The organism is Ligilactobacillus murinus DSM 20452 = NBRC 14221, from assembly GCF_001591685.1.
Classification (GTDB): domain Bacteria; phylum Bacillota; class Bacilli; order Lactobacillales; family Lactobacillaceae; genus Ligilactobacillus; species Ligilactobacillus murinus.
On record NZ_BCVJ01000003.1, the window covers coordinates 1 to 57,671 of the forward strand.

Annotated in this window: 46 protein-coding genes and 1 pseudogene; 33 read left to right on the top strand and 14 right to left on the bottom strand. The window is 40.4% G+C overall.

Features of this window, described 5'->3' with window-relative positions; genetic code table 11:
* Positions 1–187: 187 nt before the first annotated feature.
* Positions 188–3,637, bottom strand: a complete 3,450-nt coding sequence (locus LMU01S_RS01240; protein WP_056958992.1) for a DEAD/DEAH box helicase family protein — start codon at positions 3,635–3,637, stop codon at positions 188–190.
* A complete protein-coding gene (locus LMU01S_RS01245) occupies positions 3,637–7,125 on the bottom strand; it encodes an Eco57I restriction-modification methylase domain-containing protein (RefSeq protein ID WP_056958991.1) in 3,489 nt (1,162 codons plus the stop codon). The genes LMU01S_RS01240 and LMU01S_RS01245 overlap by 1 nt, the downstream gene beginning before the upstream one ends.
* A 282-nt stretch (positions 7,126–7,407) precedes the next feature.
* On the opposite strand from LMU01S_RS01245, the pseudogene LMU01S_RS10650 reads away from it, so the two are divergent.
* The 3 genes and pseudogenes from LMU01S_RS10650 (at position 7,408) to LMU01S_RS01255 (ending at position 9,637) form a co-directional block, all read left to right on the top strand.
* Positions 7,408–7,664: pseudogene (locus LMU01S_RS10650) on the top strand (type II toxin-antitoxin system RelE/ParE family toxin).
* Positions 7,661–7,948, top strand: a complete 288-nt coding sequence (locus LMU01S_RS01250) for a helix-turn-helix domain-containing protein (protein WP_056958990.1) — start codon at positions 7,661–7,663, stop codon at positions 7,946–7,948. Before LMU01S_RS10650 ends, LMU01S_RS01250 begins: the two are co-directional and overlap by 4 nt.
* 327 nt (positions 7,949–8,275) lie before the next feature.
* Positions 8,276–9,637, top strand: coding sequence for an ISL3 family transposase (locus tag LMU01S_RS01255; RefSeq protein ID WP_056958989.1), 1,362 nt, complete (start codon positions 8,276–8,278; stop codon positions 9,635–9,637).
* 151 nt (positions 9,638–9,788) lie between these two features.
* On the opposite strand, the gene LMU01S_RS01260 is transcribed toward LMU01S_RS01255, so the two are convergent.
* Positions 9,789–12,200 carry a Xaa-Pro dipeptidyl-peptidase gene (locus tag LMU01S_RS01260; RefSeq protein WP_056958988.1) on the bottom strand — a complete coding sequence of 804 codons (2,412 nt, stop codon included), beginning with the start codon at positions 12,198–12,200 and terminating at the stop codon, positions 9,789–9,791.
* Positions 12,201–12,376: 176 nt separating this feature from the next.
* Here LMU01S_RS01260 and LMU01S_RS01265 point away from each other — a divergent pair, with 176 nt between their 5' ends.
* A complete protein-coding gene (locus tag LMU01S_RS01265) occupies positions 12,377–13,996 on the top strand; it encodes a peptide ABC transporter substrate-binding protein (protein WP_056958987.1) in 1,620 nt (539 codons plus the stop codon).
* A gap of 180 nt (positions 13,997–14,176) precedes the next feature.
* On the top strand, positions 14,177–15,352 hold the full coding sequence (locus LMU01S_RS01270; protein WP_056958986.1) for a cation:proton antiporter: 1,176 nt from the start codon (positions 14,177–14,179) through the stop codon (positions 15,350–15,352).
* Between the two features lie 62 nt (positions 15,353–15,414).
* On the opposite strand, the gene LMU01S_RS01275 is transcribed toward LMU01S_RS01270, so the two are convergent.
* Complete coding sequence (locus tag LMU01S_RS01275) at positions 15,415–16,806, bottom strand: APC family permease (RefSeq protein WP_056958985.1); 1,392 nt, start codon at positions 16,804–16,806, stop codon at positions 15,415–15,417.
* Between the two features lie 134 nt (positions 16,807–16,940).
* On the bottom strand, positions 16,941–17,108 hold the full coding sequence (locus tag LMU01S_RS10530; RefSeq protein WP_004050845.1) for a hypothetical protein: 168 nt from the start codon (positions 17,106–17,108) through the stop codon (positions 16,941–16,943).
* 199 nt (positions 17,109–17,307) lie between these two features.
* Between LMU01S_RS10530 and LMU01S_RS01280 the strand changes: the two genes are divergently transcribed.
* The 4 genes from LMU01S_RS01280 to LMU01S_RS01295 all read left to right on the top strand — a co-directional run bounded on the left by LMU01S_RS01280 (position 17,308) and on the right by LMU01S_RS01295 (position 19,829).
* Positions 17,308–17,886 carry a guanylate kinase gene (locus LMU01S_RS01280; protein ID WP_082613057.1) on the top strand — a complete coding sequence of 193 codons (579 nt, stop codon included), beginning with the start codon at positions 17,308–17,310 and terminating at the stop codon, positions 17,884–17,886.
* A 50-nt stretch (positions 17,887–17,936) separates the two neighbouring features.
* Positions 17,937–18,359: a Fur family transcriptional regulator gene (locus LMU01S_RS01285; protein ID WP_056958983.1), complete on the top strand. Its 423-nt coding sequence runs from the start codon at positions 17,937–17,939 to the stop codon at positions 18,357–18,359.
* A gap of 79 nt (positions 18,360–18,438) precedes the next feature.
* Positions 18,439–18,915: a hypothetical protein gene (locus tag LMU01S_RS01290; RefSeq protein ID WP_056958982.1), complete on the top strand. Its 477-nt coding sequence runs from the start codon at positions 18,439–18,441 to the stop codon at positions 18,913–18,915.
* A gap of 11 nt (positions 18,916–18,926) precedes the next feature.
* A complete protein-coding gene (locus tag LMU01S_RS01295; RefSeq protein WP_056958981.1) occupies positions 18,927–19,829 on the top strand; it encodes a DUF6681 family protein in 903 nt (300 codons plus the stop codon).
* Between the two features lie 64 nt (positions 19,830–19,893).
* Here the strand turns inward: LMU01S_RS01295 and LMU01S_RS01300 are convergent, their stop codons facing one another.
* The 5 genes from LMU01S_RS01300 to LMU01S_RS01320 form a co-directional block, all read right to left on the bottom strand.
* A complete protein-coding gene (locus tag LMU01S_RS01300) occupies positions 19,894–20,856 on the bottom strand; it encodes an acetylxylan esterase (protein WP_056958980.1) in 963 nt (320 codons plus the stop codon).
* Between the two features lie 23 nt (positions 20,857–20,879).
* A complete protein-coding gene (locus tag LMU01S_RS01305; RefSeq protein WP_056958979.1) occupies positions 20,880–22,382 on the bottom strand; it encodes a sodium:solute symporter family protein in 1,503 nt (500 codons plus the stop codon).
* A gap of 25 nt (positions 22,383–22,407) precedes the next feature.
* Complete coding sequence (locus LMU01S_RS01310; RefSeq protein ID WP_056958978.1) at positions 22,408–23,568, bottom strand: cation:proton antiporter; 1,161 nt, start codon at positions 23,566–23,568, stop codon at positions 22,408–22,410.
* An 11-nt stretch (positions 23,569–23,579) separates the two neighbouring features.
* The gene (locus LMU01S_RS01315) at positions 23,580–24,317 is read right to left on the bottom strand and encodes a sugar phosphate isomerase/epimerase family protein (protein WP_056958977.1); all 738 of its coding nucleotides are present in this window, start codon (positions 24,315–24,317) and stop codon (positions 23,580–23,582) included.
* A 155-nt stretch (positions 24,318–24,472) separates the two neighbouring features.
* Entirely contained in the window at positions 24,473–25,336 is an 864-nt protein-coding gene (locus LMU01S_RS01320) for an ROK family protein (RefSeq protein ID WP_056958976.1), read from the bottom strand.
* A 251-nt stretch (positions 25,337–25,587) separates the two neighbouring features.
* On the opposite strand from LMU01S_RS01320, the gene LMU01S_RS01325 reads away from it, so the two are divergent.
* The 3 genes from LMU01S_RS01325 (at position 25,588) to LMU01S_RS01335 (ending at position 28,062) form a co-directional block, all read left to right on the top strand.
* Positions 25,588–26,460, top strand: coding sequence for an N-acetylneuraminate lyase (locus LMU01S_RS01325; protein ID WP_056958975.1), 873 nt, complete (start codon positions 25,588–25,590; stop codon positions 26,458–26,460).
* Between the two features lie 15 nt (positions 26,461–26,475).
* Positions 26,476–27,168: an N-acetylmannosamine-6-phosphate 2-epimerase gene (locus LMU01S_RS01330; protein ID WP_056958974.1), complete on the top strand. Its 693-nt coding sequence runs from the start codon at positions 26,476–26,478 to the stop codon at positions 27,166–27,168.
* A 75-nt stretch (positions 27,169–27,243) separates the two neighbouring features.
* Positions 27,244–28,062, top strand: a complete 819-nt coding sequence (locus tag LMU01S_RS01335) for a MurR/RpiR family transcriptional regulator (RefSeq protein ID WP_056958973.1) — start codon at positions 27,244–27,246, stop codon at positions 28,060–28,062.
* Positions 28,063–28,337: 275 nt separating this feature from the next.
* Here the strand turns inward: LMU01S_RS01335 and LMU01S_RS01340 are convergent, their stop codons facing one another.
* Both LMU01S_RS01340 and hflX read right to left on the bottom strand, forming a co-directional pair.
* On the bottom strand, positions 28,338–29,657 hold the full coding sequence (locus LMU01S_RS01340) for an APC family permease (protein WP_056958972.1): 1,320 nt from the start codon (positions 29,655–29,657) through the stop codon (positions 28,338–28,340).
* A 159-nt stretch (positions 29,658–29,816) separates the two neighbouring features.
* The gene (gene hflX / locus LMU01S_RS01345) at positions 29,817–31,076 is read right to left on the bottom strand and encodes a GTPase HflX (RefSeq protein WP_056958971.1); all 1,260 of its coding nucleotides are present in this window, start codon (positions 31,074–31,076) and stop codon (positions 29,817–29,819) included.
* A gap of 394 nt (positions 31,077–31,470) precedes the next feature.
* Here hflX and LMU01S_RS01350 point away from each other — a divergent pair, with 394 nt between their 5' ends.
* The 5 genes from LMU01S_RS01350 (at position 31,471) to LMU01S_RS01370 (ending at position 37,258) form a co-directional block, all read left to right on the top strand.
* Positions 31,471–33,108, top strand: a complete 1,638-nt coding sequence (locus LMU01S_RS01350) for a peptide ABC transporter substrate-binding protein (protein WP_056958970.1) — start codon at positions 31,471–31,473, stop codon at positions 33,106–33,108.
* A gap of 121 nt (positions 33,109–33,229) precedes the next feature.
* Positions 33,230–34,159: an oligopeptide ABC transporter permease gene (gene opp3b / locus LMU01S_RS01355; protein WP_056958969.1), complete on the top strand. Its 930-nt coding sequence runs from the start codon at positions 33,230–33,232 to the stop codon at positions 34,157–34,159.
* 5 nt (positions 34,160–34,164) lie between these two features.
* The gene (locus LMU01S_RS01360) at positions 34,165–35,190 is read left to right on the top strand and encodes an ABC transporter permease (protein ID WP_056958968.1); all 1,026 of its coding nucleotides are present in this window, start codon (positions 34,165–34,167) and stop codon (positions 35,188–35,190) included.
* Between the two features lie 8 nt (positions 35,191–35,198).
* Entirely contained in the window at positions 35,199–36,287 is a 1,089-nt protein-coding gene (locus LMU01S_RS01365) for an ABC transporter ATP-binding protein (RefSeq protein WP_056958967.1), read from the top strand.
* 17 nt (positions 36,288–36,304) lie between these two features.
* Positions 36,305–37,258 carry an ABC transporter ATP-binding protein gene (locus tag LMU01S_RS01370; protein ID WP_056958966.1) on the top strand — a complete coding sequence of 318 codons (954 nt, stop codon included), beginning with the start codon at positions 36,305–36,307 and terminating at the stop codon, positions 37,256–37,258.
* A 148-nt stretch (positions 37,259–37,406) separates the two neighbouring features.
* On the opposite strand, the gene LMU01S_RS01375 is transcribed toward LMU01S_RS01370, so the two are convergent.
* On the bottom strand, positions 37,407–38,720 hold the full coding sequence (locus LMU01S_RS01375; RefSeq protein WP_056958965.1) for an NCS2 family permease: 1,314 nt from the start codon (positions 38,718–38,720) through the stop codon (positions 37,407–37,409).
* A gap of 157 nt (positions 38,721–38,877) precedes the next feature.
* Between LMU01S_RS01375 and LMU01S_RS01380 the strand changes: the two genes are divergently transcribed.
* The 10 genes from LMU01S_RS01380 to LMU01S_RS01425 all read left to right on the top strand — a co-directional run bounded on the left by LMU01S_RS01380 (position 38,878) and on the right by LMU01S_RS01425 (position 51,528).
* On the top strand, positions 38,878–40,185 hold the full coding sequence (locus tag LMU01S_RS01380; RefSeq protein ID WP_056958964.1) for a PTS transporter subunit EIIC: 1,308 nt from the start codon (positions 38,878–38,880) through the stop codon (positions 40,183–40,185).
* Positions 40,172–41,032: an alpha/beta hydrolase gene (locus LMU01S_RS01385; RefSeq protein ID WP_056958963.1), complete on the top strand. Its 861-nt coding sequence runs from the start codon at positions 40,172–40,174 to the stop codon at positions 41,030–41,032. Before LMU01S_RS01380 ends, LMU01S_RS01385 begins: the two co-directional genes overlap by 14 nt.
* Before the next feature lie 51 nt (positions 41,033–41,083).
* Positions 41,084–41,893: a glutamate 5-kinase gene (gene proB / locus LMU01S_RS01390; protein WP_056958962.1), complete on the top strand. Its 810-nt coding sequence runs from the start codon at positions 41,084–41,086 to the stop codon at positions 41,891–41,893.
* The gene (locus LMU01S_RS01395) at positions 41,893–43,137 is read left to right on the top strand and encodes a glutamate-5-semialdehyde dehydrogenase (RefSeq protein WP_056958961.1); all 1,245 of its coding nucleotides are present in this window, start codon (positions 41,893–41,895) and stop codon (positions 43,135–43,137) included. The genes proB and LMU01S_RS01395 overlap by 1 nt, the downstream gene beginning before the upstream one ends.
* Before the next feature lie 152 nt (positions 43,138–43,289).
* Positions 43,290–44,045, top strand: a complete 756-nt coding sequence (locus LMU01S_RS01400; protein ID WP_056958960.1) for an NADPH-dependent oxidoreductase — start codon at positions 43,290–43,292, stop codon at positions 44,043–44,045.
* Between the two features lie 136 nt (positions 44,046–44,181).
* The gene (locus tag LMU01S_RS01405) at positions 44,182–44,895 is read left to right on the top strand and encodes a hypothetical protein (protein WP_056958959.1); all 714 of its coding nucleotides are present in this window, start codon (positions 44,182–44,184) and stop codon (positions 44,893–44,895) included.
* Between the two features lie 92 nt (positions 44,896–44,987).
* Complete coding sequence (croR, locus tag LMU01S_RS01410; protein ID WP_004050803.1) at positions 44,988–45,677, top strand: response regulator transcription factor CroR; 690 nt, start codon at positions 44,988–44,990, stop codon at positions 45,675–45,677.
* Positions 45,678–45,698: 21 nt separating this feature from the next.
* Positions 45,699–46,847, top strand: a complete 1,149-nt coding sequence (locus LMU01S_RS01415) for a sensor histidine kinase (protein WP_056958958.1) — start codon at positions 45,699–45,701, stop codon at positions 46,845–46,847.
* Between the two features lie 162 nt (positions 46,848–47,009).
* Positions 47,010–48,347 (top strand): serine hydrolase, encoded by a 1,338-nt coding sequence (locus LMU01S_RS01420; protein WP_056958957.1) that lies wholly within the window; start codon positions 47,010–47,012, stop codon positions 48,345–48,347.
* 247 nt (positions 48,348–48,594) lie between these two features.
* Positions 48,595–51,528 (top strand): YhgE/Pip domain-containing protein, encoded by a 2,934-nt coding sequence (locus tag LMU01S_RS01425; protein WP_056958956.1) that lies wholly within the window; start codon positions 48,595–48,597, stop codon positions 51,526–51,528.
* Between the two features lie 200 nt (positions 51,529–51,728).
* Here the strand turns inward: LMU01S_RS01425 and LMU01S_RS01430 are convergent, their stop codons facing one another.
* Complete coding sequence (locus tag LMU01S_RS01430; RefSeq protein ID WP_056958955.1) at positions 51,729–52,559, bottom strand: DegV family protein; 831 nt, start codon at positions 52,557–52,559, stop codon at positions 51,729–51,731.
* A 158-nt stretch (positions 52,560–52,717) separates the two neighbouring features.
* On the opposite strand from LMU01S_RS01430, the gene LMU01S_RS01435 reads away from it, so the two are divergent.
* The 6 genes from LMU01S_RS01435 (at position 52,718) to LMU01S_RS01460 (ending at position 57,652) form a co-directional block, all read left to right on the top strand.
* On the top strand, positions 52,718–53,221 hold the full coding sequence (locus tag LMU01S_RS01435) for a DUF1836 domain-containing protein (protein WP_056958954.1): 504 nt from the start codon (positions 52,718–52,720) through the stop codon (positions 53,219–53,221).
* Positions 53,222–53,231: 10 nt separating this feature from the next.
* The gene (locus LMU01S_RS01440) at positions 53,232–54,131 is read left to right on the top strand and encodes an ABC transporter ATP-binding protein (protein ID WP_056958953.1); all 900 of its coding nucleotides are present in this window, start codon (positions 53,232–53,234) and stop codon (positions 54,129–54,131) included.
* Positions 54,121–55,377 (top strand): ABC transporter permease, encoded by a 1,257-nt coding sequence (locus tag LMU01S_RS01445; RefSeq protein WP_056958952.1) that lies wholly within the window; start codon positions 54,121–54,123, stop codon positions 55,375–55,377. Before LMU01S_RS01440 ends, LMU01S_RS01445 begins: the two co-directional genes overlap by 11 nt.
* Before the next feature lie 76 nt (positions 55,378–55,453).
* Entirely contained in the window at positions 55,454–55,702 is a 249-nt protein-coding gene (locus tag LMU01S_RS01450; protein WP_056958951.1) for a hypothetical protein, read from the top strand.
* A 25-nt stretch (positions 55,703–55,727) separates the two neighbouring features.
* Entirely contained in the window at positions 55,728–57,116 is a 1,389-nt protein-coding gene (locus LMU01S_RS01455; RefSeq protein ID WP_056958950.1) for a TrkH family potassium uptake protein, read from the top strand.
* Positions 57,117–57,193: 77 nt separating this feature from the next.
* On the top strand, positions 57,194–57,652 hold the full coding sequence (locus tag LMU01S_RS01460) for a hypothetical protein (RefSeq protein ID WP_225354578.1): 459 nt from the start codon (positions 57,194–57,196) through the stop codon (positions 57,650–57,652).
* Positions 57,653–57,671 lie beyond the last annotated feature (19 nt).

Sequence of the window (57,671 nt, forward strand, 5' to 3'; positions counted from 1 at the left end):
TTGTATACTTGACGGGCCCTAGTGCCCTTTGACGGGAGGATGGTTTATTTAAATCAAAATTAAACTGTCCAAAAGTCACCGTCTTAAACGGTTCCTTGGAGGTAATGTTCCCGCATTACCTCTTTTCTTTTATCAGTATAACACTGAAATAAATTGTTAGCAATTTCAAAAACATAATGAATTATCATCATTTGAATACGATATTTCCATTCAAAACCTTATATTTAGTAGTTTCTAGAGAAGCCTTCCTAGTATCTACACTACGCATATCTTTCCCCACATTTTCCATTTCATTCAAGTTATCTGGATCGAAGAATTCAATATAATTTTCAATATTCAACCAGAATGCATTAGGATTGTGAGCTATTTCCTCAACTATTGGGAATAAATCATCATCTTTATCGATAGTTTCAATATACTTGGTAATATTTTTCAATTGTTTAGGATCAATATTTACTGATTTAAGCTTGGACATGACCATATTAGGATCAGATTTTGCACTGTTTTGCAATGCTATTGAAGCCCTAACAGCAACTGTATTTTTGGTCGACTTAATATTTTCAGCAAAGAATTCATGTTGTTTGTTGTATTCTTCAATCTGTTTTTTGACTACGGTATATATCTTAGATTGAGCCTTTTCAATTGCTGCCAAAGCTTCTCCTTGAGTTAATATATCAGTATTATGCACGTCAAAAGAAATCTCACCATTCAAGCTCTTTTCAGCCTCAATAATATCTACTTTAGTTGAATTATCAATATCAACTAGCAGGTTTTCCTTTTCAAGGAAGGCATTGTTTATGTCATAGTACTGGATCTCTACAACAGCAATAGAACGATTATCCTTTCCATTAGAAAAGCTATAAACTGGTATAAGAGGTTTTTGAAGAGGAGTTAATTGATTTGTTTTGAAATCATACATACGCTTGTTAGCATGTTGGTAAACTTCTGAATGCTTTTCAGATGAGAAATCAGAATGATTTATCAATTGCTCGTTTGTCTTGTTTAACATGGACTTGATAGCGTTTTGCTTTTTCTCTTTGATATCCTTCAAGTAGTCTTCATATTGTGGCAAAACAACATTGTCGAACTCAGTGTCATTTAAGATACCAGCCATTTTATTACCTAACCTATTCATCATCTTCAATTGAGAATTGATAGATTGATAGATAGGGAAAGTGTAGATATAGATCTGGTCTTTGTTATCACCTTTAGGCAAAGGTCTGTCGATACGACCAATACGCTGTTCTAAGGTCATAGGATTATATGGTAGGTCAATATTCATTAATGTTACGGCATCTTGTAAGTTTTGACCAGTTGAAATAGTATCTGTAGCAACTATCAAATCGATTTGTTCATCGTCATCGATCAAATCTACCATTTTTTTAGATTGTGGTGAGAAGTGATTCAATACGTCTTTTTTAGTGGAAGGTTGTTGATTTATCTTAGCTGGATATCCATCTTTAGTAGTATTACCTGCGCCTACTATCATTCCCATAGGATATTCAAGACTTGATCCGTTATAATGCTCATATAGTTTTTCATAATAATAATTTACAGTGTCAGCAAACTGAGATATCAAGATTATCTTATGTCCCTTAGAGCGCTCTTCGTCGATACATTCGATAATTTTGTCGACCTTTTCATCAACTTTACTATAGGCTTTAGTTAAGTCGCTGATCAACATTTTTAAAGTGGAAACGTCACTGTTATAATCAGATATCATTTTATCTACGGCATTCTTAGCTTGTTTTGCAGTAAGACTATCGATTTGTGCTTTTAGATTTTCGATATATTTTCGTTTCCTGATTTGTGATTTGATACTTTGTTGAGAATTATCTTCTGAATAATCGACAAAGTCTTGGAATAAGAGTCCTACTTTGTCCTCATACTCTGTTATACCATATGCAGATCCTAAATATCGTTTGTAATAACTTAAAAGCTCTTTGCCTTTTACAAAAGACATTGGTCTTAAATATAATTCATTTAACTTTTCTAACTTATCAACTATGTGTTGTAAAGACGTAACATATGCTTTCCAACTAGAATCAGCTCTTTTAAGTAACATCATCTTTAATTGCTTAGCGCCGATCTCTTCTTTGTTATTGTCAATATATTTGATAGGATCTTGATATGGAAATTTTAAGTCAGCAATAATATCAAAGTTGTTACTGAAAATATCGTTCTTTCTGGGTTCATATGGTATATCTATACTTGGAAAGTTTCGGTGTGGAAAGCGTGCACCTTTACCACCATACGTCTTTCTTGTTCTTTGTAAATAGACATCGGCCCAGAATTCTTGGAAAGCAGCATCGTCTTGAGCTAAATGTCTTACGACCTTGTTACTTAATTTATTTGGAGAAAGTAAAAAATATTGCTTATACTTCCTGTCATTAGGAATAGCATCAACTTTAAGAAACAACGAGCCTATATTGATTACATCTTCACGAGCATTGTTCCAAGGGGTAGCAGTTAGAAGTAAACCTTTCACATTAGGATTTTGTTGTTTTATGAATGAGACTTTGCGGTATGCCTCAGTATTATTGTTCTTAAACCCTAGATGAGCTTCATCAATGACAACTAATGTATAGTTATTGTTTTCTAGCTGTTTATGGTCTATATTGACAAGTTGCTGACGTGAAATGTATTCATATTCATTGGGCTTGATACCAACAGCTTTTAATTCGTCGTGCCACTGATCTTTTAATTTATTATCAGCAACGATCAAGATTCGATTAATATTTTCAGTTTCTAAGTATTGTCTTATCACACCCGCTGTTGTCCTAGTTTTACCTAAACCAACACCATCTGATAGCACAGCCGTATTGAATGAATCGAGTTTTTCCTTGATATTGACGATCCCACTTCTTTGGTGTGGAAACAGCTCTTGTACCCATTTCTTGCTACTGTCTAATTCTGCATATGGTTGCGCAAATATACTAGCAAAATCATAATAAGTTTCCTTTACAGGCTTATATTGTTGAACGGTTTTCTTAGCACCGTTACTACTTGCGATCTTGATTAAATCAGGTGAAAAATCAGTTACCTCATCTGTAGAAAGCCATAAGTCATTGTACCAACGGTGTAACGCAAAGAAGCCGTCTTGAGTCAATACATTGAGTTCTGTATTACCTTCCAACCCCGATCTAGAGAAGTTAGATGAACCAACAATAGCTGTACCATTACTAGAATTTAAATTAGAAGCAAATAAATAGCTTTTTGCGTGGAAGTAATTAGCCGTACCAGTATAAACTTTTACCTCTATCTTACCTTCTCTTATCCAATCAGAAACCTTTCCGAGAAACTCTTTATCAGATATTTCACAAGTATCCTTTTGTGTCGTATCCTCAATTATTTCAATAAAGTTATTATACTTACTATTATCTAAGATATTAACTGTAGAACCATTAGTTTCATTGCCCATTAGGATACGAAAATGACCGTTCCTGTTATCCATAAAGTTAGTGAATTCGTCTTTTAATAACAGTAACCCACTGATATAAAAGTATCCTACAGCTACATCAAGGACTTTGAACTTATCATCCTTTAAAAGGTATTTTAATGCGTCAGTCATTGATACATTACGATTATCAATAACTTTTTTAGAAAATAGCTGTTCTTCAAAACTTGTTTCAGACATCATTTCACCTCTTTTAATCTATCGTAGCAATCAATAATACGCTGTGTTTCTTCTTGAACTGCTTTTGCATGTTTTGCACTTTCGAAGGTATGCATTAAAGTAACGACCTCTTGTCTAGTCAAATTAAAATCGATCATAACTCTTGCATTAAGTTCAGCGATCAATTCATTATGCTCGTAATTCATATATGCTTCTCCTGGAACTAGTTCATCTAAGTCTTGGTAGTACCCCTTGTTCTCTTTTAGAAGCTCTTTAATAATCTGAATGATCTCATCAGAATCCTTTATATCTGATATTCTAGGAATTGGCAATTGTTTTAAGTATATTTGATTAACGTTTATAGATATTAACTGTCTTAATGCAAAGTCTAAAACATAGCTATTTAGCATCCCTAGAGTAAACAATCGTTCGGTAATAGAGAAATTTTCTGCATTTTTTTCAGATATCAAACTGTTAGCACTAGTAGTTTGTGGTGGTAATAAACTAACTATCAAAGACCTGATATTGGTAGAACTTGCTACTGTTCTTAAAGCGATCCTATACGAGTCTAAATCATCTCCAAGCCTTTTTCTGGCTATGCTTTTATTTATTACATAATCTATTTCATCTGGATTAATGACAAATTGGTTTGTGTACTTTCCTTCATACAGAAGAATATCATCATCGGTTTTATCTTTTATCTCAATGAATTTATCTGCGTCATTTGTCCTATCGAAATCCCTTCTGAATTCAATAATATTTGAGTCCCTGAGTGGTTTGAACGCCATTCTTATCTTTCCAAACAAATCAAAGGTAGCCTTACTTCTCGCTTCAACCATTCCATAACGTTCTGGTTCCATGTCAAATAAAAATGTAAATGGATATTGTAACTTAACGCCATTATCATTTAAGTCGTCTAAATCTTGGCGATAGAAGAATGCATCAAAGCTATCAGATTCGCTGTTGTCTGTACTATTTTTACCTTCAAAAGACAATACAGCAAACTTATATCTACTATCTACAGAAGCAAATATATTCCTCCTGTTTTCAAAAGAAAGAAATTCAGACAGATTATAGTTATCTATTACCATGTGCCTTAGTCCGGTAGAACCATTATCTGTAGCAAAGTTATCTGGTACCAAAATACTAAATAAAGCGTCATTCTTAGCTAATTGAGCAAAACGCTCTAGGGAAACTTTATATAAATTAGGATCAGACGATACTTTTTTACCATTTACCTTCCAAGACTGAAAATGAAAATTATTGTTATCTCTAAAGTATTTAGAACCTGCTTTTATTCTAAGTTGTTCTTCGTCCCATTTCTCAGAAATGTTTGACATTAGAGTGATCAACTCTTTTTCACGCTTTTTCTTTTCCTTCTTGTTAGATAATTTACGGTAACCTTCGTCATACTCAGAAAAGAATTCATCTGAATTAGGCTTCCAAACTTCCCATGGTGGATTACCGATAACAACGTCTACACCGCCGTGTTCATTAACACTGCCGTCTTCGTTAAAGAAAATCTCAGGTAAGCAAAACTCAATACAACCAATCTCTAAGAAGCTAGCATATTCAGATATATCATTAGCTTCGGGCATAACTTTTTCTGTTAATTCATCACGTAGTTTGATGAAGGCGCTAAAATCAGTTGACTTAAGCTTTCTCAACCTAGCAATGTCTTTCTTGTATTTACTAAATACCTCCTCACGTCTGTAATAAGGTACAGCATTTATCAATGAGTTTGCGTGTATCAACGTCCTACCTATCAATTGAGGTAATTTAGTATTCTTTGGCTTGTGTTCTAGGGACGATAAAGTCAAGGTCAAACTAGAGATAATGATAGCCTTGTAGTCAATATCTACACCGTAGATCATATTCTGCATTACATAGTCTTCCCACTTGTATTGGCTGTCTTCTTCATTGCTAAGGAAATCATATTTATCTCTTATTTCTTGAGGAAATTCAAGTGCGTTGAGCATAGGGAATTGTTCGGATATCTTTAAGAACGCCCCTCTTAAAAATGACCCACCACCACAAGAGAAGTCAGCTATCTTCAAGTCTAGTAAGTGCTGAATTGCTTTATCTATCTGTTCAATATTGCCTTCCTTAAGAGAAGCTTTGATAGCGTCATATCTCTTGTTAAATTTAACAGCAACCGTATTATTGACCATATAGTTAACAAAACGCTGATCAGTATAGTAAGCCCCCTTATTCTTTTGTTCAATATCATCATCACCAAAGAAAACTACAGGTTCTTTAGTATCTTGATCTAGTGTTATTTGAACGTTTTGACTCATTGAGTCTTCGTATTGTTTTTCAATAGCTTCAGGTGGCATATCTTCGAATCTAAAACTAAAGTTACCTGCTTTTGTATCGATATATGGTTTTGCCCAGTCTACACCGTTTTGTTCGGCTAATTCATTGTCGATCTTAGTTGCTGCACTACCTATCGAACCAGCAAAAAGGTCTCCACCGTAAGCTAGCTCAAATTGTCTACTTGCTTTCTTACTTAGTTGAGAAAGGAATTCATCTTCACCCTGTTTGATACTGACTTGAGAAGTAGCTTCAATTTCATCTGAAGTAAAGCTATTGCTAAACAAGTCAAAAACTTCGATTGAGTTCTTCTTTCTGTTTATCTTTTTAATATCCTTTTCTTCACTGACGTTCTTGGCAATGTTAACAGCTTTTTCGATAGCTTCATCAAGTGATCCACTACCTACACCTAGGGCTATCCCATCAACGTTGAATGATTCAGCGCCATAGTAACCTTCAAGGAAACGCCTCATCAATTGTCTTAATGAGATAGTATCGACAACCGTAGATAATACTTTCTTATAAGACTCATCTTGAACTAGAGCCGTAATATTGTTTTGTTTTATGTATATTTTTGCTTTGTCTGAAACTAAATCGTTTAGATGTTTCTTTAAATCTGAGGCGGTTATCCATTCAGACAGCTTCTTTCTGTATAAAGACACCATCGCTAAGAAACCAGTAGAAAGTTCACGTCTAAATGCTTTGTCGTCAATCTTGATTTCTGCTCCAAATCCAAAAGGACTTTCTTCTACAACAATGCTATCGTTTTTCAAATAATTGAGATTACGCCTGTATAGATCAATATCAGCTGTATCTGGTTTAATATCTAAACGAGTATCTCTATTACCGCCAACCATTGGAAAGAAGACTAAACGTTGCTTACCGATAAATACAACAACAGATACAGAAAAATCAGAACCCAATTGGTTGTTCTTAATATCGATAACCTGTTCGTAGAGTTTACGAATTTGCATAGTATTTGTATTCTTATCTAAGTCTGGTAAGGCAACTGCAGCCATAACACCAGTATCATTTTCATCAATCTTATCTGTGAAATATACCCTTAGGTCACTATCAGGGGTTACGGGGTTTTTACCGACACTATATCCTAAATAGTCTGCAAGGATATTTATAGACTCTTGGTCCCCTGTTAAATTATCCAATAATAATTTAGTATTATCACTATTATTACTCATTACTTTTCCACCTATTACACATGTTAATTAAACTCATTATATCATCATACAAAAAGAGACTCATCAGAATTATACTTTCCAGTGAGCCTCTTACTTGCTTTAAGGTCAACTAAAATAAAAAATTTAGCTTGTTATTTCGCCTATCATCAAGTTGTAATCTTAGACCAAATGTTAATTATTTATCTAGACCTATTAATTTACGTTGTTTTTGATTTGATTCGTTGGCAACAAACATTAAACAAAGAATTTGCTTTCTGATAGCCAATTAGCTATCGTGATAGTATAAAGAAGATAAAGTTTGACTACTATGATTGGGATGAGTTTGAACATTTTTTGGATCAAAAAGTTGGAAGATAATCTATATGAGATTTGTTCTAAGCGGGTTTCGAATATTCAGCAGGCTATCTATTTTCAAGTGAGAGATATCTAAATACCTAATTACTAATGCTTTTACCAAAAATACGCAGAAAACGCCAGAGAGAGAAAAAAGACTTGCTCGAAATAGACGAAAGAAATATCTTAAAGGGGGATCATCATGAATAAACTTAATGAATATATTGTTAGAAGAAATAAACGTAATCCTAATTTTGCTAAACTTGTTGAACAGGAAAATATTAACTTAGAAGTAGCTATCAAAGTTCGTGATCTCCGTGAAAGTATGGGGATGAGCCAACGAACATTTGCTGAGTTAGTCGGAAAACCACAATCAACTATTGCCAGAATTGAACATGGAACAATGAATGCCTCAACCAGAGTACTATCTGAGATTGCACAAGCAACTAACCAGCGATTAACTATTCAATTCAGCCCAAATTTCAACTGATTTATACCATTATATAAAAGAGACTTACTGGAATATTATAATTCTGGTAAGTCTCTTCTCCTCTTTGAATTAAGTATTATTATAGCTGCTTCTAGGAAGAAAAAAGCATCCCGATACTTTATACCGAGATGCTATCAGTCAAATTGATGTAGTAGCATATTTTTGAGGCTCTATACCTTTTGCTGTGTAATGATAACTTGTTCATTACACAGCTTTTTTGATATGGTATATAAATAAAAGTTTTTACACAAAAAAAAGAGCCATAATGGCACCTTTTTCTCTTGTGTATACAACCACGAAAACATCATTAGAAAGTATGGTGACATTATGACCTCTTTAAATTATACTACACATTCTGTTGATTCGATAGTTAAATCTTGTCTTGATATTAGTGATCCTCATCTTCACTTCTCTAATGAACCTTATGATGAAAAGATCAATGGTATCTCTTATAAAGTTTTTCAAGCTACTATCAATTTCTTGCCTCACGAATTAACGAACTTTCGTTGTTTTAATTGTGGCTTTACCACCTTTTACCGTAATGGTTACACTCCTAAACGACTCATTCGGATCCCAGCTGTCAACGCCACTCATCAAACTACTATCCAAGCTCGTTCAGCTCGTATTCGTTGTCGCAATTGTAATTCAACTATTTCTGCCAAAACTACGCTCCTACCTCCAAATTGTCAGATCTCTTATTCACTTAGAGCTAAGATCGCTACTAAACTAAGACATGACATTTCCGCTAAAACGATCGCTTATGAAGAAGGTGTTTCTGCTTCGACCGTTAATCGTATGTTATCTCATACTCGTTCTGAATTTCGGAATAACTTCAATTTCTTACCGCTCCATCTTTGCTTTGATGAATTTAGAGGTACTCACAATGGCTATCACTTTATCTGCCTTGATTCGGATAACCATGTTATCCAAACTATCTTACCTAATAGGTTTAAAGATACTATCATCAAGTATTTTATGAAATTCCCGGAATCCGTCAGACAGTTAGTGCGCACCGTCAGTTGTGACCTAAACTCTTACTACGTTGATATTGCTAAAACTCTATTCCCTAATGCTAAGATCATCATTGATCGTTTTCATATCGTTCAAATGATTAACCGAGCACTTAACTCTATGCGAACTGATTTGATGAATAACTTTGAACGTAGCTCTAAAAACTACAAACTATTTAAGCGTAATTGGAAATTATTCTTAAAACGCTATGACGACCTAGATTGTACTCATCAATTTTATGAACGCTCACTAAAAATTTGGACTACCTCAGAACGTTTAGTAAATTTGGGACTTGAAGTTGGTGATCAAACCTTTAATGAAGCTTACTGGGACTATCAACGTTTATTAGAGCTCATCACCGCTCCAACTAAAAACAAAATAGACATCTTTAAACAACGTATTCACGAAGTTCATCAAAAGTACCTTACTAAGCGTAACTTAGCTACTAAATCTGAAAAAGTTCTTTTATCGTTCTTTGATAATTTAGACGCGATCATCTCCGCCTTAGACCCAATGTATTCACGTTACACAAACGGTCCATTGGAAGGGATCAATCGGAAGATCAAACAGATACAACGTACTACCTATGGATATAGAAACTTTGATCATTTAAAAGCACGTATTTACCTTCAAACCTATCTTGGAAAAGATACAAGAAGTTCCATAAAGATAGCCTAGACCATCTCCATGGAACTTCTAAAAAAATTTAACTTTACACAGTGGTTGACAAAGAGACAGAAAAATTCCGCGTTCAAACCGCATAAACTATTTTTCTATTTAAATTGTATACTTGACGGGCCCTAGTGCCCCTTATGTCACAGCCTCTTTTTTAGTTGTCTTGAGGAAGTTCTAAATAACATTTTGCTAGGTCTAAGATATAACTGATATCTTCGTTTCCCCGTAGCGTACCAAACATGTCAGTAGCATAGACGATCAGTCCTAATTTTCGCCCAGCAGGTAAGTGATAGTGTGTGGGCTGTAGTGTTACTTCAAGTTGATAGAATTTATCAGCTAAAAGTTCATCGTTTCGCCAAAGTTCAGTACGATTTTGCAAATTGATATGGCCTTTACTGATGAGTTTAAAGGGCGTATCTTTTCCTAGCGTAAACTCAACGAGATCATTTTCGCGCCAATTATAGCCCGCCAAGATCCCCTTAGGCTCAAGGACAGTAGGCGTCTCATTTAGGCGTTTAGCTTTACCAAGATCAACGAGCATAAAACTAAGTAGACCATGATCCGTAGAGCAAGCCACTTTAACACTGAGTTTAGGTGCACCGCTGATGATCAATGGCTGCTTTAAAGGAGCTGTTTGGAATTTTAAGCGGGCTTTTTCAAGCGGTGAAGCCTCAGAACTAACAAGATCATTTTTCCAAAGCTCAAGATCTACTTGATAGTTAGCGAAAGCCTTAGGTGTCAGCTGATCGTTAAAACTCAAAGTCCCTGTATCAGAGATATCAGCTAGCTTTCCAGCTTGTGTCAGCCAAAGTTTAGTTGTAGTCAGTGCTTGCCAAGTAGAATAAGTTTTCCAAGTATCAGGCTCAACATTATCTTGGATCAAAACGTCAGGCAAAACAGTAGTCGCTTGATTATCGATCCCATAGAGTTTATGTGACAACCAAAGATTCATCATATCGGTAAAATCAAGTGACTGAAAATTATTGATATAAATGTGTTGTCCTTGATGTAAGATCAATTTGGTCTTGACCGGTAGCTCTTGGAGGGCTTGATAGAGATTAAAGACATTCCGCGGTTTAACGTTCCAGTCATTCAAACCATGTACTAAGACAACATCGCATTTGATGTTAGCGACGTTATTTAGATAGTTACGTTCATCCCAAAAGCGATTATAATTTCCAGTCTGGCGGTCTTGACCAGCAAAGAGTAAGTCCAATTGCTTTTGCCATTTGGTAGCAATTTTTTGGTATTGTGCCAGATCTTTGCGTCGACTAAAGCATTCTTGGGCTAAAACATCGGCGTCTTCGCCAACATAGCCATCGGGGGAAACAACTAGCCCACCATCACGATAATAATCATACCAACTAGAGATCGCTGCTTCGGAAATGATCGTCTCTAAGCCTTCGATCCCAGTCGTTGCAGCTGCGGTAGCTAAAGTTCCAAGATAGGATTTTCCAGTCATTGCAACTTTTTTATTGCACCACCAGGCTTTGATCTCGATATTTTCACTGCGATTGGTGAAGGCACGACGTTTTCCTGTCAACCACTCGATGATGGCAATTGTTGAGCTAGTTTCTTCTTGCGAGCCACAAGTACGAAAGCCTTCTGAATCGCGCGTTCCGATCCCTGCAGCATAGACGACGCCAAAACCACGTGCCAAGAAGTAATCATTTAGAGTGTAGCTCAATTCACGATCAAAGGTCTCTTCAGCTCGTGTTGAACGTCCGGCGACTTCACGCTTAGGAGGTAAGTTTGGTGCTTTGGCTTCGAATTTTATATCAGTATAGCTAGTCGTAGTCGGTGTTTTATGTGTTAATTTCGCGGTGGCTGGATGTAACATTTTGGCGCCTAAAGAATCATTAGTCCCTTGATTGTAAGGGCTAGCCGTATATAAAACAGGTACTTTAAGGCCGTGCTCTGTATCTTTAGGCCGCATGATCTCAACTTTTAACAGATCCAATTTACCATCGTGATCAGAATCGACATCGGCTTCGACATAGACGACTTCGCGGATCAGCTTGTCAGTATCAAAGATCGGTTGCGCCTTGCCGTTAAAGAAGAGAGGCTTTTTGATCGCAGGTAGCTCATAGAATTTTGTAAAATAGCCTAAGGCAGCTAAGCGATCAAGTAGAGTCTGCCCGTGTTTAGTATGGGTGCAGAGCAGATCATATAGCGCATTGATCAGGTCGGTGCGATCATTAAGTTGTTGTGCATGGTAAAGTCCAAGTTTATCCATTGAACCAAGTGGATCGTCGATATCAAAATCAGTCTCAGCTTCAAAATCAAGTAATTGCAGTGCTACCAAATAAAAAGTTTTTAAGTCCACTGTTTGGCTTTGTTTGAATTCGACGACATCAAGTGTTGGTGTGGCCAAAAGATCGCTCAAGTACGCTTTCTTTGCTGCGGGCGTCTTTAAATGTGGCAAACAAGCAAGGATAAATTGGATCCAGATATGGTTTAAATCATCGTTATGTTGCACATCGCAGTTTAAAAAGCCGATCTGATTGAGTTCACGTGCTTTAGTCTTAGCATCGACAGTTAGATGAGCAAATTGGTTGATCTTCATGCTAAAAGCCTCCTTGTAGAGTTGATGTGTCAATTATAGTCGTTTACTCATAGAAATACTAGTGGTGATACTCGAAAAAAACATTTCCTATTTGTAAGTAAAAATTATTGCTAAATACGATTAAATAGTGCAAAATTATATTGTTAGATACTTTAGATAAGGGGGATGAATTCAAGATGAAGAAACGAAATCTCATGGCATTTGTAGGGATCTTATTAGCTGGCGGTATCTTAGCTGGTTGTAGCAACAGTAATAATAGTAAAAGTAATTCAGATCCACAAGCCATGAAAGCTGCTGTCAGTGATCAAATGGCAACTTTAAATACAGCTAAATATAGTGATATGATCAGTTTAGAAGCGATGGATAACGCTTTTGAAGGCTTATATCGCTTTGATAGCAAGGGTAAACCAGTCTTGGCTGGCGCTCAAAGTGTTTCACATAATGAGGCCCAAGACGTGTATACTTTTAAGTTGCGTAAGGATGCTAAGTGGTCAAACGGTGATCATGTAACGGCAAAAGACTATGTATATGCTTGGCAAAATTTGATCGCGCCTGCGACAGCTTCGCCAAACTCACAACGGTTAGATCCGATCAAAAATGCGCAAGCGATCCGTAAGGGTGAAATGCAACCAGATCAATTAGGTGTCAAAGCTTTAGATGATCAAACTTTGCAGGTTGAACTTGAAGCACCGATCAGCTACTTGGATGAGCTTTTGACAGGCGCACCATTTTTCCCTAAAAACGAAAAAGTTGTTACTAAATATGGTGATAAATATGGAACAACTTCTGACAAAACTGTCTATAATGGACCATTTGTTGTTAGTGGTTGGAAAGGAACCAATGATACTTGGAGCTATGTAAAAAATAATAATTATTGGGATAAAAAGAATGTAAAATTGAAACGTGCTGACATCCAAGTGGTCAAAGACACGTCAACAGCAGGAAAATTATTCCAAACAAATAAATTAGATTATACGATCTTAGGCAATGAATTTGCTAAACAATATGCTAATAACCCGGGTTATCATTCTAAGAAGATCCCATTGATCGGTTATTTAGGCTTCAACACAAAACGCGATATTACAGGTAATGTGCATGCCAGAAAGGCGATCGCGCAAGGCTTTGATAAGAAGTTATTGGTGAAAAATGTTTTGAATGCGGGTACACCATTGAATGGGATCGTACCAGCTGATTTTGCATATAACTCTGAAACGGGTAAAGAATACCGTAAACAAGCTGGGGATCTATTGCCGTATGATAAGAAAGTCGCTCAAAGTGAATGGGAACAAGCTAAAAAAGAATTGGGTCAAAATGAATTGACGCTAGAAGTTTTGACTTCGGACACCAATGAAGCTAAACAAGTCGGAAATTATCTCCAAAGTCAATTGGAGCAAAACTTACCAGGCTTAAAGGTCAACTTACGCGCAATTCCACTTAAATCGCGGTTAGCAGCCACAACGGCTTACGATTACGATGTAGTTTATGGAACATGGCAACCTGACTATGCTGATCCAGTCAACTTTATCAGCGATGGGGGTCAATATCACTTGAATACTGATTATCAAAATCAAGAATTCTGGAACGATCTTGATCAAGCAGCTGGTGAATATGCAAGTCAACCGGCCAAACGTTGGGAAGCTTTGATCGATGCTGAAAAGCATTTGATCAAAGATGACACCTATACGGCACCTGTTTATCAAGGGGCTATGACCTATCTCTTAAACTCACGGGTCAAGGGCTTGAACATTTCACCATACGGGACAGTGTTATTGTACCGCGATGTTGAACTCAAATAGTGTTTAGGTAAATTTAATAATTTGAAAAAAGAGCCGATGTAATAATCATATCGGTTTTTTTTCTAATTGTTGTATAAGTATTTTAGTAGATAGAGGGTTAAATTTTAGTTATAATTAATTTTATTGAATATGCTGTAACTGTATCTATTAGTAGCTTTAAGAGGGGAAGGGAAAATAATAATGGAACATTTAGGAATCCTATGTCTGGTGTTGCTGTCAACGGCTTTAGCTGGACATTTTAGCCGTCGGATCGGTATGCCAGCCGTAATTGGGCAATTATTAGTTGGTATCATCTTAGGCCCAGCAGTTTTAGGCTGGGTCGTTGAAAATGATTTTGTGCATACTTTTTCCGAGATCGGCGTTATCTTGTTGATGTTTATGGCAGGGCTCGAAAGTGATCTTGGCTTACTCAAGAAGTATTTCAAACCATCGATGTCAGTAGCGGTTTGTGGAATCGTGGTCCCAGTAGCTTTGGTCTATATTTTAGGGCGTTTCTTTGATTTTAATAATGAGCAAGCGATCTTTTTAGGGGTCACATTTGCAGCGACCTCAGTTAGCATCTCTGTTGAAGTCCTTAAAGAATTACGTCGGCTTGACTCAAAGGAAGGGACAACGATCTTAGGGGCGGCTGTGATCGATGATATTTTAGCTGTTATCATTTTAAGTGTGTTAGTCAGCATCTTTAGTGATGTGGCAAAGAGTAGCGGTGGTCATGTCCAGTCTAATCTAGCTTTAGGGATCACGTTACAAGTCTTGTATTTTGTGGGGATCTATGTGGTCTTCAAGTGGGTGACCCCAACTTTGATGCGGATCGGTGAAAAGATGTCAGTTTCGGCTTCAGTCATCTTGATGTCATTAGTGATCTGTTTAGGGATGGCTTATTTAGCTGAATTAGTTGGTTTAAGTGGCGTCGTTGGTTCATTTTTCGCTGGGGTCGCAGTAGCCCAAACTGGTTACAAGCGTGAAGTCGAAGAAAGTGTGGAACCGATCGGCTATGCTGTGTTTATTCCGATGTTTTTTGTCAGCATCGGTTTGCATATGACCTTTGATGGTTTCTTATCAGATCTCGTATTTATCATTCCATTGACGATCTTGGCTTTATTGACCAAATGGATCGGCTGTGGTGCTGGAGCCAAAGCTTTAGGAATGGATTGGCATTCGGCTGATATCATTGGGGCCGGGATGGTCTCACGGGGTGAAATGGCATTGATCATTGCGCAAGTAGGGTACAGTGCCAAACTTTTGACGAGTGAATACTATTCAGGTGTGATCATCGTGATCATTTTGACAACGATCATTGCGCCATTCATGTTAAAACAAGCGATCATGCGCCAAAAGAAAGCAGCTAAAGGATAATAAAAGAGACCCACTACATAATATTGTAGTGGGTCTCTTTGCTATTTATACGGTGCTGATCGCTATTCGTTGATCTTACTGTGTTTGATCCCGTAGCTAAAGTAGATGACCATTCCGATCGCAAACCAGACGAATGCAGCGATCCAAGTTTCTAAAGAAAGTTGCGCTAACATCACAGCACACAAGATAGCTGAGATGATCGGCAAGACAGGATAAAATGGTACTTTGAAACCATCTTTATTTGGGATATCTTTTCGTTTACGCAATGGTAAGACCCCAAGTGAGACGAACATAAAGGCCAACAATGTCCCGATATTGACTAAGTTTGTCAATTGGTTGAGGGAGAAAAAGCCACCAGTCAAGGCAATGATCACGGTAACGATCAACATGCTTTTTTCTGGTGTTTTAGTCTTTTCATTGATCTGACCTAAGAACTTAGGCAAAAGACCATCACGCCCGATCGAGTAGATCAAACGTGAAGAACTATAGACCATCGTTACCATCATCGTGAACATTCCCGCTAAGGCGCTGACTGAGATGATCCCTGCGACCCAATTTTGTTTAACGGCATAAAGCGCAAAGGAAACTGGGTCAGAGACGTTTAACTTAGTATAAGAGATCATCCCGGTCAAGACGATCGAAACTAAGATGTAAAGTAATGTACAGATCGCCAACGTTCCGATGATCCCACGGGGCATATTTTTAGCTGGTTCTTTGACTTCAGCCGCCGAAGAAGCGACCACATCAAAGCCAAGATAAGCAAAAAAGACTTGAGCCGCACCCACTAAGACACCTTTAGTACCAAAGGGCATGAATGGGTCCCAGTTTGTAGGTTTGACATAAAACATTCCAACTAATAGGAATAAGATGATGATCGCGATCTTGATGACAACCACGATCGAATTGATCGTCATTGAAGTCCGCAAGCCCCGTGAAAGCACGTAAGAAATAAATAAAACGATCAACACAGCTGGCAGATTGATAAAAGTCCCATTGGTTGGATCAAAGGGTCCCGTGATCGCTTTAGGCAAGTGGATCCCAAAGCCAGCTAATAAAGAGTTGAAATAGGCGGAAAAGCCGGTTGAGACCGCAGCAACAGACAGCATATACTCTAAGATCAAAGCCCAGCCTAAAAACCAACCGACGATCTCACCAAAGACGACATTCCCAAATGAATAGGCACTCCCGGCGATCGGTAAAGCAGAAGAAAATTCAGCGTAACACATTGCAGCCGTCGAACAAACGAGCGCTGCGATCACAAACGAGATCGTGATCGCTGGCCCACTGTGAAGGGCGGCAATAGTTCCAGGCAAGATGAAGATCCCCGTACCGATCACGGCTCCGATCCCCATTGAGATAAGATCTTTAGCACTAAGCGTTTTGTTAAACTTGCGGTCTTCAGCTAAATAACGATCTAAACTTTCTTTTTTGAAGACGCGTTCCTTAATACTCATAGATAAGATACCTCTTTGCATAATATTAATTACTTTATAATAAGGGTTGTATTATTAAATGTCAATTAGTCTTCAATAAAAAGAGGCCACGCTCAAATTGTGGCCTCAAGGTTGAATATTCTAATTAACTACGATTATAAGCGGATCTTAGCGTCTAACTTCGACAATTCAGAGAGTGCATCTTGAATCGTCACGCCCGTTGCTTCAAATTTAGGGTTATCATTTGAGCGGGCACTGAAAAGTTGGCTTTTCGTATCCAGGGAAATCGAGTAGTTTGCTTTTGAAAATTCGCCAAATTCCATAGTAATACCCCTCCATTAAGTATAGAATAAAGTTAACAGCAATGTTGTATCTAAAAAAATAGATACAACATCTGTCAACGCTTACAATTTTATAATGGATACTTTTATTTTGCAAGAAAAAAGGATCAAGTTTAGTTTAATAATAGTTGGGCGGAAATCCCCTTACTTTAGTGAGGGGTAGTTGACGATAGAGTAATAGGTGATTTTTTTGAAAACATTAGACGGAAATTTATTTATTATTTGTGGTGCTCCTGGTAGTGGCAAGACAACGGTCCAAACGTATTTGACCAAAAATTTAGGATTTACAAAAGTGGTGACTCACACAACGCGTCCCAAGCGAAACGGTGAGCAAGACGGTAGCGACTATTATTTTGAAACAAAAGAAACGTTTTTTGATAAACACTATCTAGAGTACGTTACCTACGATGATAATTATTACGGCTCTTCATTTGAAGGACTTGAGCGTGCTTTAAAACAAACTAAGCGGGCTGTGATCGTTTTAGATACTAAGGGCGTTTTGACTTATTTAGATAAATTGCCAGCTGAGTTACTGACGGTGATTTTTTTAGAATTACCTTCTAAAGTAGTGCAAGTCGAGCGTTTGTATGCGCGCGGTGACAAAAAAGCCAAGATCAAGCAACGGCTGGCAAGTAAGGAAGCTAAGCGAGATGCGAAGTTACCGGCACAATTGCGTGCTAAGGCTCATGTACTGCAAAATGCAGAACTCCAGCAGACCTATGCTAAACTCGAACAACTCGTAGCTGATATTTTAGCGTAAAGCGTGGTATCATAGTAAATAGTAATAATTATTCTTTAGGGGGGATAGGCTTGATCAATGAAGCACTCAGAGTGTTGCAAAGCCACCATTATCGGATCACCAAGCAAAGACGTAGCTTGTTAGAGTACTTATGTGGTTTTAAAGAACAATATGTCAGTATTACCCAAGTGACTGAGCATATGAAACAACTTTATCCAGGGATGAGTTATAATACGGTTTACCGGAATCTAAAAGATTTTAGTGAATTAGGCATCATTGAGACCAAGAATAAGCCTACAGGTGCCTGTGTTAAATATCAATGTGATTTTGATCGGTTACACCATCATCACTTTATCTGTCAAAATTGTGGGCGAGTACGTGAGGTCAAGATGTGTCCTTTGACGATCTTTCAAGATCAATTGGAAGGATGTGTGATCGAAGGCCACCGATTTGAACTCTATGGTCTTTGTCCAAAATGTGCTAAGTTACAATAAAATTTAGCAAATCTTTAAACTGCTAGGTCCACAGATGTAGTAGGATTAGAGTAGTAAGAAAAAAATTGGGGGTAATAAAATGGCATATCGTACACCGCCTTTGTTGACACCATTTGCGATCTTGTCGATCGTTTTGGCCTTGGGGGCTACCAATGTGGCAGTCAACAAAGTGACTCATACTACTGAAGGAAAAGCCGTTGAAAAAGTTTCCTCCAGTAGTGTTAGCTCGATCTCAAGTTCTATAGATAGTGAGCGAGCAAGTAGTAGCGAGCGCGATGACGAGGATAAGAGTTCAAGCTCGGATAAAGTCAGTTCAAGTTCAACTTCAACGACGGATGATGAGGAGACAACAAGCTCAGCAAATAAGACCTCAAGCAGTGTTGAAGACGATACGACACAAGATGATAGCCAAGCACAAAGTTCGACCACGCGTCAAAGTAGTAGCTCTAGTGCAAGAACTGACCAAACTGAACGTGAGTCGACCAAACAAGATGGCGTACAAAATAATACGCAACCAAATGATAACAATACAACGCAGGATAATAATGCGCAATAGGGGGTAAGAATGTGTTTAGTATTTTAGGGATGATCAATAGTTATATTGGTTATTTTAATATGAATGCTACGCTCAAAAATCGGATCTACACGATCGTTGGGGGTGTAGGTAATTTCTATTTGCTTTATGTTGCTTACCGCTTTTTTGCAAATGGTTTTATCGTTCGTGGTCTGCTGTTTATCTTAGCTTTCTTAGCGTTACTGTATTTCACATATCTCAATATTTTGTACTTCTTTACGGAAGATCGGGTCTCAAAGCTCGATATCTCGCCTAAAGTTGAAAAAATGTTGGGCGTCAAGATCCCTGATACACGTGCCGCAGAAAATGCTGGAGTAGCTCCAGGTTTTATGCAGACTAATGGGATCTTCAAAGATGAAGAGTTTTTACCATCGACGTTGCAGACAAACCATAAGCAACGGGAGAATTTACAAAAAGTCGTGGCTCAATTAGAGCAGGTCGGGTATCTCCAGCTTGATTTTGGTGGTAAAGATAAAGAGCTTTTTAAAAAGGCTAAAAGTGGTGATCGTTTCTTTGCACTAAATGAACCGGTAGCCTTACCATATTACGAGTTGCGTGAGGTCAATGGTAAATTGTTAGTCTATGGTGGCGTCAATCAGATCGAACGCCAAGAACTCGGCGAAGTGACCCAAGTAGGGCTACTACGAGGGATCGAAGCTTTGAAACGTTACCGTCTTTCTTTAGCAGCTGTTGCTTTGACAGGTGGTCCATATAAGTTTGCGGGCCGGTCAACGATGATGCAAAAAGATGAACCGTATAAACTAGAGATCCAGGTCGCATATCGTCCTAAAGAAGAGGAATTGTCCGATTTAGGCTCTGAGATCAGAGAAGATATCGAACAAGTAAAAAGAGTCGATGCTGTTGATAAAACTTTACGACGTCGGCGCGATAAATAAAATATGAATAAAGCGGGACTCACTATGATGCGTATTTGCATCGCAGTGAGTCCCGCTTTATTTACTAGTCAGCGATCTGTGTTTCAAATAACCAGTTAAAGACTTGATCGTTGACCCCAACATGCATATCTTCATGACCATACTCTGGTAAGATCAAATGTTCTTTTGGTGCTGTGATCTGATTGTAGATCGCAAATTGCGTTGAGGGGAAACAAACCTCATCTTCAAGTCCAGTGATCATTTTGACAGGGCATTGGATCCGTTGGGCAAGATTTTTGATATCGATATAGGCCAAAGTTTCCATGAGTTTAGTTTCAGTCTTATGGAAAGGATCGGAGAATTTGAAGTAACGGAAAAGCTCATCATAGGCTTCACTGTGGTTGCCCAGCTCTAAGACCCGCTTAAAGTCACCTAAAAAAGGATAGATCGCGATCGTTTGTTGAATGCGCTGATTTAACGCAGAAGCAACTAACGCCAACGCCCCGCCTTGTGAACCGCCATAGCTATAGAGTTTAGTCTCATCGACTTGAGGTAACTGGGCAACGAGCTCGATCAAACTATAGACATCTAAGTAGATATCCTTGAAGAAAAGGTGTTTCGGTCCTTTTGTCGCTCCCCGAATGACTTGGCCTTTGACGGTGATCCCATCAAAAGTGGCGTGATCAAGTGAGCGCCCTGCTTGACCTCGGACATCCATAGCCACGACACCAGCTTTACCTGCCGTTAGACTTAACAAAGTTGCCCAATCAGGGGATCGTCCCATATAACCGTGGAAATAAAAGATCGTTGGCACGGGCTTTTCACTTTTAGGTAAAAGGCATTTAGCATAGACTTGACCGTGGTTAGTTCCCGGAAAAGTTAAACTATAGCAGTCAACTTGAGGGATCTTGAAGTCAAGTGGGGTCAATTTTTTAGTGGGGATCTCAAGTGAGGCTAATTCTTGATCCCAAAATTCATGAAAATCATTAGGAGTGGGGAAGGACCCCTGATAATTTTGCATTGCAACTAAACTCATCGTATCTTTCATTATAAATTTAAATTCCTTTCACTTTAATTTTTTACTTTATCCTTGAGCGTGTAGATCGTTAAACCTTGGTTATCTTTATTATTTCCTGGGAAAAGTAGACTAGCTAGGTAGCCTAAAACAACAGCGGCAGTGAAGGAAACAGTTGCCACTAAAAGAGAGGAGATATGCAAAGAATCAACGTAGAAGGCTAAAAGCACACTCAAAGCAAATCCGATCAAGACTCCGCGTGCATTAGCGCGTTTGGTGAAGATCCCTAGTGCAAAGAGTCCAGCTACAGGGACCCCGAAGAGCCCGGAAACAGTCAAGAAGACGTTCCAAGTATCGGAAGTGTTACCCATCGTGAAGTAAACTGTGATCGTAGTACTGATGACACCAGCGATGATGATCACCAAACGAGCTAAAGTAACGTCTGACATCCCCTTGAATTTATTGTTAAAGAAGCGTTGCTTAAAGTCAGTTACAAAGCAAGCAGAGATCGAGTTCAAACTTGAGGCGATCGTTGATTGTGCCGCCGCAAAGATCCCGGCGATAACAAAACCTGCGATCCCAGCTGGAAGTTGTGTGATGACAAAGTAAGGTACGATCGCACTGGTGTTGAAATCTTTTGGTAAGCTAGCAGCATTTTGGTAGAAGGCGTAGAGGATCGTTCCCATTCCAAAGAACAAGGGGATCGTCAAAATGCCAAGAAAACCAGTTGTCCAAAGTGATTTGATCGTATCTTTCAAAGATTTAGTGGTTTGGTAGCGTTGGACAACGTCTTGACTACCAGTGTATTGATACAGACTATTGACGAATTGACCAACAAAGATCAATGGAACAAAAGCTGCTAGATCATTGATCTTAAAGTCAGCACTGGAGAGGATCTTGTGGTTGCTAGCGGCGGTATGGGCAACAGTCGCAAAGCCACCATCGATCGAGAAGACCCCGATAAAGATGATGAGCAAAGCCCCACCGATCAAAACGAAGGCTTGGATCACGTCGCTCCAGATGACCCCTTCGATCCCACCAAGGAAGGTATAAATGATACACATTATCCCAACACAGGCTGCAACGAGTAAAGGATCGATATCAGTCACTGAAGCGACCGCTAATACAGGTAGGTAAGTTACCACCGCGACCCGTCCGATATGATAAATAATGAATAGCAAACTACTTAAGGCACGGATCAGCGGACTAAAGCGCGCTTCAAGATATTCATAAGCGGTCGTGACTTTTAACTTGCGAAAGAAAGGGACATAATAATGATTTAAGATCGGGATGATCGGGATGATAACTAATGATCCGATCGCATATGACCAGTCTGAGAGAAAGGCCCGCTCAGGCACCGACATGAAAGTGATCGAGCTAAGTGTCGTTGCAAAGATACTGATCCCAGCTGCCCAAGCCGGGATCTTACCGCCAGCTTTGAAGAAAGCATCGGTATCTTTACTTGAACGTTTGGTAAAGTATGCGCCAACTAGTAACATTCCGACTAAATATAAGACAACGACGATCCAGTTTGCCAGTCCCAAACCTACTTTTTCCATAATAAAATTCACCTCGTATTTGAATTTAAACTTCTAATTGTGTGGATCTTTGAATGTAATATTTCAATAACAGTGGTGCGATCAAAGTTGTAATGACGGTAACGACGATCATTGCCGTATAGTGATTTTGATCGATCAGATGGGTGCTTAAGGCAACGTTAGTAACGACCAGCGCCATTTCGCCACGTGAGACCATCCCCGCGCCAACAATGTTTGCAGCGTTGGTAGATAGGCCAAAACATCTTGCTCCCAAACCACAACCGATCTGTTTGCCCAAGATAGCAACGATGATCAAACATGTGATAAATAAGATATCTTTACTCATGCCAACAAAACTGATATTTAATCCGATGCTGACAAAAAAGACGGGGATAAAGACCGCATAGCCGATCGGTTCGATCTTTAAAGCGAGTCGTTCTTTAAAGGTGGTCTCGGAGATCGCTAAACCGGCAAAATAAGCCCCTAAAACATCGCTCATCCCCAGACTGACTGCTAAAAAAGCAAAACCAAAACAAAGGACCAAAGCTGCGGTCGTTTCATTTTCACTTGCATTTAACCGACTAAAAACAGCTAAAAACTTAGGAACGAACCATTTACCTAAGCTAAGAGCAAGAACAAAGAACAATAACATCAAGCCAAGCATCAAGGGGATCGATCGTGGTGAAGTTGCTGTGGTCCCAAAAAGTGAGACACAGATCCCCAGCAAAATAACACAGATAATATCATCGGCTACTGCAGCGCCTAAGATCATAGAGCCTTCGGGACTGTTTAAACGTTGCATCTCGCGTAAGACTTGAACGGTGATGCTGACTGAAGTAGCGCTTAAGATCAGTCCTAAAAATATCGCCGTCTTAGCACTAAAGCCAAAAACGTAATAGCACAACAAAAAGGCACTTGCCGTCGGGACGATCACCCCTAAGATCGCCACAGTCAAGGAAGGTTTCCAATAGTGGAGCAAAGCCTTGAGATCACCTTCGAGCCCAGCGATAAACATCAATACGATCACCCCAAGTTCAGCAAAGTAGTGGGTAAAAGTATTGGGGGCTAGGAGGTTCAAGACTGCCGGACCAGCTAGGACTCCGACCAACAACTCACCGATCACACTAGGAAAGTTGAAGATGTTTGAAAGATGAGCTCCGAGTTTGGTAAGTAATAAAATGATGACTAATTGGAGCAGATAAGACATCTAAGATCACCTCAGTTTTCCAATAAGCGATTTACCAATTGAACTTGGCTAGCCAATTCGTCTAGATCAGCAGTCCCATATTCCAAGAAAACGGGGACATCTGTTTTAAGCGACTTTAGCATTGGTTGCCAATCTGTATCGCCTTTGCCTAAGAGAACAGTCTGTTTGGCATGGATATCTTTTAGGTGAAAGACACTGATCTGGTCGCATAGAGCCAAGAAAGCTTTTGTAGGATCCTCATTTATCCAATACCAGTTACCTGAATCAAAGGTATAGCCTAAAGAAAGTTTTTCACTGCGATCAAATGTTAGCTCTTGGGTGATCGCACTGAGCTTACCGTTAACATTGGGCTGATTTTCGATCGTCACGTTGATAGGGCTGTTAGCTAAAAGATCATGGAGTCGTTTTAGCTTAGCATCACTGAACAATAGATCAATGTGACCTAAGCTGTATTTGAGATTTTTGATCCCGATCTTTTCGGCTAAAGCTAGCTGTTGTTCTAACTTGGGTGCGAAATGATCACCTAAAAATAATTCTTCGGGGACTGAATAATAGAGGCCCCAGTTATTTTTTTGACAGAGCTTTGCAATTTGTTCTAACTCCCAGACCTTGGTCGCTGGAGCAAAGAATTCGCCCCGCACTTCGATATTGTCAATTGGCCAAGCATCGACGTCTAAAAGACAGGCTAACTGACTTTTAGAGCGTTCTAACTGGGGTAAAAAGACAGCTGTATTAAGTGAGACTTGCATTTTATCCACCTCGCTAAGTTGGTAAAAAAAGACAAAAACCGCACTAAAAAGGACTTGAGCCAAGCCTTTATCAGTACGGTTGAATTATTTATTCTGAATTGTTGAATTTCTATTACACACAGATCATAACATAACTAGAAACTGATGTAAACGCTTTATTTTATAAATGGATAGACAGCACCGTAAAGTTGTGCTTTATCCGCTAAAGTAGCGACTTTTAATTGGGTCTGACAAAGCCCTGGTGGGAGGATCAAAGCTAATTGTTCATTTAAGAGTTGTAACAAGTAGTCTTTTTGCTGACAAACAGCGCCTCCGATCAATAGGACCTCGGGATCAAAGAGCAGTAAAATGTTGCTCAAGCCTTGAGCGACCTCTTTGGCCCAAGCTTTAAGTAACGATAGATAAGGTTCTTGGCCTGCTTTGGCGAGTTCAAACCCTTCCTTGACGCTGAGATCAAATGGCGCAAGTTTAGCCTCTAGACTAAGAGTTGATGCGCGTTGTTCAAAATTAGTCTGGGTTTTAGGGCAAAAGAGCGTGTAGCCAAGCGAATTGGCTGTTCCGTGCGCCCCAGAAGCGAGCTGGCCATTGGCTAAATATGCCCCGCCGATCCCAGTTCCTAAAGCTACACAATAGGCACTTTTGGCATTTTTAGCTGCTCCAAGAACTGCTTCACCCAAAAGCGCAGCGTCGACGTCATTGACGACAAAAACCAAAAGCCCAGTTGCTTCTTCGAGGCGGGCTTTAAGTGGGGTCCCTTGATAATCAAGGATCGTTGGGCCGGCGTATTGGATACTACCATCTGAGGCCACGATCCCAGCGGTACTGATGCCGATCCCCGCAAGTTCATATTTATGGCTGAACTTTTGACTGAGTTCAAGTAAGGTCTTTAAGATCTGACCATCTTTATTTTTATTAGTCGGCACACTACCGGTTTGTTCTAGCGTAAGTTCAGGTGTGAGCAGCGCATATTTGATCGTTGTGCCACCAACATCAAATGCGAGTAGTGGTTTATTTGGCATAAGACGTCACTTCTTTCGTAAGATTATGTTTGCGTTTTCATGATAGCATTAGAAAATAATTTTCTCAAATCAAAAACTAGAAAAAAATTTTATTTCCGTGTAAACCCTTATCCATGTAAGGTTATTTGTAATGAATGAAAATAATTACCGTTCTTTAAACTTGAAATAATTTTTATCATAGTTTATGCTGTAGGCGTCGGTTGAATTATCTGAATTTCTATTACATAATAAACAATTGGAGGAACTTTCCTATGAAAAAATTATATGCGGCCCTAATGACGGCTTTTGATGAAAGCGGAAACATCGATGAACAAGGTACACGTGAAATGGTGCGTTACAATATTGACGTCAATCAACTTGATGGGTTATATGTAGGTGGGAGCACCGGTGAGAACTTCATGCTCGGAACAGCTGAAAAGAAGCGCGTGTTTGAGATCGCAATGGATGAAGCTAAGGGCTCAGATATCGATCTGATCGCCCAAGTAGGCTCACCTAACTTACACGAAGCTAAAGAACTAGCTAAATTTGTGACAGAGCTAGGTTATAAGACGATCTCAGCTGTTACACCGTTTTACTATAACTTCAATTTTGACGAGATCAAGCATTACTATGATGAGATCGTCAAAGATGTAGATACCAAATTAGTCGTTTATTCGATCCCGGCACTAACAGGGGTCGCACTTTCATTGGATAATTTTGCTAAACTCTTTGAAAATGAAAAGATCATCGGCGTCAAATATACGAATGCTGACTTTTATTTGTTAGAACGTTTACGTGAACGTTTCCCAGATAAATTGATCTTGTCAGGCTTTGATGAAATGTTATTGCCAGCTTTAGCTTTAGACGTTGATGGTGCGATCGGTTCGACCTTTAATATCAATGCTAAAAAGGCTAAAGCTGAGATCGCAGCTTTTGAAGCAGGTGATATTGCTAAAGCCCGTCAATTACAACATGAAAGTAACGATCTGATCACAGATCTTTTGAACAACGGGATCTATGCAACTTTGAAATTAGTCTTTGAAGAATTGGGGGTCCATGCTGGTTATACCCGGGAACCAATGGCTAAAGCTACGCCGGAAGTCAAAGCTGGTGCAAAACGGATCTACGAAAAATATTTCAAATAAATCGAGGTAAGGATCATGGGAAAGAACTTTTTAGAACAAGTCAAGGGTAAGTTGATCGTGTCTTGTCAAGCATTGCCAAACGAACCTTTGCATAGTTCGTTTATCATGTCGCGGATGGCTTTAGCTGCTCAGCTGGCAGGTGCTGCTGGGATCAGGGCTAATTCTGTCGTTGATATTCAGGCGATCCAAGATGAAGTTGAATTACCGATAATTGGCTTGAGTAAGGTCGATTATCCCGATTCCTCCGTCTATATTACCCCAACTTTAAAGGAAATGCGTGCGGTTGCAGCTACTGGCGCTCAAGCTGTGGCCTGTGACTTAACACGCCGAAAGCGTCCAAATGGCGAACAAATTGCAGACATTGTAAGCCAAATGCGCAGCGAATTTCCTGAGACATTGTTGATGGCTGACACCGCGACTTTAGAAGATGTGAAGTTGGCCAATGAATTAGGCTTTGATATTGTCGGAACTACGATGCATGGTTATACCCCTGAAACAGCGGGTGAAAATTTAGCAGATAACGATTTTGCTTATCTCAAGGAAGTCTTGGCGTTATCTGATGCACCAGTGATTGCAGAAGGGAAAGTCGATACTCCTGCGAAAGCTAAGCGATGTTTAGAATTAGGCTGTCATGCAGTCGTAGTCGGTGGGGCGATCACTCGTCCTTTAGAGATCGCTAGTCGATTTGTTCAAGCAATCAAAGAATAAATAGTTAATAAGTAGTTTACTGATGTGATATGCTATAGTCAGTGAACTATTTATTTTTTATAAAGGATCAGGAGTATGAATATTTTAAATGAGTTGGAAAAGATCTATCCTAGCTTACCACGTCAGGAGCGCAAAGTTGCTTTACAGGCGATCCAGGAACCCAAAAAGATCCAACGTTTGAGCATCAATGAGTTAGCTAAGTTAGCGGGGACGAGCAATGCTACGATCACGCGTTTAGTCAAACGGCTTGATTGTGCTAATTTTTATGATTTTAAATTGCGTCTTGTCAGTGATGAACAACTTGAACCTAAAGAAAGTGAATCAAAGTTGGCAATGCAAGTCCAACGTTTTTATGAAGAAGTTTTGACCCAGACTCGCCAACGGATCGATGAAAAGGTCTTGTTAGAGATCGTAAATAAGATCAGCACATGTCGTCGGATCTATATTTTTGGGTTAGGTAGTTCAGGGTATACTGCTAAAGAATTGACACAACGCTTGATACGAATGGGGATCGCGGCTTTTGGCATGACTGAAAGCCATAGTATGTATATCAGTAGTGGGATCATGGAAAAAGATGACGTGATCTTGGCGCTTTCCGCAACTGGGAACACGGCCGAGGTCAATAGAGCTGCTAAAGCTGGACAAAAGCAAGGGGCGACTTTGATCGCGATCACCGGGATCGAGAATAGTCCGTTATACCAATTAAGTGATCTTGCGCTTTTAGTCAAGAATAGTAATTTTGTGGATAACGCGCGCTTTATTAATTCACAATTTGCGATGACTTATATTGTGGATATCATCACGACACTTCTCTTAGATGAAAAAGATCACCGTACTAAAATGGATCAAACGATCGAATTGATCACCAATAATAAATTTGATAAACCCAAATAACCTAAGAGCCCCGTTTGTAACTACACAAACGGGGCTCTTAGGCTATTTGGGTAAACTACCCTCTGCAACAAAGCAATGCAAAAACCCAAACCCAATGCCAACCCCGCATTACGTTTGGTTTTCCGTTATTCAAACGGCATTACCCACTTTGCCTTACACTCTATCAAAACGTGTGCGGCAAAGCAATGCCTAGTGAATAACAAAAACCCAAACCCAATGCCAACCCCGCATTACGTTTGGGTTTCCGTTATTCATACGGCATTACCCGCTTTGTCTTACACTCTATTCTTATAATAATAGATCGGTAGACCACACAAAACGATCACTAAGGAGATCACGACGCCACTTAGGTCAGAAAATAATTCGCTGACTAAGACAAAAGCAGCACCTAAGATCGCTACGATCGGTGTTAAAGGATAAAGTGGCGTTGAAAATGGGCGCTTTGAGCTTGACGTTGTTTTACGTAATTTGAAGATACCAAAGAAGGTCATCACGTAGAAACAATAGATCGTAAAAATACAGATCTCAGTCAAACGATCAGCATCCACAGTCAAGACCATGCCTGAAGCAATAATTGCGATCACAGAGATCGAGACCATTGGGGTGTGCATCTTTTTATTGAGATAAGCTAATTGCTTTGAAAATGGCAACTCATTGTTTTTAGCCATCGCATACATGATCCGTGGAATGGTCATGACTTTACCATTCATACAGCCAACGATCGAAATAATGATCCCGATGTTTAAGATCTTACCACCGATCTTGCCAAATGCCATTTCCGCAAAGTGAGGAGTAGCATTTTCACCATAGCGAGCGATCATATCAGCAGGCATCGTTTTGAAAATACTGTAGGAAACTAAAACATAGACGACCAATACCGCTGATAAACCTAAAACGATCGCTAACGGTAAGATCTTTTGGGGGTTTTTGATCTCACCACCCATATTAGCGATCAAGATCCAACCATCATAAGCAAATAATGTTGCCAAAATTGCGACCCCAAAATTGCCTGCCACACTAGATGATCGTTCAGCTAAAACTTGCCCCACTGCATTTTGATCACCAAAGAGCAAACCAAAGACGATGATCGCAGCGATCGGAATTAATTTACAAAGTGTCGTGACGATCTGTAAAGCAGAACCATAACGGTTAGATAAGAAGTTAAAACCAGAGATCAAAATAACCGATAAGACTCCGATAAACGGTGTATAGCTAGCGGGAAAGCCAAAGAAGGCTTGTAATAAGATCGCTAAATAAGAACCTAACGCGGCAATAACAGCTGGCCCATAAACAGTGATCTGCATCCAGCCGGATAAAAAGCCCCAAACTTTACCGTAGAGATTGTGCATGTAAATATATAAGCCACCAGTTTGTGGCATTTGCGAGCCGATCTCGGCAATCGTCAATCCACTGGTCAAAGTTAAAACGCCTCCCAAGAACCAAGCAAGTAAAGCCAGGGTCGTTGAATGTGAATAACTTAAAACAGAAGCTTGTTTAAAGAAGATCCCAGAGCCGATAACGGTCCCGATCACTAAAGCTAACGCGGAAAATAGATCGATCGAACGGTCTAAGTGAACTTGCTCATTTTTTTCCATAAATTACCAACCTTTTTATAGTATTTAAGATAAAAGTTAGCATATTTTAGATTTTAAAGAAAGTTTATTTTAGAATTTCATATGATCTTTTTAAGCGAAATCGTTCACAAATTAAGGTAGGTATGGTATAGATAACTTTTGCTATATTCGACCACCTTTTTAGTTAAGTTGATATTTGGCTAAACGACCAGCCAAAGCCGGGGCGACTTCAGCTTTGATCTTAGTACCATCAGCGAGATATTTAGTTTCAAGCACGGTCGCTTTTTGATTGAGTTCTTCAACAAGATCTCCCTTGGCATACGGGATGAGATATTCATGGGCCTGATAGTCCTTGAAGAGCTCTTGTTTCAATAGTTCAGCTAGTACTTTTAACGATTCGTCATCTTGAGCACTGAAGGTCAATTCTTTGCCGGCTAAGCTAGGGTAGCTGACAGCAAGTTTATCGGCTTTGTTGAAAACATAAAGCATCGGGATATCAGTCACTCCGATCTCGGTCAAAGTTTTTTCAGTCGTTTCGATCATCTCTTGATAGTGGTCATCGGAAAGATCGACGACTTGGACTAAAAGATCGGCGTTAGCAGCTTCGGCTAAAGTTGTACGAAAGGCTTTGACCAACTGGTGTGGGAGCTTGGAGACAAAACCGACCGTATCACTTAATAAGATCTCTTTGTTGTCATCAAAACGGAGACGACGGACAGATGTATCTAAAGTAGCAAAGAGCATATCTTTTTCAAAGACTTCTTTATTTTTTGTTTCACCAAATAGCCGTAAAAGACCGTTTAGGGTAGTCGATTTACCAGCATTGGTGTAACCGACTAATGCTGCGGTTTTGATCCCCGAGCGTTGGCGTTGCTTGCGGCGGGTCTGATGTTCTTTGTCGATCGTTTTGAGCTCTTTATTTAAAGCACTGATCTTTTTTTCGATCACCCGGCGATTCAATTCGAGCTTAGTTTCACCCGCCCCACGGTTGGTATAGCCACCACCAGCGTTCCCAGCGGTCTGTTGGTCGAGCTTATCGGTAAGTCCAGTATGCAAACGTGGCAATTGGTATTGTAGTTTAGCAACTTGAACTTGGAGCTTGGCCTCTTTAGTCTTGGCCCGCGCTGCAAAGATCTCTAAGATCAAAGCTGTACGATCTAAAACGCGCATCTCGGTGATGTTTTCTAAGTTTCGGATCTGCGTGGGTGTCAATTCGTCGTTTAAGATCAAGATCTGGCTGTTAGTCACCGCCCCGGCTGTTTTGATCTCTTCGACTTTCCCTTTGCCTAGATAAGTTGCTGCAATTGGGCGTTCAAGTTTTTGTTTGAACTGGCGAGTGACTTTCATATTGGCAGCTTCAGCTAGAGAAGCTAGTTCTGCCATCGTATAATCAAAATTTTCTTGTTCATTTTCGATACCCGCAATGATAACTGATGTCATATAAAGTTCCCCCTTGATCAAGTGATATTACTAAAATTATACCACTGTAATAGTAAATTAGTTGGGTCGAACTATAAATGAGAAAATACTTTTTTTGGATTCAGTCTTAGTTAATTGCATATTCCGAATTATTCTACTCCTAATTTAGGGATAAACGAAAATATTTCCGAATTACCAAAAAAATTTAGACAAAAATTAGCTAAAATAAATGGTAGGATCGCTGATGTATCAACTTTTTTTGAATAGAATATGATTTTATATATATAAATTTATACGTTTTGAATTAGAATAAATACTTGATTTTAATTTCGTTATCATATATATTTAAGTCAAAAGTTATTAAAGTAGGATGCAATTTAGAGGCATTAAGCAATTATTAAGGAGTTGTGAATCTATGAAATTAGCTAAATTAGCCAAAGCGGGCGCTGTTGTGGCGTTGTCAGCTGTTTTTCTCGCTGCTTGTGGCAAGAGCTCAGACAATAGTGCCAGCGACAAGCAAGTGCTCAACTGGAGCGAAAGTGCAGAGTTGCCATCAATGGACCTTTCCAAGGCAACAGACACTGTTAGTTTTAACCAATTGAATAATTCGATGGAAGGTCTTTATCGCTTAGGTAAGAACTCTAAGATCGAACCTGGGATCGCAACGAAGACAGAGGTCTCTGATGATGGTTTGACCTATACTTTTACTTTGCGTAAGAATGCTAAGTGGTCTAACGGTGATCCTGTAACTGCTAAAGATTTCGTTTATTCTTGGCAACGCACAGTCGATCCTAAGACAAGTTCACAGTATGCTTACCTCTTTGACGGTGTAGCTAATGCACAAGACATTATGGATGGTAAAAAGCAACCTAGTGAATTAGGGATCAAAGCTGACGGCGACCATAAATTAGTCGTAACACTTGATAAGCAAGTACCATACTTCAAGTTATTGATGGGCTTCCCAGTATTCTTCCCACAAAATCAAAAAGTGGTCGAAGAATACGGCGACAAGTACGGGACAGCTTCCAAGTACATGGTCTACAATGGTCCATTTGTCTTGAAAGATTGGACAGGGACAAACCTTAGCTGGACTTTAGCTAAGAACAAGAACTATTGGGATAAGAGCAAAGTTAAGTTAGACGAGATCAACTATAAAGTTAATAAGTCGACAACAACAGCTTACAACTTATACCAATCTGGTAAAGTGGATGCAACTGTTTTAGGGGCTGAACAAGCACGTCAGCTCAAGGGCCAAACTGGTTATACAGACCGTAAGGAAGCTTCCGTATTCTACTTACAACTTAACGAACAAAAAGCTGAATTTGCTAACACAAAGATCCGTCAAGCTATCTCTAAAGCGATCGATCGTGAACAATACGTTAAACAAGTTTTAGCGGGTGCTTCTACACCAGCTAAGGGCTTTGTCTCCAGTGGCTTAGCTGAACGTAATGGTAAAGATTTCGTTGACGCAGCTTATGTAAAATCAGCGGTTGAGTATAACGAAAAAGATGCTAAGAAGCTCTTTGAAGAAGGTCTCAAAGAAGTTGGCCAAGATAAGATCGAATTTTCTATCTTAGGTGATGATACTGATACATCTAAGAAGGCAACTGAATTCTTACAAAGTGAGATCACTGAAACATTTGGCTCAGATAAGGTCAAAGTTACAGTTTCTAATGTCCCATTCAAGACACGTATCGCACGGACACAAGATAAGAATTTTGATGTTGTAGTTTCTGGTTGGGGTGCTGACTTTGCTGACCCGATCTCCTTCTTAGACTTGCTGACTTCCGATAATCCGCAAAACGCTGGTGGTTGGAAGAATGAAGAATACGATCGCTTGATCGAAGCGTCTAAAACAACTGATGCTAATGATCCAGCTAAGCGTTGGGATAATTTAGTGCAAGCTGAAAAGATCTTGATGGATGATCAAGGTGTTATTCCGCTTTACCAAAGTACAAAACCATGGATGGTAAAACCTTCCGTGAAAAATGTTATCTTTAACTCTGCTGGTGTAAACTACAACTTTAAGGAAGCTTACATCTCAGGTAACTAGTTTTTAGTTGACGGTAGATAAGATCAGACTTAAAATGATTTAAAATATCAAACAACGCAGGACTAACTATCCTGCGTTGTTTGGCAAAAAAAGACATCTCAGAAACGAGAGGATATACAATATGAAGAAATACCTGTTAAAAAGGGTTTTCTATATGGCGTTGACGCTCTTTTTAGTAGCGACCATCACCTTCTTTTTGATGAAGCTCATGCCCGGGACGCCATATTCAAACCAAGAAAAAATGTCACCCGAACAGATCGCGATCATGAACCAACAATATGGTTTGGACAAACCGATCTGGATGCAATATTTGCTTTATATTGGAGGAATGTTACATGGTGACATGGGAACATCATTCCAATTTAGTAATCAACCAGTTTCCTATTTGATCTCAAGTCGGATCGGAGCCTCAGCTCAATTAGGGATCCAAGCAATGATCTTTGGGGTCTTCTTTGGGATCATCTTTGGTTCGATCGCTGCGATCAACCGTAATACTTGGGTCGATACTGGTGTTACGATCCTATCGATCATCGGTAAATCAGTGCCAAACTTCGTGTTAGCTGTTTTACTTCAATACTATATCGCTTTGAAACTTGGCTGGTTCCCGATCGCTGATTGGGGTGGCTTTGCCTATACAGTTTTACCAACGATCGCCTTAGGTGTGGGACCGTTGGCTGAAACGTCTAGGTTTATGCGAACTGGGATGGTCGATGTGCTAAATTCCGATTATATCGAGCTTGCCAAGGCTAAAGGACTAAGTAAGTTCCAGATCGTTTACCATCACGCTTTACGTAACAGTTTGATCCCATTAGTAACCTTGATCGGACCATATACAGTTGCGTTGATGACAGGTTCGATGGTCATCGAAAATATCTTCTCGATCCCTGGTATCGGGGAGCAGTTCGTTAAATCGATCTTGACTAACGACTACCCAACGATCATGGGTGTTACGATGCTATTTTCTGCGGGACTCGTAGCGGTCATCCTCTTGACGGATATCATCTACGGGATCATCGATCCGCGGATCAGACTTGCTGGAAATGAGGGCTAAGCTTTATGGAAGAAAAGATGAAATTACGACCAGAAGATTTTCAAGCTTTAGAAGTAAAAGAAGAGCTTGATGCTGAAAAGATCGCTGCGCCTTCCTTGACGTTTACCCAAGATGCATGGCGCCGTTTGAAGAAGAATAAAGGGGCGGTCATTTCGCTCTTTATCATTTTATTTATGATCGTTGTAGCGTTTGGTTCGACACCATTTGTCAACCGCGATACTTTGGTCAGATCACAACCACAATATGCTAACTTACCAGCTAAGATCCCCGGTGTAAATATCAATGGGTTCAATGGTAAGGCTAAAGTTGGCGATGTTTGGGTCGATAAATATGCGCAAGCTGGTGTATCTAAAGACAAATACTTTGTTATGGGGACTGACTATTTAGGGCGCTCTTTGGCGCAACGGATCGTTTATGGGACCAAGATCTCCTTGATCGTTGCTTTAGTTGCCACCTTCTTTGACTTGACGATCGGGGTCACGTACGGGATCGTATCGGGTTGGAAGGGTGGCAGGACGGATAACGTGATGCAGCGGATCATCGAAGTTATCTCCTCCATCCCAAGTTTAGTTATTGTTGTTTTGATGTTGGTGGTCTTCAAACCAGGTATCGGCTCGATCATTTTGGCGATCGCGATCTCTAGTTGGACGACGATGGCACGGATGATCCGGGCTGAGACGCTCCAGTTAAAGAGCCAAGAATATGTTTTGGCAGCGCGAACGTTAGGACAATCCCCAACTAAGATCGCTTGGAAACACTTAGTACCAAACTTATCAAGTATTATTATCATCCAAACGATGTACACGATCCCAACTGCGATCTTCTTTGAAGCTTTCTTAAGCTTTATCGGGATCGGGATCTCAGCCCCAGAAACTTCCCTTGGGGTGTTATTGAATGAAGGACAAAAGAATTTCCAATTCTTACCATATCAGATGTGGTATCCAGCGATCGTCTTGTGTGTATTGATGATCTCATTTAACTTGTTAGGTGACGGTCTGCGCGATGCATTTGATCCAAAAACTAGAAGGTAGGTTGTAGTATGGCTGAACGAATTTTAGATGTTAAAAACCTTAAAATCAATTTCCATACCTATGCGGGTGATGTTAAAGCCATTCGCGATGTGAGTTTTCATTTGAATAAAGGTGAAACGTTAGCCATCGTAGGTGAATCTGGTTCAGGTAAATCGGTCACAACTAAGAGTATTATGGGCTTGTTAGCAAGTAATGCCAAAGTAGTTGGTGGTTCGATCATGTTCCAAGGACAAGATCTTTTGAAGAAATCTGAAAAAGAGATGCAAAAGATCCGTGGGAAAGATATCGCAATGATCTTCCAAGATCCGATGACTTCCCTTGATCCGACCATGAAGATCGGACGGCAAATTGCAGAACCTCTGATGGTCCATAAGAACATGGATAAGAAAAAAGCAATGGCGCAAGCCCTAGAGATCTTGAAATTAGTTGGGATCACCAATGCTGAAAAACGCTTCAATAACTATCCGCACCAATTCTCAGGTGGACAACGACAGCGGATCGTGATCGCGATCGCTTTGGTATGTTATCCTGAGATCTTGATCGCTGACGAACCAACGACTGCTTTGGACGTAACGATCCAAGCGCAGATCTTGAATTTGATGAAAGAATTGCAAGAAAAGATCGAGACTTCGATCATCTTTATCACGCACGACTTAGGTGTTGTTGCTGGGATGGCGGATCGGGTCGCCGTAATGTATGCGGGTCAGATCGTTGAATATGGGACTGTCGATGAGATCTTCTACAATCCAAAACATCCATATACTTGGGGCTTGCTAAACTCGATGCCAACACTTTCAAGTACTAAACTCGAAGCGATCCCAGGGACACCACCAGATCTCTTAGATCCGCCAAAAGGTGATCCATTTGCAGCTCGTAATCCATATGCAATGCAGATCGATGCTCAAAAGCAACCACCATTCTTTAAGGTGTCCGATACGCATTACGCTGCGACTTGGCTTTTGCATCCAGATGCACCACAGATCGAGCCCCCAGCAGAGATCATGCGCCGAGCAGAGATCTGGCGTGAGATCCAAGAACAAGAAGAAGTTGCAAAAAATCGGCGTGCAGAAGCGATGAAGCATGCGGATGCTGAATAGACCAGGAGGAATTTAACATGCCAGAAAAACGCAAAAAATTGCTTGAAGTCAAGCACTTAAAACAATACTTCGGCGTGGGTAAACCTAGCATGGTCAAAGCCGTTGATGATGTTAGTTTCCACATTTTTGAAGGGGAAACATTTGGCTTAGTTGGTGAATCTGGTTCAGGTAAGACCACGACTGGTCGAAGCGTGATCCATTTGTATGAACCAACAGACGGTCAGATCCTCTTTGACGGTAAAGATGTCAGCAAGTTGACCTCACGTAAAGATCACCTTGAATTTTGCCGTGAAATGCAAATGATCTTTCAAGATCCATATGCTTCTTTGAATCCCCGGATGACAGTTGAAGATATCATCGCTGAAGGGATCGATATCCACGGCCTGGCTAAAAATAAAGAAGAACGCCGGGCTAAAGTCGAAGCACTCCTAGAAACAGTTGGCTTGAACAAAGACCACGCTAGTCGTTATCCCCACGAATTCTCAGGGGGACAACGCCAACGGATCGGGATCGCGCGTGCTTTAGCGGTCGAACCGCGGTTTATCATCGCTGACGAACCGATCTCAGCATTGGACGTTTCGATCCAAGCGCAGGTCGTTAATTTATTGAAGGAATTGCAAGAAGAAAAGGGACTGACCTATCTCTTCATTGCACATGACCTTTCTATGGTGAAGTACATTTCAGATCGGATCGGTGTTATGCATTATGGCCGTTTGTTGGAAGTGGGCCCAGCAGATGATGTTTATAACAAGCCTTTGCATGATTACACAGCTAGTTTGATCTCAGCTGTACCTGAGCCAGATCCAGAATTTGAACGCAATCGTAAGCAAAAAGAATACGATGCTTCGATCGAAGACGATAAGAAGGGCAAGCCGCGCAAGTTACATGAGATCACGCCGGGACATTATGTTCGTTGTTCTGAAGATGAGATCGCAATGTATCAAGCTAAAGCTGCCAGCTACGAAAAATAAAAGTTTTAGAGTATAAATAAAGCGGATCCTCCCATGATGGTTTTGCATCATGAGAAGATCCGCTTTATTTATTAGTGTTGTATTGGTGAACATCCAGATAAGAATACCGAGTGATATAAAATAGATGTCCGAAAACGAGTCTCTTTGTTTATTTTTCGATGTTTAAGACCCAAAAGAAGATCACAAAGACAAAGAATAAAACATACATCAAAGCTGGGACTTCTTTACCTTTACGTGCTGCGATCATCGTGATCGGATAAGCGATGAACCCAAGGGCTAAACCGTCTGAAATGCTGTAAGTAAGTGGCATCCCAGCGACGATCAAGAAGGCTGGGATCGCGATCTCAAGTTTAGTCCAAGTTACTTGCGCCATGCTTTGAGCCATCAAAACACCAACGATGATCAAAGCCGGGGCGGTAACTTGTGAAGTTGCCACTGTCAAAAGTGGTGAGAAGAATAGCCCTAGGATAAAGCAGATCCCAGTTGTAACAGCGGTCAGACCAGAACGTCCACCAACTGCGATCCCGGCGGAAGATTCAACATAAGCCCCCACTGGGGAAGTTCCAAAAAGTGAACCAAAGAGCATGGCGGTCGAATCTGACATCAAAGCTTTCCCGACCCGGGGCATCTTGTTATTTTGTAAGAAGCCAGCTTGTTGCGCTAAGGCGATCAAAGTTCCAGCCGTATCAAAGAAGGTGACCAATAAGAAAGTGAGCACTACGACCCACATTTGTAGGGTATTGATATCTTTTAGGTGTGATAGCGCAACTAAGAAAGTTTGATCCATGCTTGGTGCAGGTGCAACCAAAGCATGCGGCATTTGAATATTACCCGTTGCGATACCAAAGATCGCAGAAAGGACCATCCCGATAAAGATAGCCCCCGGAACTCGCATGACCATTAGGATCGAAACGACGATCAAGCCAAAGACAGTGACCCAAGTTGAGCCAGAAAAGCTCCCTAAGCCAACGAGCGTAGATTTGTCAGCAACGATCAGACCTCCGCCTTGAAGGCCGATAAAGGCGATAAACAAGCCGATCCCAGCTGAGATCGCTGCTTTTAGATCAGCTGGAATGGCATCGATGATCAACTCACGTAATTTAAAAACCGTGATGAGTAAAAAGATCACCGAAGCTACGAAGACCCCAGCTAAAGTTGTTTGCCAGGGAATATTCATTCCGATACAAACTGAGTAAGCAAAGAAGGCGTTGATCCCAAGACTGGGAGCAGTAGCGATCGGATACTTGGCTAAAAGTCCCATCAATAAACAACCGATCGCACTAGCTAGAGCCGTTGCGGTAAAGACCGCCCCTTTGTCCATACCAGAAGCGCCTAAGATCTCAGGATTGACGAATAAAATATATGCCATTGAGATGAAGGTCGTAAAACCAGCAAGAATTTCGCGTTTTACGTTAGTTTTAAGACCAGTCAGATCAAAAAAATTGTCTAATGCAGTTTTCACTGAAAAATACCTCACAATACAAAATGATTTAAAGCAACGTTATCTAATATACCGTAATTACTAAAAAAAGCAAGATTTCATTTGCGTGCTACATATGTTAAAGTAGCGTAAATTAAGCTATACTAAGAACAAAGAATGAACTTTTGGGGGAAAAGCGATGGAACAAAGAATTATTGCCTTAGGTCTAAGAATTCGCAAATGGTCTTTTTTTAGAATAATTCAGCGCACGTTTGCAGTGTTATTTCCATTTATTTTATTGGGAAGCTTTGCGCAAGTGATCGAATTTTCTTTACTACATCCCGATGGCTATCTAGGAAATCTGATCCAGATCGATGAATGGTTACCGCATTATCGAGCAGCTAATCAGTTATTTGGCAGTGTTTATATGCTGACTGCTGGTGTGATCGCTTTGCTGGCTGCGGGAACTTCAGCGAAGTATACTGCCCGCTTTTTTGAACGTGATGAACAATTAGCCAGTCTGACGGGCTTTTTAGTCTTTTTAGCGATCTGTTATCAGCGGTCTTTGGGAAATAACGGCCAGTTCAACTTTCGCCTCGAACTATTAGGATTTCCCGGGTTAATTTTGGGGTTAGCGATCGGTTATGGTGTAGGTCTGGTGTTTAAATATTTGAGTAAACAAACAAATAAGAAGGCAGAACATGGTCAAGAACTATTAGCTCGCTCATTTAAAGGTCTATTACCATTGACCGTGGCATTATTATTTGCAGTAGTTTGCAATATTTTATTAGGGCTTTTATTCAAATATCAGATCTTTGAAGGTGTTGGTAGTTGGCTTCAGAGTCAAGCGACTAAGCAAAGCGGTTTTTGGGCAGTAATGTTTTTTGCTAGTATAACGCTGCTGCTGTCTTGGTTAGGCCTTAGTGGTCCGTACACCAACAATACCTTTGATAGTGACCAAAGTACGCTCAAAAATTTGAGTTATGCTTTGAGTCATAGTGATCTAGCTAAAGTACCTGAGAAGTTCAATGCTAATACACTATATTTTAGTTATGGTGCCTTAGGAGGAACGGGAGCAACTTTGGGGTTGATCTTAGCGATATTTCTGGTGGCTAAACATCAAAATACGCGCAAACTAGCTGGTTGGAACGTCTTACCGAGCATGTTCAATACTAATGCAGCGTTTATGATCGGTCTACCACTATTGTTCAATCCGTTTTATCTGTTACCATTTTTAGTTATTCCACTATTTAATATGGTGATCGGAGCTTTAGCGCTGTTGAGTGGCCTAGTTCCACCAGCAGTCTATCCGGTTTTGACGAAGACCCCGGGTGTTTTATACGCTTTTGTTGGGACAAATGGTTCTTGGGGCGTCTTGATCTTTACTTTTGGATTATTACTTTGTGACATATTATTATATCTACCCTTTGTCAGATTCGCAGAGAAGATCGCAGGGGCTTTGGATAATGAACGCAAGAGAGCAGGTGAAGTAGATGCAGATCAATAAGCGTGGTATGGGGATGATCTTACTGGTATTTTTGATCCTTTTGGGGCTAGCGATCCCCTCATTTATTTGGACGCGACAAAATGTTAAAGATCTGGCACGATGGCATAATTCGCGTCTTTCACCTGTGATCATGATCCCAGGGAGTTCGGCTACCGAAAATCGGTTTGACGCCCTGATCAAAAAGATCAATAGTCGAAGCCCAAAAAAGCATAGTTTGTTAAAAGTCAAAGTCTATAACGATGGCACGATCAAGTATTCAGGCAAGATCAATGCCAAAGATAATGAGCCATTTATCGTAGTTGGTTTTGAAAATAATAAAGATGGTTACAGCAATATCTTAAAGCAGGCCAAAATGTTTGATAAAGCTTTTGAGCAGTTGAGTGAGCGGTATGAATTCAATAACTTCAAAGCGTTTGGACATTCAAATGGTGGCTTGATCTATACAGCCTTTTTAGAAAATTACCTACCTAATTATGATATTCAAGCCAAGGTCTTGATGACAGTCGGGACGCCATATAACTTCTCGGAAACTTCGCTACAACGAAAGACGCAAATGTTAGCGGATTTTATCAAAAATCGTCAGAAACTCCCGTCCGATCTTTTGGTCTATACAGTCGCGGGAACGGAGACTTATGACTCTGATGGGTTAGTTCCCGAGCGAAGTGTTGAAGCAGGCAAATACATCTATCAAGGGGTCGTGAAGCATTTTACTCAGATCACAGTGACTGGTAAAGATGCCCAGCATTCTGACTTACCCCAAAATGATCAAATCATCGAGTTGATCGATCGGTATGTTTTAGATCAAGAGCAAAATCAAAAGACTAAGAAGCTCAAAGAAAACAGTTAGCGTAAAATATAGTATACTTGAAGTAAGAAGTTTTATTGTGGAGGAAAAAATATGGTCAAAAAACGCCAGCTTGATGCAAAAAGGATCGTAGTTAAAGTGGGGACAAGTACTTTGATCCACCCCAACGGTAAAGTCAATTTCCATGCTATTGACCAATTGTGTTACGTCTTGACCGGTCTTGTCAATGATGGTAAACAAGTCGTCTTAGTCTCTTCTGGGGCGATCGGTGTCGGTATGGGACAAGTGGGCTTACACGAACGACCCGAATCGATCCCAGCTCAACAGGCGTTAGCAGCGATCGGACAAAGTGGTTTGATGTCAGTGTATCAACAACGCTTCTCACTTTACGGTCAACGGATCGGACAGATCTTGTTAACGCATGACGTTTTAGAATACCCTTTGAGTCGCCAAAATGCTTTGAATACGTTCAATAGCTTATTGGAGTGGGGCGTGATCCCGATCGTTAATGAAAATGATACGGTTGCTGTCGATGAGATGGATCATCATACTAAGTTTGGTGATAACGACCAACTGTCAGCGATCGTGTCTTCGATCGTGGATGCTGATCTTTTAGTGATGTTATCTGATATTGATGGTTTCTTTGATAAGAATCCACGCAAATATGCCGATGCTAAACTCTTTGAGCGGATCACAAAGATCGATGAGACAGCTTTAGAAGCGGCTGGTGGCAAAGGTTCTAAGTTTGGAACTGGTGGAATGATGACCAAGTTGAAAGCAGCCAAAAGAATGCTTGAAAATGACAAGATGATGATCTTAGCTAATGGACAAGATCCAGCGATCATTTTTGAGCTTATCAAAGGAGAGCCTTTAGGGACGCTATTTGTAAAGGAGGAAAAATAATGGCACTTGATTTGGAAAAAATGGGTACTGCCGCAAGAAATGCGGCCTTTAAATTAGCACAGATGAGCACCGAACAAAAAAATATGATCTTAAAAGCGATGGCGCAAGCTTTAGTGGATAATGCAGCAACGATCATTACAGCTAATCAGGTCGATCTAGCCAAAGCAACTGAGATGAAGGCTAGCTTTGTCGATCGTTTGACTTTAGATGAAGCGCGGATCAAAGATATTGCTGAGGGCTTAAAGCAAGTCGCAGCTTTGCCAGATCCGATCGGAAATATCGATAAGGGTTGGATCAATCAAAATGGACTTCAAATCGTGCAACGGAGAGTTCCTTTAGGTGTTGTGGGAATGATCTATGAGGCGCGACCAAATGTGACGGTCGATGCAGCCGGCTTGTGCTTTAAAGCTGGGAATGCGGTGATCTTGCGAGGGGGTAAGGAAGCTTTAGCGACAAACATCAAATTGACTGAGGTCTTACAACAAGTTCTAGTTGAAAATGATATCGCTAAAGAAGCGATCCAGATCATCACAGAAACCTCGCATCAAACTGCTGAAAAGTTCATGCAACTGAATGGCTATTTAGATGTCTTGATCCCACGGGGTTCAGCGCGTTTGATCCAAACCGTCGTTCAAAAAGCAACTGTGCCAGTGATCGAAACGGGAGCGGGCAATTGTCATGTTTATGTAGATAGTCAAGCAGACCTAGCGATGGCTGAAAAGATCGTAGTCAACGCTAAGTGTCAACGTCCATCTGTATGCAATGCGGCTGAGACTTTAGTTGTCCATGCCGATGTGGCAGAAGAGTTCTTGCCTAAGCTCGCAGATGCCTTGGCTAAGTACAATGTCGAGTTACGTGGGGATGCGCGCACTTGTGAGATCTTGGGGGATGCAGCCATTCCAGCAAGCGAACGCGACTGGGATACAGAGTATAATGACTATATTTTAGCGGTAAAAGTCGTTGATACTTTGACAGAAGCGATCGTGCATATCAACGCGCATAATACAAAGCATTCAGAAGCGATCGTGACCGACAGCTATGCAAATGGGCAACGGTTTGTAAATGAAGTTGATGCTTCAAGTGTTTACATCAATGCATCAACGCGTTTTACCGATGGCTTTGTCTTTGGCTTTGGAGCTGAGATCGGCATTTCGACGCAAAAATTACATGCGCGTGGACCGATGGGCTTAGAAGCTTTAACAACGACCAAGTACGTGATCAGTGGACAAGGACAAATAAGGTAGCGTGAGCCAACGCGTTTTACGCCGTACGGGTAAGCCATCCTACTTTGCATGTAGTAGGATGGCTTATTTGCTAGTTTCAGGTGTGTGTTTGTATTTTGCCTTCAAAAGTGTTATAGTACGTTTTAATTACCAAAAGTAAGCAGGTGAAGTGGATGAAAATTACTAATGAAACGCTAGCAACGCAATTGAATCATCGAAGTATTCGAGCTTTTGCAAAAAAACCGCTCGCTAAAGAACAACTGACCGCGATCTATGAAGCGGCAAGACATACATCGACTAGCCAATTTCTACAACAGTTCAGTATTTTACGGATCACCGATGAAGCAAAGCGCAAGGCGATAAGTGAGATCGCCAAACAAGATTATGTTGGAGGAAATGGTGAGTTGTTGATCTTTTTAGCTGATCTAAATCGTAATGCTAAGATCAGACAGCACTTGGGCCAAGATATTGCTCGTTTACAGACGGCTGATCTCTTTTTTCAAGCAGTCAATGACACGGTTTTAGCCGTACAAAATGCGCTGTTAGCCGCCGAAAGTATGGGCTTAGGTGGAGTCGTTTTAGGGAGCATCAATAACGAACCTAAAAAACTAGTTACAGTGCTAGAGTTGCCCCAATTGACCTATCCGATATTAGGGCTCCAGCTAGGTCATCCGGCTCAAAGTCCCCAATTAAAGCCACGTTTGCCCCTAGAATTTACAGTCTTTGATGATAAATATCCCGCTGATTTTTCCTTGGCTGAGTTTAAAGACTACGATAAATTAGTCCATCAATACTATGATCTTCGTGACACTAACCGGCGAGTGGATGAATTTACTACCCAGATCGGCTCAAAAAAATTGGCTGCCCACAAGAGTTCGCGTGATGAGATAATGGCTGCGATCCAGGACCAAGGATTGTGTCTAGACTAAAAAGATAAGTGTTTTGGATTTGATTTAAGAATAATTTTGTTATAATAGGCTTAAGAAGTGTGAGCCAAGTAAAGACCCGATGACCCGCGCGTCATTTGGGTCTTTTTTTTAGCTTATTGGATAAGGAAGTTGATCGATGGAATGGCAGAAGTATTTAGCTAGGTTACGATATTATGATCGAATGTGTGGTAATTTGCCTACAGTCCACCAAAAGATCGCTCAAGTTCAAGCTGTAGTCAAAGCCTATAGTAGACATGAGATACCACAAGAAGTGCCAAAATTGAGTTTTTCAGCTCACTATCTTGAATTACATATGACTAAACATCCCGAATTGTTTGAACTAGTCAGTTGCTTAAATGATTTACGCCAAGTACTGATCGAAAATTTTGGGATCTGGCATGTTTTTTCAAGGGCATGGTTAGCGAGTTTTAAACAGCAATTAAAACCCGGGAAAACTTTAGTGGTAATGTGTGGCAATGCTGCTTTAGCCGCTAATCTACCCAATGTGATCGCAGTCGATGACTTTGATTGGCAAGCGCAAGATAATACGCGGCCGCACCCGTGGTGTGATGTCAAACGAGCCGATGCCTTGGTAGCGGTCCAAAAATATTATCAGCAGGTGGATAACATTATTTTAGAGTGGGCCCCAGAAACAACTTGCGATCGTGCGATCTTGGACTTTTTACGTGCGCAAAAGTGGCCTGGTGATCTTATCGTGATCGGTGAAGCTAAGGGGGCAACCAATTCACCACAATTTTGGCAAACTGCTAAGTTGAGTCGCCCACCAGCGGTGAATGCTTTACATCGGCCGTTTGACTTTATCCATGACCAAGTGTTTTGGGTAAAATAGTCGTAATTTTTACGAATTTCTTTAAGTATATTTAGCAAAGTATTTGGTAAAATAAAAATAGAATTAAGTTTTCTTTAGGGGGATCAGACATTATGAAGATTTTAATTGTCGATGACGATAAAGATATCGTTGAATTATTGAGTATATATGTTAAAAATGAAGGCTATGATGTCGAAAAGGCCTACAATGGTAAAGAAGCGATCACAAAGATCAATACTAACCCCGACATCGACCTGATGATCTTAGATGTGATGATGCCACAATTAGATGGAATGGCAGTTGTGCGTGCGGTTCGAAAAGACAGCCAGATCCCGATCTTGATGTTATCGGCTAAAACAGACGATCTTGATAAGATCCAAGGTCTAGTTCAAGGGGCCGATGATTATGTGACAAAGCCGTTTAATCCCTTAGAAGTTATGGCACGCGTCAAATCATTATTGCGTCGTTCACAACATGAAGTGAAAAATAACGAACCTGATCAGATCGAGGTAGGCTCGTTGATCATCAAAAAAGATTCCCATGAAGTCGAAACGGTCAACGGTAAGGAGATCTCATTGACAGCCTTAGAATTTGGGATCTTATATCTCTTGGCTAGTCATCCTAACCGTGTCTTTTCAGCTGATGAGATCTTTGAGCGTGTTTGGCAACAAGAGTCCGTTGTTTCAGCTAAAACAGTTATGGTCCATGTGAGTCACTTACGCGATAAGATCGAAGAAGCCACTGGTGGCGAAAAAGTTATCCAAACGGTTTGGGGCGTAGGTTATAAGATCGAATCACGTTAAGTAAGTTGATGAGGTGAGCGGATGAAATTTTCACTGACGGCCCGGGAAAAAAGTGAGCTCTTTGGTGAAGGGATAGTAACGGTCATCTTGTTATTGTTGCTCAACATGTCGATCTTTATGATCGTTAACCAGGAGATCTCAAATAACCCGGGTCTACAAAACGGGATCTTTCAGATCAAGATGTCGCTCTTTTTAGGCCCGACTGATCTCCAGATCTGGAGCTGGGGTGGGTTATTCACCTTGATGATGATCATTGCAGATTGCGGGATCGTTTATTGGCGTTTGATGCGCCGTTACCGCCAGATGCAGTTGCGTCACGTTATTGCCGAGTTGCACTATATCGCTTCAGGGCATTTTGATCATCGGATACCATTTAAGCTAAGTGGTCAGATGCAAAGAGTCGTTGAAAGTGTCAATTCATTAGTTGATAGTACGATCAATGCCATGGAAGAAGAGCGCCGAATCGAACGTTCAAAAGATGAGTTAGTAACAAATGTCAGCCACGACATCAGGACACCACTGACATCGATCATTGGCTATTTAGGCCTGATCGAAAATAAACAATACAATAATGATGAAGAATTATTGCAATATACCCATACAGCTTTCTTGAAAGCTAATCAGATGAAATCCTTAGTTGATGACCTGTTTGAATATACTAAGGTCAGACAAGCAGGTGTAACGTTAAATATTGTACCGTTGGATATCGGTGCGATGTTAGAACAAGTCGCAGCTAGTTATGAACTGGAGGCTAACAAAAAAGGAATGGCGATCCATGTAGATGTTCCAGCCAAACCATTGGTGATCGAAGCTGATGGTGAAAAATTAGCCCGGGTCTTCAATAACCTGGTGTCTAATGCTTTGAAATATGGAGCCGGTGGTAAGAATATCTATCTTAAAGCTATGTTGGTGAGTAAAAAAGAACTCAAAGTGACGATCGCTAATGATGGTGAACAGATCCCGCAAAAATCATTAGAACAGGTCTTTGATCGGTTCTATCGGGCTGAAAGTTCGCGCTCGCGTGAAACTGGGGGTTCAGGTCTTGGTTTGGCGATCGCCCAAGGTATCGTTGAAAGACACCATGGTTATATTTATGTGACTTCAGATGCCGAATTGACAGAATTTATCATGCATTTTCCAGTCAAGCACGCTGACAGTTTAGTGCGCTAGTAGCTAGATAAGTAGCTAGATAATATGTTAGACCAGTTTTGAGGTGTTTGGGGCTTCAAAACTGGTTTAGTATTGTAAGCAAAAAGGACATGTTTCTTATTGATTAGTTTTGATATTTTGGGTATTCTTATAGATGAGATTAAGTGAGAGGAACTTAGAAAGATGACGTTTTTAAAATCTTTACAAAAAGTAGTCACAGCTCTAGCCGCAGCTGTGATCGTATTTTCTGTGGTCAGTTTTAGTGGATTTGGAGTAGCAACTGCCAAAGCTGATACGGCTTTGCCTGCTGATACTGACAGTTCATTGCAGCTTGACGCTAAAGCTGCGATCGCGGTCGATGCTAATACAGGCCAAATTTTATATGCCAAAAACGCTGATCAAGCTTTACCAGTAGCTTCTATGTCAAAATTGATGACCGCCTACATGGTACTGCAAGCGATCAATAACGGCAAACTTAAGTGGGATCAAAAAGTGACTCCAGGTAAGGCTGCTCAAGAAGTCAGTCAAGATACTACGCTTTCCAATGTTCCATTAAAGGAAGGTCATAGCTATACCGTGCGGGAATTATACCAAGCGACTTTGATCTATTCAGCTAATGGGGCTGCGATGGCTTTAGCTGATGCTGTGGGTGGAACTCAAAAGAACTTTATCGATCTAGCACGGAAAGAAGCTAAAAAGATGGGCTTAAAAGATGTCGAACTTTATACAGCTAATGGTTTAGCTAACGGTGAAGTTAAGGATGGTAAGTATCCTGGGGCTGCTGATGATGCGGAAAATAAATTCTCCGCTAAAGATATGGCGCTCTTGAGCCAACGTTTGATCAAGGACTATCCTGAAGTGCTAAAGACGACTAAGATCACCCGGATGAAATTCAATAACGGGACTGATCAAACTGAAATGGAAAACTGGAACTGGATGTTACCTGGTTTGGCTAAGGCTTATAGTGAACTACCAGTTGACGGTTTGAAAACAGGTACATCTGATTCAGCTGGGGCATGCTTTGCTGCAACGGTCAATAAAGATGGTCATCGTTTGATCACGATCGTCTTAGGTGCTAAACACGATAGCCAAGAGGACCTTTCACGATTTGAAGAAACGCAAAAATTAATGTCATATTGCTACAACAACTATACTTATACTTCTTTGGCTAAAGGGACAACTTTTAAAAAGACCAATGCTTTACCGGTTTACCATGGTAAAGATCTAGATGTTAAAGTTTCTTTGGCAGCTAAGACAGATGTTTGGTTGAAGAGTGGTGTTTCTAAGGACCAATTGAGTGCTAAAGCTGTTGGTAACAAGAAATTATACAAAAAAGATGGTTTACAAGCTCCTTTGAAGAAGGGCCAAAAAGTTGGTACTTTACAGATCAAAGCTAAAGATCAAGCAATGTACTTCTTAGATGGAACAGACTATTTGAGTGCTGATGCTCAAACGACTACAGAAGTTAAGAAAGCTAATATCTTTGTGATCGGCTGGCGTGCGATCACGAGCTTATTCTAAACTAATGCTATTTAACGACTACTGGGATCAAGTGATCGCAGTAGTCGTTTTTTTGTACATTTTGAGATATGTGTCGCATTTTTGGGGGAATTTTTTAGGTATTTTAGGGTTCTTTACCTTATATAATACGGATGATTGCGTTTGCATCTTAAAATATAGCTAAATAGTTATAGTTTGTCTTTCGTGGACATTCAGTGTATATTATTAGACAGCAATAAAATATTTTAAGTTAAGGAGTGAAATTATCTTGAAGACGATCAAGGCTGAATTTGAACATATTAAGAGCCAAAAGATGCTTTTAGCTGCAATTTTGGCAATTATGTTTATCCCATTCTTATACTCTGTGTTCTTCTTAAAATCGGTCTGGAATCCATACGGCGATGCTAAGTATTTACCCGTAGCCGTAGTTAATGAAGATAGAGCCGTGAATTTCCGAGGTAAGAAACTCGATGTGGGTGATCAGTTAGTCAAGAATTTAAAGAAAAATGATGGTTTAGACTGGCATTTTGTCTCTAAAAAAGATGCGCAATATGGCCTTAGCCACAAAGAATACTATATGGTAATTACGATCCCTAAGGATTTTTCCAAGAATGCAACAACTGTCTTGGACAAAGATCCTAAGAAGATGGAATTACAATATACGACCAACGACTCCCTCAACTATATCGGTAAAGTTATCAGTGAAGAAGGGGCTAAACAAGTTAATGCCCAAGTCAAAGAAACAGTCTCGACTTCCTATGCCGATACTGTCTTTGGCTTGATCAAGCAAGTCGGTAAGGGCTTTGACACGGCTGCTAAAGGTTCCAAACAACTTAGTGACGGTTCTAAGACCTTATCTAACGGGATCAACACTTATACTGCTGGGGTCTCCCAAGTAAATGATGGTGTGATCAAGTTACAAACTGGTGTAGTACCTTTAGGCCAAGGTGTTTTGAAGTTAGCTGATGGTTCAAATACTTTAGCTAATGGGATCAACACTTACACAGCTGGTGTTGACCAAGTAAACAACGGTGTTTCCCAATTACAAAATGGCACTGGCGCTTTAGCTAGTGGTGTGGGCCAATTAGCCACTGGTTCTAATACGTTGGCAAATGGTTTGGGCACATATACAAATGGTGTCGGTCAAGTCAATAATGGTGTCTTACAATTACAAAATGGTACTGGCGCTTTAGCTAACGGTGTAGGGCAATTAGCTACTGGTTCAACTACCTTGAATAATGGGTTGAACACTTATACTGCTGGGGTAGCTCAATTGAATGATGGTTTAACCCAGTTGCATAATAATTCAAAACTTCTTAGAGAAGGTGCTGGCAATCTAGCGGCTGGTAATAAAACATTAGCTGATACAATTAACAAACAAACTGATGTTATTATCAATCAATTGAACTCTAACGATACTAAGCAAGCGATCGAAGGTTTGAAGCAATTAAAACAACATGCGCCTGCGATCCAAAAACAATTGCAAGAATTGCAAAGTACAATGAACGGTTTACCTACTCTATTAGGTGGGATCAATTCAAGTGCTGATAAGTTCAGTCAAGATCTGACAACGAATTTAGGCAGTGCAGGGAACAATATTTCTGGCTCAGCTAAAGAAGTTGGTGAAGTGCTTGCAGCTAATAAAGACAAGTTATCTGCTGAAGATCAACAAAAATTAGCTGATGCGATCGCTAAGAACCAAGCAGCTGGTCAAAATATTCAAGCTGCTGGTGCTGCAGCTCAAACATTTAAAGATCAATTGACGCAAGCACAAAATAGCTTGGCACAGATCTTGCAAAAGGCGCAACAAATGCAAGGTTATGTGACCCAAGTAAATGCCTTGTTAGAGAAGTTAAATACAGTCGATACTTCTAAGTTAGATGAACTTCAAGGATTAACTTCACAATTAGAAGATTTGAAGGCACAGGTTGCTAAACTAGCTACTGGTTCAGAAACTTTAAAATCTGGTGTTAATGAATACACATTAGGTGTGGATCAAGCTTATGCTGGTGCAAGCAAATTAGTCGCTAATAACCAAGCTTTGACCTCAGGTGCAAGCAAATTAGCTGGCGGTTTAGGCCAATTGAATGGTCAAGTACCAACATTGACAGGTGGGATCAACCAACTTGCTTCTGGTACAGGTCAACTTGTAGCTAACTCTAATGCTTTAACCTCAGGTGCAAATCAATTGGCTGGTGGTTTAGGCCAACTAAACGCCCAAGTGCCAACATTGACAGGTGGGATCAACCAACTTGCTTCTGGTACGAGCCAACTTGCAGCTAACTCTAATGCTTTACGTAGTGGTGCAAGTCAATTAGCCGGTGGTTTAGGCCAAATGAATGCCCAAGTTCCTACTTTGACGTCAGGTGTGGACCAATTGGCTAACGGTACCCAACAATTGAATGCTAACTCACCTAAGTTAGCTGCTGGTGCTACTCAATTAGAACAAGGCAATAGTAAATTAGCGAAAGCCTTGGCACAAGGTTCAGAACAAGTAAACGATAATACGAAGAACTTATCTTCTAAGACTTCAAACATGTTTGCTTCTCCAACTGAACTCAAGCATAAGAGTTACAGCTACGTACCAAACTATGGTTATGCTTTAGCTCCATACATGCTATCAGTTGCATTGTATGTTGGTGCTTTAGTCTTCAACTTAGTTTACCCAGTCCGTCGCTTATCTGATCCAGATGCTAGTGCAACTGAATGGTGGTTGAGCAAGCTCTCAGTTGGGGCGCTTGTCGCTACTGGAACTTCAGTAGTCGAAGTTCTCTTGATGATGGCAGCTGGCTTACATCCAGATCATTTAGGAGCAACTTTGATCAATGCTTGGTTCTTTGCGCTTGCAAGTACCTTTATCGTGATGTTCTTGGCTGTCGCGTTTGGCAATATCGGACGCTTCCTTGGGATCATCTTCTTGGTCATCCAGCTTGGTTCTTGTGGTGGGTCCTTCCCAATTCAAGTTACCCGTGCAATGGGCGGCTTCTTCCAAATGGTAAATCCATTCTTGCCAATGACTTACTCAGTTTACGGTTTCCGTGAATCCTTGACATCAGGTCTAGGTGCAAATCAAGTTTGGATCTCTGTCGGAGTCCAATTGATCTATATCATCGCTTCGATCGTCTTACTTTGGGTAGCAATGAATGCTGAACGTAGTAAAGTTACTTACGTTGATGTTGAAGCTCAAGACTTAAACGACTAGAGTGTGAGACAGCACGGGTAACTCCGTATAGATAATAAGAGAACCGCTATGATGCGTATTTTGCATCATGGCGGTTCTTTTATTATCTACTAGGAGTTGTGCTGTCGAACACGTTTCGGCTATACAGCTCAGATGCGTATTTTGCATCATGGCGGTTCTCTTATTATTTACTAGGAGTTGCATTGTCGAACACGTTTGTATTATTGTTTTTCAAAGCCGACCATCAAGCCCCCGACTTCAGCGTAATAGCTACAAAGGCCACGAGTTGTAGTGAGCGTTATCTCGCAAGCAGGATAAGCTTCCTTGATCTTTTGGGAAAGTAACTTGGCCCCAATTTCATTGAAGCAATGGGCGATGCAGGCTTTTTTACCGTTGAAACCTTGTGCTTGCATTTCTTTTAACAGTAAACTGATAGCTTTGGCTTGCCCCCGAGCTTTACCGACCGGAGTGAGTTTTCCGTTAGTGTCAGTTCCGATGATACGCAGTTTGAGCATATTTGAGATCTTAGCGGCCGTAGCACTGATCCGTCCGTTATTGACTAAGTTGGTCAGGGATTCAAGGGAGAATAAAAGCCCTGTGTGTTGTTGATAAGTTGTTAATTTACTTTCGATCTCATTAAATGATGCATTAGCTGTGAATAATTTAGCGGCATATTCGAGCAAAAGTTGCATCCGTGGTCCCGCTGATTGTGAATCTAAAACGAGGATCTGGGCGTTAGGATGTTTCTCTAAATATTGTTCGCGTGCTTGCACAGCAGCCGAATAGCTCCCCGATAATGTGCCGGTGATCGTGATCGCAACGATGATATCAGCTTTACCAAAGGCAGTTAGCCACTGGTCGATATTGGGACAAGCAGTACTGCTCTTGGTAGATAATTTACGCAATTCATCGGTCATCGCTAAGACATCAAGGGTGGCATCATCGATGTATTCCTTGCCCCCAGCCATGATCGTGATCGGTACACTGGCAAAATCTGTGTCTGCTAAAGTTGTTACATTTGAGCCGGAATCGGCAATGATCTTATATTTCATCTCTATTATTCCTTTGTAGAAGTTTTTGTATACTTTTTAATCGGTTTTTGAAAAACTTATGGTATATTTGAGTATAAACAGGTGTTATCGATTTGTCAAAAGATATTGATAGCGTGAACGTGAAAGGATAAGCTATAATTTAGGAAAGGAAGTAAACAATGAAAAAAATTTTACAACAGGAAAATACTGCTTATTTTAAACTCCCCACTTTTGAAGAGATACCTGATGTGGGACTTTATTTGGAACAGACTGCTACGTTTATCAACAAGTATCTAGCACCACTTTTAGGTAGTGAATTGACCCCATCAATGATCAGCAATTATGTTAAGAAAAAAATGATTGCACGCCCAGAAAAGAAACAATATTCGCGCGAGCAGATCGCCTATCTTTTTTTTATCACTATTTCTAAGACGGTCTTATCCTTAGACGATTTAAAATTGCTTGTCAAAGTCCAACGCGAGACGTATCCGATCAAAACCGCATACACGTATTTTCGTGAAGAGTTGGAACAGACTTTACTCGCAGTCTTTGAAGAGCAAGCGTTGAGTTTTGAAACAGGGGAGCGTTCCGAGCAAAAGGTCATGTTGTATAACATTATCATTGCAGCTGCACATAAGATCTATCTGGAAAAATATTTTCAGTTGGTACGACAAAGAAACTGAGGTGGAATAAATGTTAGTGGTGGAACACTTAGCTAAAAACTTTGGCACCCTAAAAGCCGTCCAAGATCTGTCTTTTGAGATCAAAGATGGTGAGATCTTGGGGCTTGTGGGTCAAAATGGTTCGGGCAAGACGACGACTTTTCGGATGTTGTTAGGCCTGATGCAACCAACGGCGGGGAAAGTTCTCTGGGATGGCGAAAAGATCGGTGAAAAACAAAAAGATCTGATCGGTTATTTGCCCGAAGAACGAGGCCTTTATCCTAAAGAAACGATCGAACAACAGGTCATGTACTTTGGTAAATTACGTGGAAAAAAAACATGTGAGATAAAAGAAAAGCTCGACTATTGGATGGAGCATTTACAAGTTAAAGGTAACAAAAATGATAAGATCAAATCTTTATCAAAAGGAAATCAGCAAAAGGTCCAGTTGATCACCACTTTGATCCATGAGCCTAAATTAGTCATTTTAGATGAACCTTTTAGTGGGCTCGATCCTGTCAATGCTCAGATCATGCAGGATGCGATCATCGCTTTGCGCAAACAAGGCGCTTGTGTGATCTTTTCGAGTCATAACATGGCAAATGTGGAACAGATCTGTGATCGCTTGGTGATGATCAAAAATGGTCGGCAAGTTTTGGCAGGTAAAGTCCAAGATATCAAAGATTCGTTTGGGAAGATCAAAGTCTTTTTGGAATCGCCATTGACTAAAGCTGAGGTCCAAGCTGTTTTAGGGGTAGCCGATGTCAAAGAGCACAGACAAAGGTTAGAGATAACTTTATCTGACCCAGCAGTTGGACGAAAATTGTTTGAACTGGCAACAAAGGATGGATATATCCCGACCTTTAGCCAAGAAACGTTGACGCTAGAAGAGATCTTCAAACTAAAGGCGGGTGAGAAAGATGAACTTTGAGAAATTATGGGTGATCGCAAGTGATGTATATCGTAAAACGGTCAAATCACCGAGTTTTTTGATCGGGGTATTTATGCCATTTATCGTGGTTTTGGTCGGCTTTTTGATCGGTGCGATCATGGATAAAGGGCAAGAGACGACTACGATCGGGATCTATTCTAAGCAACCAGTTTTAGCCAAAGCTTTAGCAAAACAAAAATTGCCCGCTCTGAGGTTAAAGCAGGTGGATTCAGTCAAGGATGCTCAAAAACAGTTACAAGCTGAAAAGCTAGATAATTATTTAGTCGTGACTAAAAAAGATGGCGAGTTACTCAGTACAGTCTATGGTGAAAAGGTCCCCGATGATGCCACGATGGCTAATCTCCAACAGGCACTAAATAGCTTACAGACCTCGCTTAAAGCGGGTGAATATAAGTTGACATCAGACCAAGTTTTCGAATTGATGCGACCCGCTAAGCTTGAAGGTAAAGAGCTCTCCTTTACTGATGATGGTAAAGTCAAGACGTCAAATGATAGCTCAGGGGTCAAATTTGCCTTGAGTTATGCAGCTTGTATCTTCACGTTCTTTTTAGTTTTGACCTATGCGAGTTTGATAGCTCAGGAGATCGCGGGTGAAAAGGGAATGCGGATCATGGAAGTCATCTTATCCAGCACAAATGCCAAAACACATTTCTACGGTAAATTATTAGGGGTGATCTTAGCCGCTTTGACGCAATTGGTAGCAACGGGCTTCTTGCTTGGAGTTTCAGTCTTTATCATGCGCGATAACAGTAGTCTAAATGAAATGTTAGCTGATATAAATTTCACGGGGATCGAACCGAGTTTTATCATCTTGTTGCTCCTCTTTATCCTAGCTGGCTCACTCTTTTATGCGGTCTTAGCTGCTTTATGTGGTTCGTTGGTCAGTCGGGCCGAGGATGCACCAAAAGCGATCATGCCAGTAACGTATTTGATGATGGCGGGTTACATGCTAGGCTTGATCGTTGCCACAAATGATCCAAGTAACTTTGTCGTAACGATCTGTAGCTATATTCCATTTTTCTCGATGATTTTGATGCCGATCGTTTTAGCCAACGGAGCAGGTCTCATGGGGGCAAGTATTTCCCTGGTTATTTTAGTCTTAAGTACCTTGGTCTTAGCTGCCTTTTCTGCTAGAATGTATCGAGTAAATGTATTAGTCTACAATCAAAAGGGGATCTGGGCTTCCTTACGCCAATCATTGACGATGCTCAGAAAAGATGTCTGATCTGTGACCTCAGTCGTTAAATCAAGTTGGATCTGAGTTATAATGAAGATGAATTTAAGTAAGGGAGATGAAAAAGATGGAAAGAAGAAAGCCACGGCGAAATGAAGAAAAAAAGATCGAAATTTCAGCTAAGGGCAAGCCGTTTGTCCCAGGGACGCATGTCAAGTTCGTTTATCATCGCCATCACTACAAGGGGACCATCGAAAAGCAGTTACGTAATTCGGCGATCATCATCTTTGACCCTGAATTTGAGAATACAGTTACGGCGATCGAGTTGAAACAAAAGATCGTGATCAGTTATTCAAAAATGCAGGTGATCAAATAGATCGCCAAGTTAGGATAGTTTAAAAATGTTTTATAGGTTAAAGAAAAAGATCAGGGCCAAGTATCGTGAAGCGACCCCGATCCAATTGTTAGTTGCATATTATGGCATTGCTACGATCATTACTTTTGGTCTCTTGTGTTTACCATGGATCAAGTTACCTGATGCACCAGAAACGACGCTTTTAGATAATTTGTTCATGGCGATCTCGACGATCAGTGTGACGGGTCTGTCGACTTTTCCGATCGACCAAGTCTACAATGAATATGGTGTCATCTTACTAGAAATACTGTTCCAAGTTGGGGGCTTTGGGGTCACGATGTTAGCCACCGTTGCGATGGTCTTGACTGGTCGTCGCATCGGTCTACATCAACGCCAGCTGATCCAATTTGATATGAATCAACCGCGCTTAAGTGGGATGGTCAAATTAGTGACGTCGGTCTTTGGGTTGATGATCATGGTCCAAGTAGTCTTTGGACTGTTGTTTTCCTTGTACTTTATGTGGCGTCACGTCTATGATAATTTTTCTGCTGCCCTTTTCCATGGAATGTATATCTCGATCAGTGCGGTCACCAACGCTGGCTTTGATGTCACTGGGGACTCGATCGCACCGTTTAGACAGGATTATGGTTTTTTGATGATCATTATGGTCTTAGTCATCATCGGAAGTATCGGTTACCCAGTCTTGACTGAGATCGAGGCTTGGTTCTTCTACAAGTTGCGTTACCGTGGATTACGCAAGTTTAGATTTTCTCTTTTCTGTAAATTAGCGGTCTTTTTTGCAGCGATCTTTACGGTCGTGGGGACGATCTTATTGTATCTATCGGAAAATGGTGGGCTGCACTTGCGAGCTGATAGTTTGCATAACTTTATGTCAGCCATGTTTTACAGTGTTTCATCGCGTAATGCGGGGCTTCAGATCAACAGCATGAATGATTTTAATCATACGACCTTACTTTTACTGGCGCTGTTGATGTTCATCGGGGCTAGTCCAAGTTCTGTCGGTGGTGGGGTGCGGACCACGACGATCGGGATCTTTATCTTGTATTTGTATTCATTTATTCGTGGGCGCAACAATATCAATATCTTCAATCGGCGGATCAGTCGTGAAGATATCCAAAAAGCGATCGTGGTCGTGAGCTTATCGACATTGTTGTGTATTTCAGCTGTCTTTATCCTCTCAGCCACTGAGGATGCTCCGTTATTATCATTAGTCTTTGAAGTGGCTTCAGCCTTTGGGACGACAGGGCTATCGCTTGGGATCACAGATAGCTTGTCGACGGTCGGTAAGATCGTGATCATGGTCTTGATGTTTATCGGGCGGATCGGGATGTTGTATACCTTGATGTTCTTTATCAGGAAACGCGATCGTGATCTGAGTTATAAGATGCCAACTGAAAAAATTATTATCGGTTAGTAACAATGTGTTTCTTGGTAGCTAGTAGTTATTAAGAAACATATTGTAAAATAGCGTGCATTTTAAGGAGGAATAGTATGATTAAGAAATTGATACTTAGTTTAAAGATAGTGAGTAGTTTCTTATTAGGAACATTATGTACGGTAGGTATCTTGCTTTACTTAAGAGATATAACTATTGATCCACTTAAATATACATTTAAAATTTATCATGTATATTTTTGCATCACAATGCTACTACTGCCTATTTTTCGAGTTACGCATGAAAAATGGTTCAATACTTCTGAAGAATATGTTTCTCCTAGAGGTAAAGCACTACAACAACATCATGATGATATTGCAAATCAATATAAGGGAGGTCGCTGGTCAACAAAAGGGGTAAGAGTAAATCCCTATGAGTACACCACTCCGTATACATTGTCTTACGATAGTTCGTTAGATTGGACCTACGCCTTGATCAAAAAAATCTGTCTGAGTTTTTTGTTTATCCTTGCGGCACCGCTATTTTATCTGGCAGAAATGTTTTTAAAATCCTAAATTTTGTTGCTATCAAACA

Bases quoted from the DNA above. Each gene is read 5' to 3' on its own strand.
- LMU01S_RS01240 (WP_056958992.1), bottom strand. From the start codon at position 3,637: ATGTCTGAAACAAGTTTTGAAGAACAGCTATTTTCTAAAAAAGTTATT.
- LMU01S_RS01245 (WP_056958991.1), bottom strand. From the start codon at position 7,125: ATGAGTAATAATAGTGATAATACTAAATTATTATTGGATAATTTAACA.
- LMU01S_RS01250 (WP_056958990.1), top strand. From the start codon at position 7,661: ATGAATAAACTTAATGAATATATTGTTAGAAGAAATAAACGTAATCCT.
- LMU01S_RS01255 (WP_056958989.1), top strand. From the start codon at position 8,276: ATGACCTCTTTAAATTATACTACACATTCTGTTGATTCGATAGTTAAA.
- LMU01S_RS01260 (WP_056958988.1), bottom strand. From the start codon at position 12,200: ATGAAGATCAACCAATTTGCTCATCTAACTGTCGATGCTAAGACTAAA.
- LMU01S_RS01265 (WP_056958987.1), top strand. From the start codon at position 12,377: ATGAAGAAACGAAATCTCATGGCATTTGTAGGGATCTTATTAGCTGGC.
- LMU01S_RS01270 (WP_056958986.1), top strand. From the start codon at position 14,177: ATGGAACATTTAGGAATCCTATGTCTGGTGTTGCTGTCAACGGCTTTA.
- LMU01S_RS01275 (WP_056958985.1), bottom strand. From the start codon at position 16,806: ATGAGTATTAAGGAACGCGTCTTCAAAAAAGAAAGTTTAGATCGTTAT.
- LMU01S_RS10530 (WP_004050845.1), bottom strand. From the start codon at position 17,108: ATGGAATTTGGCGAATTTTCAAAAGCAAACTACTCGATTTCCCTGGAT.
- LMU01S_RS01290 (WP_056958982.1), top strand. From the start codon at position 18,439: ATGGCATATCGTACACCGCCTTTGTTGACACCATTTGCGATCTTGTCG.
- LMU01S_RS01300 (WP_056958980.1), bottom strand. From the start codon at position 20,856: ATGAAAGATACGATGAGTTTAGTTGCAATGCAAAATTATCAGGGGTCC.
- LMU01S_RS01305 (WP_056958979.1), bottom strand. From the start codon at position 22,382: ATGGAAAAAGTAGGTTTGGGACTGGCAAACTGGATCGTCGTTGTCTTA.
- LMU01S_RS01310 (WP_056958978.1), bottom strand. From the start codon at position 23,568: ATGTCTTATCTGCTCCAATTAGTCATCATTTTATTACTTACCAAACTC.
- LMU01S_RS01315 (WP_056958977.1), bottom strand. From the start codon at position 24,317: ATGCAAGTCTCACTTAATACAGCTGTCTTTTTACCCCAGTTAGAACGC.
- LMU01S_RS01320 (WP_056958976.1), bottom strand. From the start codon at position 25,336: ATGCCAAATAAACCACTACTCGCATTTGATGTTGGTGGCACAACGATC.
- LMU01S_RS01325 (WP_056958975.1), top strand. From the start codon at position 25,588: ATGAAAAAATTATATGCGGCCCTAATGACGGCTTTTGATGAAAGCGGA.
- LMU01S_RS01330 (WP_056958974.1), top strand. From the start codon at position 26,476: ATGGGAAAGAACTTTTTAGAACAAGTCAAGGGTAAGTTGATCGTGTCT.
- LMU01S_RS01335 (WP_056958973.1), top strand. From the start codon at position 27,244: ATGAATATTTTAAATGAGTTGGAAAAGATCTATCCTAGCTTACCACGT.
- LMU01S_RS01340 (WP_056958972.1), bottom strand. From the start codon at position 29,657: ATGGAAAAAAATGAGCAAGTTCACTTAGACCGTTCGATCGATCTATTT.
- hflX (WP_056958971.1), bottom strand. From the start codon at position 31,076: ATGACATCAGTTATCATTGCGGGTATCGAAAATGAACAAGAAAATTTT.
- LMU01S_RS01350 (WP_056958970.1), top strand. From the start codon at position 31,471: ATGAAATTAGCTAAATTAGCCAAAGCGGGCGCTGTTGTGGCGTTGTCA.
- opp3b (WP_056958969.1), top strand. From the start codon at position 33,230: ATGAAGAAATACCTGTTAAAAAGGGTTTTCTATATGGCGTTGACGCTC.
- LMU01S_RS01360 (WP_056958968.1), top strand. From the start codon at position 34,165: ATGGAAGAAAAGATGAAATTACGACCAGAAGATTTTCAAGCTTTAGAA.
- LMU01S_RS01365 (WP_056958967.1), top strand. From the start codon at position 35,199: ATGGCTGAACGAATTTTAGATGTTAAAAACCTTAAAATCAATTTCCAT.
- LMU01S_RS01370 (WP_056958966.1), top strand. From the start codon at position 36,305: ATGCCAGAAAAACGCAAAAAATTGCTTGAAGTCAAGCACTTAAAACAA.
- LMU01S_RS01380 (WP_056958964.1), top strand. From the start codon at position 38,878: ATGGAACAAAGAATTATTGCCTTAGGTCTAAGAATTCGCAAATGGTCT.
- LMU01S_RS01385 (WP_056958963.1), top strand. From the start codon at position 40,172: ATGCAGATCAATAAGCGTGGTATGGGGATGATCTTACTGGTATTTTTG.
- proB (WP_056958962.1), top strand. From the start codon at position 41,084: ATGGTCAAAAAACGCCAGCTTGATGCAAAAAGGATCGTAGTTAAAGTG.
- LMU01S_RS01395 (WP_056958961.1), top strand. From the start codon at position 41,893: ATGGCACTTGATTTGGAAAAAATGGGTACTGCCGCAAGAAATGCGGCC.
- LMU01S_RS01400 (WP_056958960.1), top strand. From the start codon at position 43,290: ATGAAAATTACTAATGAAACGCTAGCAACGCAATTGAATCATCGAAGT.
- LMU01S_RS01405 (WP_056958959.1), top strand. From the start codon at position 44,182: ATGGAATGGCAGAAGTATTTAGCTAGGTTACGATATTATGATCGAATG.
- croR (WP_004050803.1), top strand. From the start codon at position 44,988: ATGAAGATTTTAATTGTCGATGACGATAAAGATATCGTTGAATTATTG.
- LMU01S_RS01415 (WP_056958958.1), top strand. From the start codon at position 45,699: ATGAAATTTTCACTGACGGCCCGGGAAAAAAGTGAGCTCTTTGGTGAA.
- LMU01S_RS01420 (WP_056958957.1), top strand. From the start codon at position 47,010: ATGACGTTTTTAAAATCTTTACAAAAAGTAGTCACAGCTCTAGCCGCA.
- LMU01S_RS01430 (WP_056958955.1), bottom strand. From the start codon at position 52,559: ATGAAATATAAGATCATTGCCGATTCCGGCTCAAATGTAACAACTTTA.
- LMU01S_RS01435 (WP_056958954.1), top strand. From the start codon at position 52,718: ATGAAAAAAATTTTACAACAGGAAAATACTGCTTATTTTAAACTCCCC.
- LMU01S_RS01440 (WP_056958953.1), top strand. From the start codon at position 53,232: ATGTTAGTGGTGGAACACTTAGCTAAAAACTTTGGCACCCTAAAAGCC.
- LMU01S_RS01445 (WP_056958952.1), top strand. From the start codon at position 54,121: ATGAACTTTGAGAAATTATGGGTGATCGCAAGTGATGTATATCGTAAA.
- LMU01S_RS01450 (WP_056958951.1), top strand. From the start codon at position 55,454: ATGGAAAGAAGAAAGCCACGGCGAAATGAAGAAAAAAAGATCGAAATT.
- LMU01S_RS01455 (WP_056958950.1), top strand. From the start codon at position 55,728: ATGTTTTATAGGTTAAAGAAAAAGATCAGGGCCAAGTATCGTGAAGCG.
- LMU01S_RS01460 (WP_225354578.1), top strand. From the start codon at position 57,194: ATGATTAAGAAATTGATACTTAGTTTAAAGATAGTGAGTAGTTTCTTA.